The organism is Noviherbaspirillum malthae (assembly GCF_015352985.1).
In the GTDB taxonomy this organism is placed as follows: domain Bacteria; phylum Pseudomonadota; class Gammaproteobacteria; order Burkholderiales; family Burkholderiaceae_D; genus Noviherbaspirillum; species Noviherbaspirillum malthae.
Window position 1 is genome coordinate 1 of record NZ_JACYXF010000036.1, and the last position, 55,233, is coordinate 55,233.

A 55,233-nucleotide genomic window follows, 5' to 3' on the forward strand; every position below is an offset into this window, starting at 1 on the left:
CGGCCTACTACTGCGAGATCATGCGCGCCGGCATCCAGTCGATTCCGCGCGGCCAGGTCTGGGCCGGCCAGGCGCTGGGCATGAACTACTGGCAGACCATGGGCAACATCGTGCTGCCGCAGGCGTTTCGCAACATGATCCCGGTCTTGCTCACGCAGACCATCGTGCTGTTCCAGGACGTGTCGCTGGTGTACGTGCTGTCGATCACCGACTTCGTGGGCGCTGCCTCGAAGGTGGCGCAGCGCGACGGCCGCCTGGTGGAGATGTACCTGTTCGTGGCGGTGGTGTACTTCATCATCTGCTTCGGCCTGTCGCTGCTGGTCAAGCAGCTGCAGAAGAAGGTGGCGATCATTCGCTGAGGACGCTGAGCGTGCCCGGGCATGGCCGAACATACGCAGTTTGAATACCGGATTGAGGAGAGAACATGATTGAAATGAAAGACGTCAGCAAGTGGTACGGCAGCTTCCAGGTGCTGACCGACTGCACGACGCAGGTGGCCAAGGGCGAGGTGGTGGTGGTGTGCGGGCCGTCGGGCTCGGGCAAGTCGACGCTGATCAAGACGGTCAACGGGCTGGAGCCGTTCCAGAAAGGGCAGATCCTGGTGGACGGCGTGTCGGTGGGCGATGCCAAGACCAACCTGTCGAAGCTGCGGGCCAGGATCGGCATGGTGTTCCAGAACTTCGAGCTGTTTCCGCATCTGTCGATCCGGCAGAACCTGACGATCGGCCAGGTCAAGGTGCTGGGCAGGAGCGAGGACGAGGCGACCGAGAAGGGCCTGAAGTACCTGGACCGGGTGGGGCTGATTGCACAGAAGGACAAGTTTCCGGGTCAGCTGTCGGGCGGCCAGCAGCAGCGGGTGGCGATCGCGCGGGCGCTGTCGATGGACCCGATCGCGATGCTGTTCGACGAGCCGACGTCGGCGCTGGACCCGGAGATGATCAACGAGGTGCTGGACGTGATGGTGGGGCTGGCGCAGGAAGGCATGACGATGATGGTGGTCACGCACGAGATGGGGTTTGCGCGCAAGGTGGCCAACCGGGTGGTGTTCATGGACCGCGGGCATATCGTTGAAGACTGCACCAAGGACGAGTTCTTCGGCGCGCCTCGCTCGGAGCGGGCGCGCGACTTCCTGGCCAAGATCATTACGCACTGAACGTTCAAGCAGGCCGCACAAGCCGTTCCGAAGTATCCGGGACGGCTTTTTTATTGGGCATTGCAGTCGGGAATGAAAAAGCGTCTGCCTCTATCGCGCACTGTGAAAGGTAAAATAGCGGCTCTTTCGAGAAAGCCACACCATGTCCAGTCCAGCTACTACCTCCCAGCCCTCCAGCATTACCCTCACTCGTCCGGATGATTGGCACCTTCACCTGCGCGACGGCGCCACGCTTGCCAGCGTTCTTCCGCATACCGCGCGCCAGTTCGCTCGCGCGATCGTCATGCCGAATCTCAAGCCGCCGGTCACGACCACCGCGCAGGCGGCGGCCTACCGAGAGCGCATCCTGGCAGTCTTGCCGGCAGACATGCAGTTCGAACCGCTGATGACCCTGTACCTGACCGACAACACGCCGCCGGATGAAATACGCCGTGCCAAGGACAGCGGCTTCATCCACGCCGTCAAGCTCTACCCGGCCGGCGCGACCACCAATTCCGATGCCGGCGTGACGGCATTGACAAAGTGCTACAAGACGCTGGAAGTTATGCAGGAAGTCGGCATGCCTTTCCTGGTGCATGGCGAAGTGACGGATTCCGACATCGATATCTTCGATCGCGAGGCGGCATTCATCGACCGCGTGCTGCAGCCGCTGCGCCGCGACATGCCGGAATTGAAAGTCGTCTTCGAACACATTACGACCAAGGATGCGGCGCAGTACGTAACCGAGGCGGCAGGCCCGATCGGTGCCACCATCACCGCCCATCACCTGCTGTACAACCGCAACGAGATATTCAAGGGCGGTATTCGCCCTCACTACTATTGCCTTCCGGTGCTGAAGAGGGAAGAGCACCGCAAGGAACTGGTCAAGGCGGCCGTCTCGGGAAATCCGAAATTTTTCCTGGGCACCGATTCCGCACCGCATCCCAAGGGCTTGAAGGAGCATGCCTGCGGCTGCGCCGGCTGCTATACGGCACTGCATGCAATGGAGCTGTACACCCAGGCATTCGACCAGGCAGGTGCGCTGGACAAGCTGGAGGCGTTCGCAAGCTTCAACGGACCGGCATTCTATGGCCTGCCGCGCAATACCGGCACGGTAACGCTGCAGCGCGAGCAATGGACACTACCCGCTGAATTGCCGATGGGCGATACCACGGTCGTGCCCTTGAATGGCGGCGAGCCGATCGGGTGGAAGCTGGTTTGATTCACGCAACGGGTGCCGCGGGTAGAAATTAGATCGTTCGAATGAACCCCGCTGTCTTCGCCGAAATCGATTGGGACCGGCCCTGGCTGGTCCCTGTGCGTGATCTCGGCCTGGCCATGCTTCGGCCCGGCGCATACTGGCGTGACATCGCCAACGAGATCGCAGCGAAGCAGGGACTATGCAATCACCGCGGCTTGCCCATCCGTTTTGTGCCGCAAGCCGATCTGCCTGCCGGGATGCCTTATGAAGGCTTCATCAGTGAAACCGGCGGGGTGCCTACGCGCGAAAACCTGCACGACTTCTTCAATGCGCTGATGTGGCTCGGTTTTCCATCCATCAAGCGCCAGCTCAACAGCTTGCAGGCAAGCGAGCTTGCCAAGAATCAGGGTGTGCCGCCGCAGCGCGGCATGGCACGTGACGTCGCGACGATTTTCGACGAAAACGCAGCCATCTTCGTCACCTCCGAGCCAGCCCTGATAGACGCCTTGCGGGAACATCGATGGAGAGAGCTTTTCATCGAGCGGCGCCAGCAATTCATCCATGCCTGCGAGGTGCGGCTGTTCGGCCATGCGCTCATCGAGAAGCTGGTCACGCCGTTCAAGGCGATTACGGCCCATGCCTGGCCGCTCTTGGTTGATAACGAATACTTTTCGTGGACCGAAGACAGGCGGCGGCAATGGCTCGATCAAACCATCGCGCCTTCACTGCAAAGCGGGATCTCGATGCGCGTCTACAATCCGCTGCCGGTTCTGGGCGTACCGGGGTGGCATGCGCGGCAGGATGAGGAATTCTATGCCGACGTTAAGGTATTTCGCCCCAAACGTCGGCAGGATCCGCCGAGCGGCTCGCAAGCTGCAGAGGAAGAAAAATAGAAATGGCAGCCTGCAAATTTATCTGCTTCTGAGTTGTACGGGACGACTGGATCGGTCATCGTAAACGCTACAGGCTGATACTGATTTCGTTGCAAGCGGATTAAGGAAAACAGTGCATTAAGCAAAGACTTCGACATTCAAGATCGATACTCGCACCCAGCTCTAATAATTAACGCTAACAATCGCAGACTAAAAACAAAAAAGCACCCGAAGGTGCTTTTTTGTTGTCCAATCAAAGCAGACTTACGTCCGCAATGGATTAGAAGCGGTGACGGATACCAACGTTCAGCCAGCTTGCGTCGCCGCCTGCTGCTGCACCACCGAATGTCGCTGCGCCATCATTCTTGATGATGGAGTAGGAGGTGTACAGGTTAGTACGCTTGGACAGGCTGTGGCTGTAGCCGACCTGCCAGTAGTCAGCGTCAGCTGCACCAGCGCCGAAGCGGTCGTCATGACGAACGTATGCTGCCATGATGCTGCCTGCGCCGATCGGTGCGCTTGCGCCGAGCATGTAGTCGCGGCTGCGGCCGGTACGGATGCCAGTTGCGCCTTCGTCACGGTTGTCTGCGTATGCTGCGTGAACAGCTGCAACGCCGAAGTTGAACGCGCCGCCCAGCAGGAAGGTGCGAGCATTGCCAGTGTCTACGCCAGCAGCAGTTGCTGTGTTCTGGTCATGATAAGCAAACACGCCAGTGATCGGGCCGTTGTTGTAGCCGAGCGATGCACCGAGTTGACGGCCGATGGAGCTGCTGCCTGCCACTTCACCCAGACCGTATGCCAGTTGGCCGTTGATGCCAGCAAAGCTTGCGGAATAGTTGATGGTGTTGTTCATGCGAACGCCGTACGGACGGAACACGGCGATGATGCCCGAGCCGTCACCAGTGATGCCTGTGCCGAACGGATCGATGGAATCCAGCGCGCCGAAGATCGGAGTGTACTGACGGCCGAGCTTGACGGAACCGAAGCCGCCATTCAGGCCAACCCAAGCCTGACGACCGAAGAGGAGACCGCCCTGTGCTGCTGCGCCAGTGCTGATGTCGTAACCGTTTTCCAGAGTGAAGGAAGCGGAGAGACCGCCGCCCAGGTCTTCTGTGCCCTTGAAGCCGATACGGCTGCCGGACTGAACGCCGCTGGACAGGCGAGTTGCCGATGCACCCGGATCAGTCTTGAAACGCTCGATTGCGACGTCTGCCACGCCGTAGATGGTGATGTTGGACTGTGCGGAAGCTACGCCCGCAAAAGCACCCAGAACTGCAAGCGCGAGAAGCGATTTTTTCATTGAATAATCCCCAAAGGTTTATCGAGCTAAATTTTTAGTAGTGCGTTCGGCGGACTGCCAAGGTAAAGGCGTCTGCCTGAAGGCGATGCTTCTTTAGAATTTAACTAAGAAGCCGATGCTTATTTCATCAAATATCGGCCGGAAGGACAAAGGGAATTTCGATTTTTACATCACTCGAAGCGGTTTTTGTGGTGGCTTTGCAACGTTATTGTCCAATTGGGTGGCTAACCGACTTTTGGTAATTGTCCGACTTTCACTCTTTGTGAGCCGGGAGAGGCGCACTTCGATTTCGGCAGGGCAGGCTGTGGCCAAATAAAAAAGCCGACCACCCGAAGGAGGCCGGCTTTAAATCAGGTTAAACAACTTGGCCCGGGTACTTGGCACCGAGCCGAAGTTTTCGCCTGCCTTATTAGAACAGGTGGTTCACGCCGATCGAAACGCCGGTGACGTTGGAGAAGGTAGCGCCAGCAGCACGCTGGATACCCCAAGTTGCAGGATTGCCTGCACCGGTGTAGGAGCTGCGATCGATGTCAGCGTACAGGTTGGTACGCTTGGACAATGCGTAAGTCGCGCCGACGATCCAGGTGTTGCGGCGGACGTCTGCACCTGCAGCCACGGCATCCAGCTTGGTACGGTAGTAGCCGGCTGTCAGCTGAGTGGCCGGTGTGATGGTCCAGCTGCCGCCAACCCATGCGTCATTGACGTCGTTGGTGCCGCCGGCAACGTCGGTTTCCTGCTTGGCGTAACCAGCCGCAACACGGAACGGGCCGGTTGTGAATGCGCCGCCGACTGTCCAGTTAGTCACGTCGACGAACGGAGCGCCTGCCGGAGTGGTTGCAGCGTCACGACGTGTGTACGAAGCGCCAGCAGCGAAAGGACCGCCGCTGTAGCCGACGCCGACTGCGCGTGTGGCGCCGTTGCGGGTGCTGCCTGCAACTTCGCCCAGCGCCCATTCTGCACGTGCAGTGATCGGACCGAATGTGCCGGTGTACTGGATGTCGTTATCCAGCCAGGTCAGGCCGCCGTTGCCGGCCAGCGGAACGATGCTGGTGAACTTGTAGGAGAACGGATCGTACAGAGCGATCGTCTTGAAGTTGACCGAGTACTGACGGCCGAGGTCCAGAGAGCCCCATGCGCCGCCCAGACCGACGAATGCGGAACGGTTGAAGAGCTTGTTAGCAGCGTTGTCGAGGGAGCCTGTGCCGGAGTTGAAGCCTGTTTCCAATGTGAAGTGAGCGTTCATGCCGCCGCCCAGATCTTCAACGCCCTTAAAGCCGATACGGTTACGGTTGAAGTTACCGTTGCTGAATCCGCCCATTTGAATGCGGCTGTTACCCGCAGCATCAGCATTGTTTGTATAACGCAGGCCAGCGTCGATGGAACCGTAGATGGTTACGCTGGTTTGTGCTTGAGCAGCACCTGCAAATGCACCAATGACTGCCAGTGCGAGAAGCGACTTTTTCATTAAATTATCTCCAAGGGTTGGCATGCTAAAATTTTTTTGTTGCCTTTTTTCTCAGTCGCCATGCTTGCAAAAGTCAGCGCGGCGCCTGGAACTTCTGACCTTCTGGTAAAGAAGTTATGGTGATTTCATCAAATGTGGGCGCTTTGGGCAAAGGGAATTTGGCGCATAAGACGATTTGCCGCGGAATATGTGGTTGAGTAACAACAAATTTTTCGCTTTTCGTGACTTGTTGGCAACAAAAAAGCCGCCTGATCGTTTTATTTTGGTACGGGCGTACTAAATCTGCCTGCCGACCCCAACCTTGATTCGCAGGATGTGACGAATCGATAGGCAGGACATGGCGACAGGAGCCCCATGCCTGCTGTCACTCACTTAATCAGTCAAAGGAGAATTTTTGATGCCGCATCTCGATGAGGTCCTGATTGGCTTTGACAAAATGCTGCGTGTCGTCGCCGGCGTGGCGCATGCGTCGCGTCAAAATCCCGCAGCGAAGGTGGCGGATGCGCAACTGGAGGAATCCGAACGTCGCCACAGTGCGGGCTTGATGCGGGTGAACCATGTCGGAGAGGTTTGTGCGCAGGCTCTCTACGACTCGCAGGCGCAGTTCGCCAGAAGCGAGCATCTGAAGGAGCAGTTCAAGCAGGCAGGACGGGAAGAGGAAGACCATCTCGCATGGACCTCGGAGCGGCTGCGCGAACTCGGCTCCCGCACCAGCCTGCTCAATCCCTTGTGGTATGCAGGGTCCTATGCAATCGGCGCAATTGCCGCCCGCATGGGTGATGCGCATAGTCTGGGATTCGTCGTGGAAACCGAGCGCCAGGTGGAAGCGCACCTGATCGATCACCTGGAAACGCTGCCGGCCAATGACAGCAAGTCGCGCATCATTGTCGACCAGATGAGGGAAGACGAGGCGGCGCATGGCGCGCATGCAAAAGAACTGGGCGCAGCCGACATGCCGGCCCCTGTGCGGCTGGTCATGAAGGCGATGTCAAAAGTCATGACGGGAACCGCTTACTACATCTGAACTTTGATTCAAGGAGGCCAGCCGTTCGTCGGCATTTTCCGGAAGGCGGCGCCTCTTCCGGAAAATGCCGGGTTGGCCGAAGCGCACGCGTCATTCCTGCGGTGCGCTTTCCTCCAGGTCTTCGACGATTTCAAATGAATGCGTCATCTCGGCCGTCTTTTCCAGCATGATGGAGGCCGAGCAGTACTTTTCGTGGGAGAGCTTGATCGCTCTTTCGACGACGTTCGGCTTGAGATTGCGGCCGCGTACGGTGAAGTGGAAATGGATCTTGGTGAAGACTTTCGGATCCTTTTCGGCGCGCTCGGACTTGAGCGTGACATCGCAGCCGCGCACATCCTGCTGACTTTTCTTCAGGATCAGGACCACGTCATAGGCGGTGCATCCACCGGTACCCGCCAGCACGACTTCCATCGGGCGAGGCGCAAGATTGCGTCCTCCGCCTTCAGGAGCGCCGTCCATGGCGACCACATGGCCGGAACCCGTTTCCGCCAAAAAAGTCATTCCGGAAAGTCCGGTCCAGCGTACTGTGCATTCCATTTTCTAATCTCGCTCAAGTCGGAAGGCGGTATTGTAACTATTTTCAGAATGGTTCTATCGGCAGGTGCGCCGCCAGCGACGATGCCGGCGGCACCTTCCGCGAAGCACGGAAGAGAGTGGGTTCGGGCTGTCGGTTACGTGCCTGCGCAAGGCAGATTGGCTTCGGAAGCCGGAGCGTCAGCGGCTGCATCGATAATCATTTGACGGCAAGTCTTTGAAAAGGCTATACTTTCAGGCTTTCCGTTCGCTCAGGAAAAGACAACAAGGAAGAGTCCGGCATGCAGTATCGAACCGGAACCGCCAATTTGAGCGTTTTTATCTTTTTAGGAAATCATCATGAAAACCTTTTCCGCTAAAGCCCATGAGGTGCAGCGCGAGTGGTTCGTGATTGACGCAACGGACAAAGTCCTCGGACGTGTTGCCAGCGAAGTGGCACTCCGACTGCGCGGCAAGCACAAACCCGAGTTCACTCCCCACGTCGACACGGGCGACTTCATCGTCGTCATCAATGCAGGCAAACTGCGCGTGACCGGCAACAAGGCTCTGGACAAGATGTACTACCGTCACTCGACCTATCCGGGCGGTATCTACGAAACCAATTTCCTGAAAATGCAACAGCGTTTTCCGGGCCGTGCGCTGGAAAAAGCGGTCAAGGGCATGCTGCCCAAGGGCCCGCTTGGCTACGCCATGATCAAGAAGCTGAAGGTCTATGCCGATGGCACCCATCCGCACGCGGCTCAGCAACCCAAGCCACTCGAAATCTAAGGAACGGACATGATCGGTAACTACAACTACGGAACCGGCCGTCGCAAGAGTGCAGTGGCTCGTGTTTTCATCAAATCGGGCAGCGGCAACATCGTTGTCAACGGCAAGCCGGCCGCGGAATACTTTTCCCGTGAAACCGGTCTGATGGTGATTCGTCAGCCCCTCGAACTGACCGGCAATGTCGAGCGTTTCGACATCCTGGTCAACGTGCACGGCGGCGGCGAGTCCGGCCAGGCAGGTGCTGTTCGCCACGGCATCACCCGCGCACTCATCGACTATGATGCAGGTTTGAAGCCGGAACTGGCCAAAGCCGGTTTCGTCACACGTGATGCACGTGAAGTCGAGCGTAAGAAAGTCGGTCTGCGTAAAGCACGCCGCGCAAAACAGTTCTCCAAGCGCTAATCTGCGTTTTCAGAGCATCGAAAAGCCGTCAGGTTCGCGCCTGGCGGCTTTTTGTTTTTTGCTTTTCGGCTTGCGGCGAGCATGCGGATGTGATGCCGGCACCAAGCCGTCACTTCATTATTGTGTCGACTTCGCGACGGAAATGCAGCCGGAACCAAATCGTCCGCACTGTTAGAATTTCGAAGTTGAAATCATTTTTTGGCAAGGAAATACCATGATCAAGGTCGGTATCGTCGGCGGTACAGGATATACGGGCGTCGAGCTGCTGCGTCTTCTCGCAGCGCATCCGCAGGTGCAACTTACTGCCATCACGTCGCGCAAGGAAGACGGCATGCCGGTCGCCGACATGTTTCCGTCGCTGCGCGGCCATGTGTCGCTGGCGTTCTCCTCGCCCGATAAAGCCAAACTGAACGAATGCGACGTCGTGTTCTTTGCCACGCCGCACGGCGTGGCGATGGCGCAGGCGCCGGAGCTGCTGGCAGCAGGAGTCAAGGTGATCGACCTTGCTGCGGATTTCCGCATCAAGGACACGGCGACGTTCGAGAAGTGGTACGGCATGCCGCATTCCTGCCCCGATCTGCTGGAGGAAGCCGTCTATGGCCTGCCGGAAGTCAACCGTGAAGCCATCGGCAAGGCGCGTCTCATCGGTCTGCCCGGCTGCTATCCGACCTCGATGCAGCTCGGCTATGCGCCGCTGCTCGCCCAAGGCAAGCCGCTGGTCAATGAATCCATGCTGATCGCGGACTGCAAGTCGGGAGTTTCCGGCGCAGGCCGCAAGGCGGAAGTGCATACGCTGCTGGCCGAAGCGTCGGACAACTTCAAGGCGTACGGCGTCAAGGGACATCGGCATCTGCCGGAAACCACGCAGGGCCTGCAGGCGATCGCCGGCCGCAAGATCGGGCTGACCTTCGTGCCCCATCTGGTTCCGATGATCCGCGGCATTCATTCCACGCTGTATGCGAATATCCTGCCCGAAGCGCGCGACGTGGATTTCCAGGCCTTGTACGAACGCCACTTCGAAGGCGAAAAGTTCGTGGACGTCATGCCGCCCGGCAGCCATCCGGAAACCCGCTCGGTGCGCGCATCCAACAAGCTGAGAATCGCGGTGCACCGCCCGGATGGCGGCGACCTGCTCGTTATCCTGGTGGTGGAAGACAACCTGGTGAAGGGCGCGGCCGGCCAGGGGGTGCAGTGCATGAACATCATGTTCGGCATTGATGAGACTACCGGCCTGACGCAGGTTCCGGTACTGCCGTAAACGGTATGTGTTGATCAACCTTACGTTGCATTGATATTGATGAAGTATCGGCTGTCGCGCCGCCGCGTTCCGGTGGCGCTGCCCAAACTCACCGTGCAGCGCGCATTGCCCTGGCCGGTTCGCGCACTTTTGATCGTTGCGATCGGCCTGGCAGGTGCTGCGGCAATGTGGGCATTCGACAACGGGCAGGTGCTGCCCGGCGCCGACCCCCATACCTTCCGGGCCCAGTTGTCCCGCTACAAGAGCCAGATCGAGACCTTGAGCGCCGAGCGGGATGCCTACTCGGCCACAGCCAATGCCGCGGAAAGCCAGCTCAACATCGAGCGCTCTGCCCAGAAGCAGCTGGCCGCCCAGGTCAAGACGCTGGAATCGGAGAACATGCGGCTCAAGGAAGATCTTGCTTTCTTTGAAAGTCTGCTGCCGAACGCAACAGGGCCGCAGGGCATTACGATTCGCCGATTGAAGATTGATCAAATTGCGCCCAACCAGGTAAGGTATCGTTTGCTGATCATGCAGGGAGGAAAGGGTGACCAGTTGTTCACTGGGAACCTGCAACTAAGCGTCAATACGTTGCAGACAGGCAAGAGTGCTATGATAGTTTTCCCCGAAGCCGCCTCGGCCGAGCAGGACAAGTTCAAGCTCAGCTTCCGGCATTACCAGCGCGTTGAAGGAATTCTCACCCTGCCGGAAGGAAGCGTAGCAAAACTGGTACAGGCGCGCGTTCTCGACAAGGGACAAGTTCGGGCGCAACTGTCTGCGAATTTTTAAAGGAGAGCCCCATGTTAGGCCGCAAAACAAAAGGCACGATTGACAGTCTGATTGGCATATCGACAAAGATCGAAGGCAATGTGCACTTCCAGGGCGGTTTGCGCATCGATGGCCAAGTCATCGGCAATGTAATTGCAAGCGGCGACGAGCCCAGCATGCTGGTGATCTCCGAACATGCAAAGGTCGAAGGCGAAGTCCGGGTGGCGCATCTGGTCGTGAACGGCGAAATCATCGGTCCGGTGCATTCGTCGGAACTGCTTGAATTGCAGCCGCGCGCCCGCATAACTGGAGATGTGCATTACAAGGCGCTGGAAATGCACGGCGGTGCCATCGTTTCCGGAAAACTGACGCATGAGCAGGTTGGCGAGCCGGTGCTCAAGCTGGCGATGTCGAATACGTGAAATGCGCCAAGCGTCTATAATCAAGCATTGACCTTTGCTTTTGCAGGAGCTCCCACATGAATGCAGTTACCGAAATGCCCGCACCGATTGTCTTCACTGATAGTGCCGCGGCGAAAGTTGCGCAATTGATCGAAGAAGAAGGCAACCCCGACCTGAAACTCCGCGTGTTCGTACAGGGCGGAGGCTGCTCCGGTTTCCAGTACGGCTTCACATTCGATGAAATCGTGAATGAAGACGACACCACCATGGTGAAGAACGGCGTCCAGCTGTTGATCGATTCGATGAGCTATCAATATCTGGTCGGCGCGGAAATCGATTACAAGGATGACCTGGAAGGTGCGCAGTTCGTCATCAAGAACCCGAACGCAACCACCACCTGCGGCTGCGGCTCCTCCTTCTCCGCATAAGTTTGTCCCGCTGGTGCTTGTCTCTGCATCAGCCTGCCAGATCCAATAAAAAACGCAGGCCGGACCTGCGTTTTTTATTTTTCCCTCGTTGTTTCTCCGTCGTCGCCTTCCGGGTCTGTCATCCGCCGGCGGGATAGCACGCGCCAAGTATCCGCGGCCCCGCCGCGCCAGTGACGGTGGCGAGATTGCCCGCCTTGCGCTGTACATGCCGGCAGGCCAGCCAGGCAAACGCCAGCGCTTCCACATGATTCGGCGAGATGCCGAGCACATCGGTCGAATGCACAAAAACGGATTGGCCGCGCTCGCCGAGCGCCTGCTGCAATAGCTGCATCAGGTGGGCGTTGTATGCGCCGCCGCCGCAGACATAGACATTGCGGGCATCGGCTGCATGCACGGCGATCGCATCGGCGAGTGTATGGGCGGTGAATGCCGTCAATGTCGCCTGTACATCCTGCGCAGGAATTCCGGGGCAGGCCTGCAGTCGCGCTTCGAGCCAGGCGCGGTCGAAGAGGTCGCGGCCGGTGCTCTTCGGCGGCGGCAGCGAGAGGAAGGGCTCCGCCATCAGTTCACGCAGCAGGGCCGGCACTATTGCACCACCCGATGCCCATGTACCGTTGGCGTCATAGGCCTTTCCCAGGTGTTCGGCAATCCAGGCATCCATCAGCACGTTGCCCGGTCCGGTATCGAAACCGAGAATCCCGCCGCCTTCTCTCAACACGCTGATATTGCTCATGCCGCCGATATTGACCACGGTCCTGACTTCGCCCGGTTCGCCGAAGACAGCCTGGTGAAAGGCGGGAACCAGCGGCGCGCCTTGTCCGCCGGCGGCAATGTCGCGGCTGCGGAAATCAGCGATCACGTCGATGCCGGCAAGTTCGGCCAGCAGGGCGGGGTTGTTCGTCTGGCGCGTATAGCCGAGCTCGGGGCGATGGCGGATGGTCTGTCCGTGAACGCCGATGGCATTGATCCGTGACGCATCGATGGCCGCCTCGGCAAGCAGTTTGCGCACGCACTCGGCATACTGCTGCGCGAGAAGGTTCGCGGCCAGCGCCTCGCGGTGGATCTCGTTGTCACCGGGCGCCTGCAGTGCCATCAAGTCTGCGCGCAAGGCCTCGGGGAAGGGGAGGTAGGCGGTGGAAAGCGTCGAAATCCGTTCGCCTTCGGCGCCGGAGAATTCGGCCAGCACGCCGTCGATGCCGTCCATGCTGGTGCCGGACATGAGGCCGATGAAGTATTGTGTAGAAGAATCAGGCATAAAAAAACCGTTGAGAAGCCTGCTGATTCTACAGGCTCGTCAACGGTTCGCTGTCCACCGGCGGGCGCCGGCATACAAATTATTTCGATGCCAGTTTGGTACCGACGTCCTTGCCGTCTTTGACCGGCTTTTCCGCCGGGTTGAGCAGTGCAAAGCGGTGGGTCATTTCGCCAGCCACTTCACGGAATCGCTGCAGATCGGCGCCGGCCAGCGGCTGCGCGTTGGGGATGTCGATCGACATCGGATCGCGCGGCTGATTGTTGACCCGGAACTCGTAATGCAGATGCGGGCCGGTGGACCAGCCGGTGCTGCCGACATAGCCGATCACCTCGCCCTGGTTGACCTTCGCTCCCTTCTGCAAGCCGGAGGCGAAGCGGCTCATGTGAGCATAGGCGGTCGAATAATTGTTCCAGTGCTTGAGCACGATCACGTTGCCATAGCCGGTCTGGACGCCGACGAATTCGACCACGCCATCGCCGGACGCGCGGATCGGCGTGCCGGTGGGGGCGGCGAAATCCACACCCTCATGGCGGCGCCACTGTCCCGAGATCGGATGCTGGCGCATGGAGAACCCGGAAGAGACGCGGGAAAACTCCAGCGGCGATTTGAGGAAGGCCTTCTTCAGGGATTTGCCGTCGAACGAGTAGTAGGCGCCACCCTGCTTGCTGCCGGGTTCGTCGAACCATACCGATTGGTAGCGGTTGCTGCCATTGCGGAATTCGCCGGCGAGAACGCGGCCGGCACGAACGAATTCGCCGTTCTGCCAGAAGGTTTCATAAACGACATTGAAACGGTCGCCCTTGCGCAAGTCCGAGGCGAAGTCGATGTTCGTGGAGAACATGTCGACGATCTGGCTTGCCACGCTGTCCGGAATCTGTGCAGCATCGGTAGCGGCGAACAGCGAGGAGCGGATTTCACCGGAATGCATCTCGACGCGGCGTTCCAGCGCGGTGGGAGCCTCGCTGGCGGTGAAGCCGTTGCCGTTGCGGGCGATGACGAGGTTTTTCACCGTTTGTCCGGTATTGTCCGTCAGCGTCGTCATCAGGCGGTGCAGCTGGCCATCCTTGTCGGTCTCCGCCTGGATGCGGCGTCCTGCCTTGAGCTGAAGTACGTTGTACGCAAGCTTGTCCGACTTGATGAAGTTCGCGGCGGCGTCGTCATTGACGCCGAGGCGCGACAGCAGCGTGGCAAGCGTATCGCCCGGCCGCACCCTTTCCTCGCGAAGATAGCTCTGGCTATCGGCCTGCAGCTGCGCGATCTGTTCGGAGAGGCTGGGAACGTTCAGTTCTTCGGTAATGGAGGTGACCGGAAGGTCGGAGGCGTCGGGAGCCATCGGTGCCACGCCGGCCGCGCCGAAGGCGCATACCGCGAGGAAGATGGCTGTGGCCGAAATGATGCGCGTCTTGCGCGCTGCACCGGGGGATGACTTGCTGCTCGAGTCCAGGCTCATGAATTTGTCTGTAGGGAGCATGCAATAAGTTAGAATTTGCGGTTTAGCCAAGAAGCCTGTGACCCTGTGTTGCGATCATGCGGGCTGGTGCCAGCGAGGGAATGCCGGCGGCACTTCCTGGAGCAGCCCGAAGCGTTGATGATCCGTCACATGCTTCGCTAGTTCTGTCATGCAACAACGACAACAGGTTGCACGGCTGAAAAGTAGCAGAGATTATATCAAAGCGATCGTATTGATTTTTCACAGTTAAATATTAATTTTGGTCAGCCCATGGACACCTCCAAGACATTGCAGAACAACAATACCCCGCAGCAGTCATTGCCCTTGTCGGACTCCGTCATGGAAACGCTTGCCATTGCCAAACGCGGTGTCGACGAACTGCTGATCGAATCCGAATTCGCGCAGAAGCTGGCGCGCTCGGAGCAAACGGGAAAACCTCTGCGGATCAAGCTGGGACTCGATCCGACTGCGCCCGACCTGCATCTCGGTCACACCGTGGTGCTGAACAAGATGCGCCAGCTGCAGGACCTGGGGCACACGGTCATCTTTCTGATCGGCGACTTCACGTCCATGATCGGCGATCCGTCCGGCCGGAATGTCACGCGTCCGCCTCTCACGCGGGAGCAGATCGAGGAAAACGCGAAGACCTATTTTGCGCAGGCCAGCCTGGTGCTTGACCCGGCCCGCACCGAGATTCGTTACAACTCGGAATGGTGCGATCCGCTGGGTGCGCGCGGAATGATCCAGCTATCCGCAAAATATACGGTCGCGCGCATCCTGGAACGTGAGGATTTTACAAAACGTTTCAAAGCTGGCACGCCTATTTCCGTGCATGAACTTCTCTATCCGTTGATGCAGGGATACGATTCCGTGGCGCTGCAGTCCGATCTCGAACTCGGCGGCACCGACCAGAAGTTCAACCTGCTGGTCGGCCGCGAACTGCAGAAGGATTACGGACAGGAGCCGCAGTGCATCCTGACCATGCCCCTGCTCGAAGGCCTGGACGGCGTCGAGAAGATGTCGAAGTCCAAGGGCAACTACGTCGGCATCACCGAACCCGGCAACACCATGTTCGCCAAGCTGATGAGCATCTCCGACACCATGATGTGGCGCTACTACGAACTGCTGTCCTTCCGTTCGCTGGACGAGATCGCCGCCTTCCGCAAGGAAGTCGAAGGCGGCCGCAATCCGCGCGACGTCAAGGTGCTGCTGGCGCAGGAAATCGTCACCCGCTTCCATTCGAAGCAGGCCGCCGAGGATGCGCTGGCCGACTTCAACAACCGCGCCAAGGGCGGCATTCCCGACGATATTCCCGAGGTCAGCCTGTCGGGCGCGCCGCTCGGCATCGGTCAGCTGCTCAAGCAGGCCAATCTGTGCGCGTCGACTTCCGAAGCGCTGCGCATGGTGGAGCAGGGCGGCGTGCGCATCGACGGCGATACCGTCAGCGACAAGGGTTTGAAGGTCGAGGCCGGCACTTTCGTGCTGCAGGTCGGCAAGCGCAAGTTCGCGCGCGTCACATTGGCCTGAGCGCATGATCGCGCTGCTGCAGCGCGTGCTTGAAGCGCGCGTGACGGTTGAAGGCGAAGTGACGGGCGCCATCGACGCCGGTCTCATGGTGCTGGTCTGCGCGGAACGCAACGACACGGCGAAAGAGGCCGAGGCGCTGCTGGCCAAGCTGCTGTCTTACCGGGTGTTCGCCGATGACGCCGGCAAGATGAACCGCAGCGTCGCCGACACCGGCGGCGGCCTGCTGCTGGTGCCGCAATTCACGCTGGCCGCCGATACCCGCTCGGGTACCCGGCCATCGTTTACACGCGCCGCCACGCCGGAAGAGGGAAAGCGCCTGTTCGATCATTTCGTGGAAGCGGCGCGTGTACGACACGGCAAGGTGGAGACCGGCCGCTTCGGCGCGCACATGCAGGTCTCGCTGACCAACGACGGTCCGGTGACGTTCTGGCTGCAGGTCAAGCCGCAAATCCCGGCTTGAGGGACAATAGGCGTTTTCATGTTTGCAACTCGTCAACCAATCAACCAGCGATGAAGAGGAGGCTACGATGAAGCTTTGGAGTGAGTCATTCAAGGACGGCGAACCGATTCCGGGGGAATTTGCATTCTGCGTGATCGACCCCGCAGCGCATGTCGCAATGTCTTCCAACCGCAATCCGCATTTCGCCTGGAGCGACGCGCCGGCCGGTACCAAGTCCTTCGCACTGATCTGCCATGATATCGACGTACCGTCGCGCGGCGACGATGTGAACCAGGAAGGCAAGACCGTGCCGGCCGATCTTCCGCGCGTGGATTTCTTCCACTGGACGCTGGTCGACCTGCCCGCAGGCATGCAGGCCATCGCGGCCGGACAGTACAGCAGCGAAGTGACCGCACGCGGCAAGCCGGGCCCGGACATCGGCGGCGGCCGCGCCGGGCGCCATGGCATCAATGACTACACCGGCTGGTTCGCCGGCGACGCCGACATGTCGGGCGATTACCATGGCTACGACGGCCCCTGTCCGCCATGGAACGACTCCATCCTTCATCATTATGTCTTCACGCTGTATGCGCTCGACGTCGAACGCCTGCCTGTCGACGGCAAGTTCACCGGCGCGCAGGTACGCGAGGCGATGCAGGGCCACATCCTGGCCGAAGCGAAAATCACCGGCATCTACACCCTCAATCCGCAGGTCGCGGTGAAATAAGCGAACCGCAAACAGTTCATAAACGAAGCAAAAACGGAGTCCCCGTGACAGAAATACTTTTGATCCGCCACGGGGAAACCGCGTGGAATGCCATCAGGCGCCTGCAGGGGCATCTCGACATTCCCCTGAACCCGGAAGGAGAAAGGCAGGCGGCGGCATTGGGCCGCAGCCTGGTGGGCACGAAGATCGATGCCGTCTTCTCCAGCGATCTGCAGCGCGCCCGCCAGACCGCGTCGGCCATCGCCGCCCATCACGGCTTGCCGGTGCAGACCGATGCCGGCCTGCGCGAGCGCTGCTACGGTGCTTTCGAAGGCATGCTGTATGCGGAGATCAGCGAGCGCTACCCGCAGGATTTCGCCGCATGGAAGGCGCGCGATATCGATGCCCGCTTTCCGCCGGGCGTGCATGTGGCGGAAACCATGCGCGAATTCGCCACCCGCACCATCGATGCGATCAAGCGTATTGCAATCGAGGCAAGGAAAAACGATTGCCGGCGCATTGCCATGGTGGCGCACGGCGGCGTGCTGGAATGCGCGTACCGCGCCGCGCTGCAAATGGATTTTGCGCAGGAGCGCACCTTCGACATCTTCAACGCCAGCGTCAATCGCTTCGCATGGGACGGCGCAGCGTTGAAGCTTTTGCAATGGGGCGATGTTTCGCATCTTGCGAAACTCGATGCCGACGCGCTCGACGAAGTCGCGCGCTGACGCTGACATCAACGGCGACATCGCTTCTTCGCTGCGCTGCAGCGGCAAATTCCCGGATCTGCTTATTTGATGGGCAGGCCGAACCGGCTAAAATACCGGTTTGCCCGAAACCTGCCTCTCCGTGAATATCGGCCCTCATTTACTCCGCAACAACGTTTTTGTCGCTCCCATGGCCGGAGTGACGGACAGGCCTTTCCGCCAGCTCTGCAAGCAGCTCGGCGCCGGCTATGCGGTATCCGAAATGGCCGCTTCCGATCCGCGCCTGTGGGCGAGCGAAAAGACGTCCCGCCGCATCAACCACGAAGGCGAGATGGAGCCCAAGGCGGTGCAGATCGCGGGCGCCGACCCGGCGATGCTCGCCGCGAGCGCGAAGTTCAATGTCGAGCGCGGCGCGCAGATCATCGACATCAACATGGGCTGCCCGGTCAAGAAGGTGTGCAACAGCTGGTGCGGCTCGGCGCTGCTGCAGAACGAAAAGCTGGTGGGGCAGATCCTCGACGCCGTCGTCGGCGCGGTCGACGTGCCGGTGACGCTGAAGTTCCGCACCGGCTGGGACCGCCAGAACAAGAATGCATTGACCATCGCCGCCATGGCCGAAGCGGCCGGCATCGCCATGCTGACCCTGCATGGACGCACCCGCGCCGACGGCTACAGCGGCGAAGCGGAATACGACACCATCGCCGCGGTCAAGGCTGCGGTATCGATTCCCGTGGTCGCCAACGGCGATATCACCTCGCCGGAAAAAGCCAGGCAGGTGCTGGCATTCACCGGCGCCGATGCGGTCATGGTGGGCCGCGCCGCGCAGGGAAGGCCGTGGATCTTCCGCGAGATCGATCATTACCTGCGCACCGGCGAACATCTGCCGCCGCCGCTGGTGAGCGAGGTGCGCGCACTGATGCAGGAACATCTGCCTGCGCATTACGCGTTCTACGGCGACTTCATGGGTTTGCGCACCGCGCGCAAGCATATCGGCTGGTATGTGCGCGACCTGCCGGGAGGCGAAGAATTCCGGCAGCGCATGAACCGGCTGGAAAGCTGCGAAGAGCAGCTGGCGGCCGTCGATGCGTTTTTCGAATCGCAGGCAGCCTGCGGCGAGCGGTTACAATACGGCCTCGCCGCGCAGAAGCTGGCAGCCTGACCCCAAAAAATACCAAACAGATTCTCATGAGCAAAGACAATATCCAGGACGTCGTCAAGAAGAGCCTTGAAAAGTATTTCAAGGACCTCGGCGAGCAGCAGCCGTCGAACGTCTATGAAATGGTGGTCTTTACCGTGGAAAAACCGATACTTGAAGCGGTGATGGAGCGTGCGGACGGCAACCAGTCCTTGGCCGCCGAGATGCTTGGCATCAACCGCAATACCCTGCGCAAGAAGCTGCAGCAGCACGGCCTGCTGTAGCGCGGCGCTGCAGGCCGCACTTGCGGCCTGGCCGGTGCCTGCTTGCCCGTTCCATCCATTGATGCAGGGCCGGCATTGGCCATGCGACCACTGTTTTCCTGATTCATCTCCTTCCTATCTCCTTCACCTTCTACAGCCAGTCCATCATGATCAAACAAGCCCTCATTTCCGTGTCCGACAAGACCGGCGTGCTCGAGTTTGCCAAGGCGCTCGCCGCCCAAGGCGTCAACATCCTCTCCACCGGCGGCACGGCCAAGCTGCTCGCCGACAACGGCGTGAAGGTTACCGAAGTCGCCGATTACACCGGCTTCCCGGAAATGCTGGACGGCCGCGTGAAGACCCTGCATCCGAAAGTTCACGGCGGCATCCTGGCCCGCCGCGATTTCCCCGAGCACGTAGCCGCGCTGGAAAAGCACGGCATCCCGACCATCGACATGGTGGTAGTCAATCTCTACCCCTTCCAGCAGACCGTGGCCAAGGACCAGTGCACGCTGGAAGACGCCATCGAGAACATCGACATCGGCGGCCCGACCATGCTGCGTTCCTCGGCGAAGAATCACAAGGATGTGGTCGTGGTCTGCGATCCGGCCGACTATGGCCGCGTGCTCGACGAAATGAAGGCCAACAACGGCGAAGTCGGCTATGACACCAAATTTGCGCTCGCCAAGAAAGTGTTCGCGCATACCGCGCAGTACGATGGCGCCATCACCAACTACCTGACCGCGCTCGGCGAAGACAAGCAGCATGCAACGCGCAGCGCCTATCCGCAGACGCTGAACCTGCATTTCGAGAAAGTGCAGGAAATGCGCTACGGCGAAAACCCGCACCAGTCCGCCGCCTTCTACCGCGACCTCGCGCCGGTGGCCGGCTCGCTCGCCAACTACAAGCAATTGCAGGGCAAGGAACTCTCCTACAACAACATCGCCGATGCCGATGCAGCCTGGGAGTGCGTGAAGACCTTCGAGGAAACCGCCTGCGTGATCATCAAGCATGCGAATCCCTGCGGCGTAGCGGTCGGCGCATCGCCGCTGGAGGCCTACAGCAAGGCATTGCAGACCGATCCGACCTCGGCCTTCGGCGGCATCATCGCCTTCAACCGCGAACTCGACGGCAAGGCGGCCGAAGCGGTCGCCAAGCAGTTCGTCGAAGTGCTGATCGCGCCGTCGTTCACCGCCGAAGCCAAACAGGTCTTCGCCGCCAAGCAGAACGTGCGCCTGCTGGAAATCCCGCTCGACAACGCGGTTAATGCCTACGACTTCAAGCGCGTCGGTGGCGGCCTGCTGCTGCAGTCGCCTGACGCAAAGAATGTCGCAGTTGCCGAACTCAAGGTCGTGACCAAGAAGCAGCCGACGCCGCAGCAGATGCAGGACCTGATGTTCGCATGGCGCGTGGCCAAGTTCGTGAAGTCGAATGCCATCGTGTTCTGCGCCAACGGCATGACCATGGGCGTGGGCGCCGGTCAGATGAGCCGCATCGATTCCGCGCGCATCGCCTCCATCAAGGCGCAGAATGCCGGCCTGTCGCTCGCCAACACCGCAGTCGCCTCCGATGCATTCTTCCCGTTCCGCGACGGCCTCGATGTAGTCGTCGATGCCGGCGCCACCTGCGTGATCCATCCGGGCGGCTCGATGCGCGACCAGGAAGTCATCGATGCGGCCGACGAGCGCGGCGTTGTCATGCTGTTCACCGGCACGCGCCATTTCCGTCACTGATCCGTTTGCAATCGGGATCGCTGCTGTGACTGCTGCTGCCGATGCGATGACAAAGCATTAACTTTGTCAGCGTATCGCAGCGGCGGCAGCAAATAAGTTTGGTGCAGGCAAGCCGATTCGATAGAATCGGCACACAAGCGTGCAGGTCGTCAGTCTGGAGAGGCAGCATCTTTCCGGTGGTGACGGCACTTTGCTCATATTGCCTAACCCCATCGCGCCGACTTCGCCGGCGCGTCAATCAATGAAGATCCTCGGTATCGACCCGGGCCTGCGCACCACCGGCTTCGGCGTCATTCACAAACAGGGCCACAAGCTCAGCTATATCGCATCCGGCACCATCAAGACGCCCGATGCGGATCTGCCGCAGCGCCTCAAGGTCATCCTTGCGGGCGTCTCGGAAATCGTCGCTACCTATCGCCCCGACTGCGCTGCCATCGAGAAGGTGTTCGTCAACGTCAATCCGCAATCGACGCTGCTGCTTGGGCAGGCCCGCGGCGCGGCGATCTGCGCGCTGGTCCATGCCGATCTTGCGGTCGCGGAATACACTGCATTGCAGATCAAGCAAGCCGTCGTCGGACACGGCAGGGCGCAGAAGCACCAGATGCAGGACATGGTGCAAAGGCTGCTGCTGCTTTCAGGCATGCCCGGCACCGATGCCGCCGATGCGCTGGGCGTGGCGATCTGCCATGCCCACAGCGGCGATACGCTGTCCACTCTCGGGGAAATCGCTCCCGCGCTGGCAAAGAAGGGATTGCGCGTGCGACGGGGCAGGCTGGTCGGCTGACCCGGCCTACCGCTCTGTCTAGAAATGCTTTTCCGCCTTGCGGGCGGCCACCTCGAAGCGGTTGTGCCAGTAGGCATTCTTTCCGCGCAGCGCCGCCCACGCGCTCGAGGCCAGATAGGCGAAGGGAAAGAAGGGTCCCCAGCACGCTGCCTGGCGCACATGCGCCAGCTCATGGATCAGCACCCGCGACGACAGCCCCGATTTTTCCGCAATCACCACGTGGCCGATGGCCATGGCATTCATCGCGCCGAAGGGATGGCGCTGCAGCATGAAGTCCGCCACCTTGCCGCGCACCAGCAGCGCGAGCGTGTGTCCGCGTATCAATTGGGCATGGCCGCTGAAGACGACGATCGGTAGCGCCAGCGCAAGGCCGACCGCCGTCAGCGGCGAGGCCCAGACGATGCCGAACAGGGTGCCTGTCCAGGAGACCGGGAGACGGATCAGGGGGCTTTGAAACAGCCTTTGCAAGGTTTGCAGCATGCGGTGCTTGATCAGATGCCGAAGGCTGACCTGTGCGGCAGCGCGTCTCGGCGTGAACTTGAACGTGTCCAGGTCGGAATCCAGATCTTGTATTGGAGCTTCATGCATAGGAAAAAATCCTTGACCGGAAAGCATCGAAAAGGCTGCAGCGGCCAAGCTTTGCATGCCGCTTTATATACCGTTTTTGCCGGGCGGAGCGGTAAAACTACTGTATGATTAAACAGTTTTTATCCCCATATACAGACCATGATAGGACGCCTTTCCGGTACGCTGCTTGAGAAAAATCCGCCCCAGTTGCTGATCGATTGCAATGGTGTCGGCTATGAGGTGGATGTGCCCATGAGCACCTTCTACAACCTGCCGGCCATGGGCGAAAAGGTGGTCCTTCTGACTCACATGGCAGTGCGTGAGGATGCGCACCTGCTGTACGGATTCGGCACGGTCGAAGAGCGCAATGTGTTCAAGCAGCTGATCCGGATCTCGGGCGTCGGCGCCCGCACGGCACTGTCCATCCTGTCGGGCATGTCGGTCGCCGACCTGTCGCAGGCGATCACGCTGCAGGAAGCCGGGCGGCTGACGCGCGTTCCCGGCATCGGCAAGAAAACCGCAGAGCGCCTGCTGCTGGAATTGAAGGGCAAGCTTGGCGCCGATCTTGGATCCGTCGGCGGCATCGTGCACAGCGATGCGACTTCCGACATTTCCAATGCGCTGCTGGCGCTGGGCTATTCCGAGAAGGAAGCGGCGCTTGCCCTGAAGCAGGTACCGGCCGGCACCGGCGTCTCCGAGGGCATCAAGCTGGCCCTCAAGGCGCTCTCGAAAGCATAGTGGCAGTAACGCGGTAACAAGCAGGAAGGCAGTGACACCATGAGCATACAAACCGACGACTTCAGCGAGCAGAGAATCATTGCGGCGACGCCGGCTTCCCCCAACGAGGAAGCCATCGAGCGCGCCCTCCGCCCCAAGCAGCTCGACGAATATGTCGGGCAGGAAAAGATCCACAGCCAGCTGGAAATCTTCATCACCGCCGCCCGGCAGCGCCGCGAGGCACTGGACCATACGCTGCTGTTCGGGCCGCCGGGCTTGGGCAAGACCACGCTGGCGCATATCATCGCGCGCGAAATGGGCGTCAATCTGAGGCAGACTTCCGGGCCGGTGCTGGAGCGGGCCGGTGACCTGGCTGCACTGCTGACCAATCTCGAACCGAACGACGTGCTGTTCATCGACGAGATCCACCGCCTGTCGCCGGTGGTCGAGGAGATCCTGTATCCGGCGCTGGAAGATTACCAGATCGACATCATGATCGGCGAAGGCCCGGCCGCCCGCTCGGTGCGCCTTGACCTGCAGCCTTTCACCTTGGTCGGCGCCACCACCCGCGCCGGCATGCTGACCAATCCGCTACGCGACCGCTTCGGCATCGTCGCTCGCCTGGAGTTCTACACGCCGCAGGAACTGGCGCGCATCGTCACCCGCAGCGCCTCGCTGCTCAATGCGGCCATCGTGCCGGACGGCGCGCTCGAAATCGCCAAGCGCAGCCGCGGCACGCCGCGTATCGCCAACCGCCTGCTGCGGCGGGTGCGCGACTATGCGGAAGTCAAGGGCAACGGCGAAATCACCAAGGCCATGGCCGATGCGGCGCTGAAGATGCTCGACGTCGATCCGGTCGGTTTCGACTTGATGGACCGCAAGCTGCTGGAAGCCGTGCTGTTCAAGTTCAACGGCGGCCCGGTCGGCCTGGACAACCTTGCCGCCGCCATCGGCGAGGAGCGCGACACCATCGAAGACGTGCTGGAACCCTACCTGATCCAGCAGGGCTACCTGCAGCGCACGCCCCGCGGGCGCATCGCCACCCCTACCGCCTATACGCATTTTGGCATCGCCGCGCCGAGGGGACCAAGCGGCGACCTCTGGGATCAGCCTCCCGCCTGAATCTTGCATCGGGGAAAGCCGGCTGTGCATGCGCCGGCGTCCGCTGCCGGCAAGGCGGGCATCGCACGGTGGTGCGCCGCCCGGCCTGCAACCTTCCAGCCACTGGATAGTCAGATCAAATCGTTCGATCGTGCGCCCGCGGCAATGCCGCGGAATTGATCTTTTGTCATGCGTAGAACTACGATGCCTGCTGCGGCAATTGTTAACTATGCTAACAATCGGACCAAGACAATTTATAATTGGCAGCTAAAGCACGATCGCACTTTTTTATTTGAGAAAGCGCAAGCCTGCAAGCCTTACGGACGGTAGAGTTCAGGGTTTGTTCAGGTTGCGGTGTTCAACCCGTTCCCAGCTCCCGATCGAGTTCCACCATGCTCATGTCCACGCAAGCCAACCGTTATGCGTATCAATTGCTTGATGCGCGAGCGCAGGCGCAATTGATGCCCCCTCTGTCCGCCCAGTCTCCGCTTTCCATTGCCGACAGCTACGACATCATCCGCTGCATCATGGATGTGCGCATCGCCCAGGGCGAGACGCTGACCGGCCGGAAGATCGGTTTTACCAACCGCAAGATCTGGTCGAAGTACGGGCACCAGGAACCGATCAGCATGCCGATCTGGACGCCCGTCTTCAACGAAACGGTACGCTTCGCCGAAGACAACCGCGGCATCCAGAGCCTCTCGGGCGCGCAGCAGCCGCGCATCGGGCCGGAACTGGTATTCAAGCTGGGATCAACGCCGGCGCCGGATGCCACGATGGAAGAACTGGCCCAGTGCATCGAATGGATGGCGCATGCGTTCGAAATCGTCACCTGTCCCTTCCCGGACTGGAAGTTCGAGATGGCCGATTCGATCGCCGCTTTCGGCCTGCATGGCGCCCTGATCGTCGGCGAACCGAAGATGCTGTCCGAGGCAAGCCGGCGCAGCCTAGGCGAGGTGCTGGCCAATGCCAGCCTGTCGCTGTCCTGCGGCGATGAACTGCGTTCGGCCGGCTTCGGCAGCGACGTGCTGGGCAGCCCGCTGCACGCCATGTGGCATTTGCATCAATTGCTGAACCAGCAGCCGCAGTTTGCCGGGCTGGCGGCCGGCGAGATCATCACCACCGGCACCTGGACCGATGTCTGCCCGATCGCGCCGGGAGAAACCTGGACGTCGGCGTTTTCCGGCTTGAGCCTGCCGGGGCTGACGATTTCTTTCGTGTAGTGCCGGCCAGGCTGACTTTCCCGCTGATCCAAACAGGAAGGGCGCCGTTCGGCGCCCTTTTTTCTTATTGGCAATCAACCAGCTTGGCTGGCCTGCAGCGCTACTCCGCGCGCACCCAGGTCTGCGTGCGGCCGAGCATCGGCACACCGATATAGCCGCGCACATCGAGCTTCCTGCCGCCGTCGCCGAGCGTCATCTTGCTCTTGTAGATCTTGCCGCTGGCCGGGTCGAGAATCTGGCCGCCGCCGTAGTTGGAGGCGTCGCCATCCTTCTTCATGCCGGTGATGATGGTCATGCCGATGATGGGCTGGTCCTTGCGGACATCCTCGCATTTATCGCATTTCGGATTCTGGTCTTCGCCGGCTTCGCGGAACAGCTTCTCCACCTTGCCGCGCAGTTCGCCGTTGCTTTCGCTGATGCGCACCAGCGACTTCGGCTTGCCGGTCTCGTCGTCGATGGTCTTCCACAGGCCCACCGGCGAGGCATCCTGTGCCCATGCGAAGGATGCGGTCAATGCCAGCGCGGCGAAGGCACCCAGGGCGGACGGAATCGTTGTTCTCATGTCGGGCTTGTCTCCTTGTATCTTGTCATTGGACGGGAGCTGCCGCCGATGCCCGGCAGCGGCTCCCGATGTTACGCGATGGCTGTTCAGCTCTTTTGCAGCTTGCCGAACTGTTCGCGCAGCTTGTCGAGCGTGGCGCCGAAGGAAGCGAGGCGCTCCTTCTCCTGCGCCACCACCTGCGCGGGCGCGCGGGCGACGAAGCTCTCATTGCCGAGCTTGGCATTGGCCTTGGCGATCTCGCCTTCAAGGCGGGTGATTTCCTTGGATAGGCGCTCGCGTTCGGCGGCCACGTCGATCTCGACCTTGAGCATCAGCTTGACGGTGCCGACCACCGACACCGGCGCCGGCGATTCCGGCAGCGCATCGACCACCTGCACCTCGGACAGCTTGGCCAGCGCCTGCAGGTAAGGCGCGAACGACTGCGCTTCGGCCTTGGCATCGGCCGCCGCTTCGATGATCAGCGGCACGCGCTGCGCCGGCGACAGCTGCATTTCGCCGCGCAGGTTGCGGCAGGCATCGGTCATGGATTTGAGCTGCGCCATCCAGGCCTCGGCCTGCTCGTCGAGCTTCTCGGGGTTCGGACGCGGATACGCCTGCAGCATGATCGATTCGCCGTTCGGATCGAGCTGGCGGTCGGTCATCGGCGCGATCTTCTGCCACAGCTGTTCGGTGATGAACGGGATGATCGGATGCGCCAGGCGCAGCACGGTTTCCAGCACGCGCAGCAGGGTGCGGCGGGTGGCGCGCTGCTGGGCTTCGTTGCCGTTCTGGATCTGCACTTTTGCAACTTCCAGGTACCAGTCGCAGTACTCGTCCCAGATGAACTTGTAGATGGCCGAGGCGATGTTGTCGAAGCGATAGTCGGCGAAGCCCTTTTCCACTTCGGCTTCGGTACGCTGCAGGAGCGACACGATCCAGCGGTCGGCCTGCGAGAAGTCGCGGCCGCCTTCGCCGCAGGACGCGCCGTCGAAGCCGCAGTCCTTGCCTTCGGTGTTCATCAGCACGAAGCGGGTCGCGTTCCACAGCTTGTTGCAGAAGTTGCGGTAGCCTTCGCAGCGGTTCAGGTCGAAGTTGATGTTGCGGCCCAGCGAGGCATAGCTCGCCATCGTGAAGCGCAGCGCATCGGTGCCGAAGGCGGGAATGCCGTTCGGGAATTCCTTGCGCGTCGCCTTGGCGATGCTTTCCGCCTGCTTCGGATTCATCAGGCCGGTGGTGCGCTTGGCCACCAGCGACTCGACGTCGATGCCGTCGATCAGGTCGATCGGGTCCAGCGTGTTGCCCTTGGACTTGGACATCTTCTGGCCGCTGGCGTCGCGCACCAGGCCGTGCACGTACACGGTCTCGAAGGGCACCTTGCCGGTGAAGTGCGTGGTCATCATGACCATGCGCGCCACCCAGAAGAAAATGATGTCGAAGCCGGTGACCAGCACCGACGACGGCAGGAAGGTCTTGTAGTCGGGCGTTTCTTCCGGCCAGCCGAGCGAGGAGAAAGGGACCAGCGCCGACGAGAACCAGGTGTCGAGCACGTCGGATTCGCGCTTGATGGCCTTGCCGCCGGCCTGCGCCTTGGCATCTTCCTCGCTGCGGGCGACGTAGATGTTGCCTTCGTCGTCATACCAGGCCGGGATCTGGTGGCCCCACCACAGCTGGCGGGAGATGCACCAGTCCTGGATGTTGTTGAGCCACTGGTTGTAGGTGGTGGTCCAGTTCTCGGGCACGAACTTGATCTCGCCGCCGGAGACTTTCTCCAGCGCGACTTCGGCGATCGACTTGCCGGGGAAGTGCGTGCCTTCCGGTGCCGGCTTGCTCATCGCCACGAACCACTGGTCGGTCAGCATCGGCTCGATGACCACATTGGTGCGGTCGCCGCGCGGCACCATCAGCTTGTGCGGCTTGACCGATTCCAGCAGGCCTTCGGCTTCGAGGTCGGCGACGATCTGCTTGCGCGCCTCGTAGCGGTCCATGCCCTGGTACTTGGCCGGGCCGTTCTCGTTGATCTTCGCGTCCAGCGTGAAGATGTTGATCTTGTCCAGGTTGTGGCGCTGGCCGACCGCATAGTCGTTGAAGTCGTGCGCCGGCGTGATCTTCACGCAGCCGGTGCCGAATTCCTTGTCCACGTACTCGTCGGCGATGATCGGAATCTGGCGGCCGGTCAGGGGCAGCGTCAGCAGCTTGCCGAGCAGCGGGGTGTAGCGCTCGTCGGTCGGATCGACCGCGACCGCGACGTCGCCCAGCATGGTTTCAGGACGCGTGGTCGCCACGGTGATGCGGCCGTTGCCGTCGGCGAGCGGATACTGGATGTGCCACATGTGGCCGTCTTCCTCTTCCGACACCACTTCCAGGTCGGACACTGCGGTCAGCAGTTTCGGGTCCCAGTTGACGAGACGCTTGCCGCGATAGATCAGCCCCTGCTCGTACAGGCGCACGAAGACTTCGGTGACCGCCTTGGACATCTTCTCGTCCATCGTGAAGTATTCGCGGCTCCAGTCGGTGGAGGCGCCCATGCGGCGCATCTGGCCGGTGATGGTGGAGCCGGAATGCTCCTTCCATTCCCAGACCTTTTCCAGGAATTTCTCGCGGCCGAGATCGTGGCGGGAAATCTTCTGCGCATCGAGCTGGCGCTCGACCACGATCTGGGTGGCGATGCCGGCGTGGTCGGTGCCGGGAATCCAGGCGGTGTTGTAGCCGCGCATGCGGTAGTAGCGCGTCAGGCCATCCATCACGGTCTGGTTGAACGCATGGCCCATGTGCAGCGTGCCGGTGACGTTGGGCGGCGGCAACTGGATGGAGAAGGCAGGCTTGCCGGGATCGACGGTGGCGGTGTAGTAACCGCGCTGTTCCCAGAGGGTGCGCCAGTGTTTCTCAATCTCGGCGGGCTCGAAAGACTTGGCTAATTCCATGATTTAACTTATGTTTCTGCGAAACTAGGCATTATAAATGAGGCGCATGCCGACATCGGTGCGGATGCGCGTATAATTCGCCGAAGTCGTTACGGAGCCCGCTCCCTGACGACTACATGAATACCTGCTAGGGGTCCTGGCCAGCGTTGCAATCGTTTTGCAATGCATGACCGGGTGAGAAATACCCTTGAACCTGATCTGGATAATGCCAGCGAAGGGAAGCACCCGGAACGCAAGCGCCATCATTCCGCCGCTCCTTCGCTTTTTCGTTTTAGCAAAGGAGCAACATGAGCGCCAATCCGCAATTCCTCGCCGCGACCGCCAAGGTCGACGAAGCCGCAATCCAGCCGCTGCCGAATTCCCGCAAGATCTACGTCGAAGGTTCCCGTCCCGACATCCGCGTGCCGATGCGCGAGATCAGCCAGTCCGATACGCCGGCTTCCTTCGGCGCCGAAAAGAACCCGCCGATCTACGTCTACGATACTTCCGGCCTCTACACCGACCCGCAGGCGCAGATCGACATCCGCTCCGGCCTGCCGGCGCTGCGCGCGAGATGGATCGCCGAGCGCGGCGACACCGAGGAACTGCCCGGCCCGACATCAAAATATGGCATCGAGCGCCTGAACGATCCCAAGCTGGCCGAACTGCGCTTCAACCTGCACCGCAAGCCGCGCCGCGCGCTGCCGGGCAAGAACGTGTCGCAGATGCACTATGCGCGCCAGGGCATCATCACGCCTGAGATGGAATACATTGCCATCCGCGAAAACCTGCGCCGCAAGGAATACCTCGAAGGCCTGAAGGCCTCCGGTCCGATGGGGCAAAAGCTGGCCGACCTGATGGGCCGACAGCATCCGGGCCAGAGCTTCGGCGCGGCGATTCCGGCCGAGATCACGCCGGAATTCGTGCGCTCCGAAATCGCCTGCGGCCGCGCCATCATTCCCGCCAACATCAACCATCCGGAAATCGAGCCGATGATCATCGGCCGCAACTTTTTGGTGAAGATCAATGCCAACATCGGCAACTCGGCCGTCACGTCCTCGATCGGCGAGGAAGTCGAGAAGATGACCTGGGCGATCCGCTGGGGCGGCGACACGGTGATGGATCTCTCCACCGGCAAGCACATCCATGAAACCCGCGAATGGATCATCCGCAATTCGCCGGTGCCGATCGGCACGGTGCCGATCTACCAGGCGCTGGAAAAGGTCAACGGCAAGGCCGAGGAACTGACCTGGGAAATCTTCCGCGACACGCTGATTGAGCAGGCCGAGCAGGGCGTCGACTACTTCACCATCCACGCCGGCGTGCGCCTGCAGTACGTGCCGCTGACCGCCAAGCGCATGACGGGCATCGTCTCGCGCGGCGGCTCCATCATGGCCAAGTGGTGCCTCGCGCATCACAAGGAATCCTTCCTGTACGAGCACTTCGAAGAGATCTGCGAAATCATGAAGGCCTATGACGTGTCGTTCTCGCTCGGCGACGGCCTGCGCCCCGGTTCGATCTACGACGCCAACGATGAAGCGCAGCTGGGTGAACTCAAGACCCTCGGCGAGCTGACCCAGATCGCCTGGAAGCATGACGTGCAGGTGATGATCGAAGGTCCCGGCCATGTGCCGATGCACCTGATCAAGGAAAACATGGAGCTGCAGCTGAAGGACTGCCATGAAGCGCCGTTCTACACGCTGGGGCCCCTGACCACTGACATCGCTCCCGGCTACGACCACATCACTTCAGGCATCGGCGCCGCGATGATCGGCTGGTACGGCACCGCGATGCTGTGCTACGTGACGCCGAAGGAGCATCTCGGCCTGCCGAACAAGGACGATGTGAAGGAAGGCATCATCACCTACAAGCTGGCCGCGCATGCCGCCGATCTGGCCAAGGGCCATCCCGGCGCGCAGATCCGCGACAACGCCTTGTCGAAGGCGCGCTTCGAATTCCGCTGGGAAGACCAGTTCAATATCGGCCTCGACCCGGACAAGGCGCGGGAATTCCATGACGAGACGCTGCCGAAGGATTCGGCCAAGGTCGCGCATTTCTGCTCGATGTGCGGACCGCATTTCTGCTCGATGAAGATCACCCAGGATGTGCGCGACTATGCGGCCAGCCAGGGCATCTCGGACGAGCAGGCGCTGAAGAAGGGCATGGAAGTCAAGGCAGTGGAATTCGTGAAGTCCGGCGCCGAACTCTATCGCAAGCAGTAAGCCATGCAGATCCAGCTGAACGGAGCGCCGCATGCGGTCGCGGACAACGAGAACGTGCAGGGGCTGATTGCCTTGCTTGAACTGGAGGGCAAGTCGCTCGCGGTGGCTGTGAACCGAGAGGTGGTGCCGCGGCATCGCTGGGCGGAGCAAGTGCTGCGGCCGGATGACTGCGTGGATATTGTGAGGGCGATCGGGGGCGGGTGATGTACTGCTTCTCTGTATATGAATTCCCCTTACTGATGCGCCAGTAAAGGACGTTCCCTCCCCTTCAAGGGGAGGGCTAGGGTGGGGATGGGGTTAAACATGCGAGGACAATCAAACCATTTTTCCAAGTCCACAGCGTCAGGATTGAGAAAAAGCCTGACCGATGCGGAGCAAATGCTTTGGCAGCGTCTACGAGGCAGTCAACTTGGCGTGAAGTTTCGTCGACAGCATCCATTTGATGGATACGTTTTGGACTTTGTGTGCTTGAGTGATCGGCTGATTATTGAAGTCGATGGATCTCAGCATGCAGATGCACTCGACTATGACACCCAAAGGACCACTCATCTGGAATCCGCAGGCTTTCGCGTGCTGCGTTTCTGGAACAACGACGTGCTCAATCAGACTGATACGGTAATGGAAGTGATCTGGACCGCATTGAACCCATCCCCACCCCAACCCTCCCCTTGAAGGGGAGGGGGCGAACAGCCTGGCTTAACTTGCAACTTACGAAATCGATCAAGCAAGAGGCTTAGAACAGCATTTCATTTCTATTCCCGTTCTTCACAAAAAGAACGTCAGATGTAAAAAGGAGCGCACCATGAGCAATCCGCAGCAATCCCAATCCGAAGGCCTCACCATCGCCGGCAAGACCTACCGCTCGCGCCTTCTGGTGGGCAGCGGCAAGTACCGCGATCTCGAACAGACCCGCCTGGCCACCGAGGCCAGCGGCGCGGAAATCATCACCGTGGCGATCCGCCGCGTCAACATCGGCCAGGACCCGAATGCGCCGAGCCTGCTCGACGTCGTGCCGCCGTCGCAGTACACCATCCTGCCCAATACCGCCGGCTGCTACAACGCCAAGGACGCGGTCTACACGCTGCAGCTCGCGCGCGAACTGTTGGGCGGCCACAAGCTGGTCAAGCTGGAAGTGCTTGGCGATGAAAAGACCTTGTTTCCCAACATGCCCGAAACCTTGAAGGCGGCCGAGACGCTGGTGAAGGACGGTTTCGACGTGATGGTCTACTGCAGCGACGATCCCATCCAGGCGAAGATGCTGGAAGACATCGGCTGCGTCGCCGTCATGCCGCTGGCTTCGCTGATCGGCTCAGGCATGGGCATTCTGAATCCCTGGAACCTGTCGCTGATCATCGAGCAGTCGAAGGTGCCGGTGCTGGTCGATGCCGGCGTCGGCACCGCTTCCGACGCAGCCATCGCAATGGAGCTCGGCTGCGACGGCGTGCTGATGAATACCGCCATCGCCGGCGCGAAGGATCCGATCCGTATGGCGCGCGCGATGAAGCTAGCGGTCGAGGCAGGGCGCGAAGCCTATCTCGCCGGACGCATACCCAAGCGTTTCAGCGCATCGCCGTCGTCGCCGATGGAAGGCCGCGCAACGTGATTCGTCCCAGCGTACTGGTGTTCGCCGGCTCCGACCCGAGCGGCGGCGCCGGCATACAGGCCGACGTGCAGGCCATCGCGGCGCTGGGCGCGCATCCGCTGTCGTCCATCACTGCATTGACGGTGCAGGACAACGACCGCGTCTACAAGGTGCAGGCGGTGGCGGCAGAGCTCGTGCTGCAGCAGGCCAGGGCGCTCATCGACAAGATGGACATCGCCGCGGTAAAGATCGGTATCGCCGGCAGCAGAGCCAATGCCGAAGCCATCGCCGAAGCGATTGGCTTGCTGAGGCAGCGGCGGCCGAACCTGCATGTGGTGCTCGATCCGGTTCTCGCCAGCGGACACGGCGATACGCTGTCGGCGGACGATCCGCGCGAATCGGTCAGGCTGCTGCTGCCCCTGGCCACGCTGGTCACGCCCAACCTGCCCGAGGCTGCAGCTTTATGCGAAGGCGAGCGGCGCCTGGATGCGCAAGCCGAACTATTGCTGGCGCACTGCCCGAACGTGCTGATCAAGGGCGGGCATGGCGATGGCCGGGATGTGGTCAATCGCTGGTTTTCAAAAGGCGGTCAGCGCAACTGGACCTGGCCGCGGCTCGAAGGCGGCTTTCACGGCAGCGGCTGCACGCTGGCCTCGGCCATCGCGGCGCTGTTGGCGCGCGGCATGCCGATGGGCGATGCGCTCGAACGAGGGCAATCGTATTGCCAGCAGGCGCTGACGGCCGCCTATGCCATCGCCGACGGACAACGCATGCCCGATCGGGGCATCACCTTGGAAAATAGGGAGAGCAGGACATGAAAGGTTTATATCTCGTCACACCCGACTGGGACGATACGCAAAAGCTGCTGCAGGTTACCGAGGCTGGCCTGCGCGGCGGCGCGGCGCTGGTGCAGTACCGGCACAAGACGGCATCGGCCCAGCTGCGCAGGGAACAGGCCGCGGCGCTGCAAGCCTTGTGCAGGGAGCATGGCAAGCCCTTCATCATCAACGACCATGTCGACTTGTGCACCGAGCTCGATGCCGACGGCATCCATGTCGGCGGCACCGATGCGTCGGTTGCGCAGGTGCGGGCCGCGGTCGGCCCGGGCAAGATTGTCGGCGCCTCCTGCTACGGCACGCTGCAGCTGGCGCGCGATGCGCATGCGGCCGGGGCAAGCTATGTCGCCTTCGGCGGCTTCTATCCCTCGCGCGTCAAGAAGTACGACATGAAGACGCCGCCGGAAATCGTGTCGCAGGCCAAGGCGGAAATCCCCTTGCCCAATGTGGTGATCGGCGGCATGACCCAGGAAAACTGCACGCCCCTGGTTGCCCTCGGCGCCGACATGGTGGCCGTCATCAGCAGCGTCTACATGACCGACGATCCGGAATCGGCGGCACGCGGGTTTGCCGTCCTGTTCGGCGGATGATTTCCTGTCATCTGCCCCTGTCATCTGCCGCCAGCGCATCGATCAGCAGGCGTACCCGGGCCGGCAGCAGGCGGTTGCCCGGCCAGACGATACTGATCGGCAGCGGCGGCGGACGATAGGACTGCAGCACTTCCGTCAGCCTGCCGTGCCTGATCGCCTCGGCCGCCATGTAGTCCGGGACCTGGATCAGCCCGGTGCCGTGGCAGGCGCTCTCCACCATGCCTTCGCCGTCATCGATCAGCATCCGGTAGCGCGGATGCAGTTCCATCACCTCGCCATCGACGGCGAACTGCAGCGGACGCTCCCGCCCCGAGGTGGGATTGCGGAAGACGATGAAGGCATGTTCTTCCAGCTTCGTCGGGTGTTTCGGCTTGCCTCTTCGCGCCAGGTAATCGGGGCTCGCGCAAACGATCAGATGCTGCCAGCCGATCCGCCTGCTTGCCAGCCGCGAATCGATGAGCGGCATGATGCGCACCGCCGCATCGATGCCATCCTTGACCACATCGCACAGCTGGTCCGTCAGCCGCACATCCGCACTCAATTCAGGATGCTCCCGCAGCAAGCGTGATACCGCCGGCAGCACCACATGCTTGCCGTAGGTGATCGGTGCATTGATGCGCAGTTCGCCGCGCGGCTCGCCATGCGTGCCGGCCGCCAGCGCTTCCAGTTCATGAATGTCGGCAAGAATCTTTTCGCATCGCGCATACAAGGCTTCGCCGTCCGAGCTCAGCGTCACCTGGCGGGTCGTCCGGTGGAACAGCTTGACGCCGAGCTGTTCTTCCAGCCGCACGATGCGCTTGGCGACGGTCGATGCAGTGATGCCGAGTTCACGGCCCGCATGGGCGAAACTGCGATGCCGGGCTGCACTGGCGAAAGCGATGAATTGCGTGAATCCGCTCATGGGTGCTCCATCGATCGAAAACGGAAGGTGCTGCCGATTGAAGAATAATTTTCCTTAATGTTACGACATTCCATGTTGTTCAAGCGGCAGCACGGAATGGGCATACTGCCTGTCATGCCGTCGCCGACGGCGTCCAACATCGAGGAGAGCAGACATGACCGTGATTTCGCAGAGCAAGCCGGAAGCCACCGGATTTCCGGGTATCGAGCACGCGACGCTGGCCGGCAGCGCGGAGGGTCTGCGCGCCATGTCGATCTGGCAGCAGTCGGTAGCGCCCGGCGCCGCCACGCCGCCGCACCGCCACGACTGCGAGGAAGTCGTGATGTGCCATGCCGGCGAGGGCGAACTGCATATCGAAGGCCGCATCGAGCGTTTCGCTGCCGGTCAGATCGTTGTCATTCCGCCAGATGTCCAGCACCAGATTCTGAGCGTGGGCGAAGAGCCGCTGCGCTTCGTTGCGGTATTGAGCGCCAGCCCGGTGCAGGCCTATTTCCCGGACGGTACGCCGATTGCATTGCCATGGCGGTCATAAATGCCAAAACGGCACGTTGCATGCGAGCGCAGATGCACCGGAGGGGCGGAAATTGCCGGAAGGCGTTTCCCTCCGGGCTTATAATCTGGGGATGCAAAATCTCCTCCACAATCTCAATCCCGAGCAACTCGCCGCCGTCACGCTTCCCGCGCAATCCGCCCTGATCCTTGCAGGCGCCGGTTCCGGCAAGACCCGCGTCCTGACAACGCGCATCGCTTGGCTGATCCAGACCGGCCAGGTCTCTCCGGCCGGGGTGCTGGCCGTGACCTTCACCAACAAGGCCGCCAAGGAAATGATGTCGCGCCTGTCGGCGATGTTGCCGATCAATACACGCGGCATGTGGATCGGCACCTTCCACGGATTGTGCAACCGCCTGCTCCGCGCGCACTACCGCGACGCCGGGCTGCCGCAGACTTTCCAGATCCTCGATTCGGCCGATCAGCTCGCCGCGATCAAGCGCCTGCTGAAGGCGCTGAATGTCGATGATGAAAAATATCCTCCCCGCAACCTGATGTATTTCATCAACAATGCGAAGGAGCAGGGCTTGCGCGCGCACGAGGTGGAAGCGCACGACGACTACAACCGGCGCTTCGTGCAGCTGTACGAAGCCTATGACAGCCAGTGCCAGCGCGAAGGCGTGGTCGACTTCGCCGAACTGCTGCTGCGCACCTATGAACTGATGAGCCGCAACCAGCCGCTGCGCGAGCACTACCAGGCGCGGTTCAAGCATATTCTGGTCGACGAATTCCAGGACACCAACAACCTGCAGTACAACTGGCTCAAGCTGATGGCCGGCGAGCACAACGCGGTGTTCGCGGTGGGCGACGACGACCAAAGCATCTATGCCTTCCGCGGCGCCAACGTCGGCAACATGGTGGCCTTCGAGCGCGAGTTTCGCGTGCAGAACCTGATCAAGCTGGAGCAGAACTACCGCTCGCACGGCCACATCCTCGACACCGCCAACACGCTGATCGCCAACAACAGCAAGCGCCTGGGCAAGAACCTGCGCACCGATGCCGGCCACGGCGAACCGGTGCGCATCTACGAGGCCAGCAGCGATATCCAGGAAGCGCAGTGGATCATCGAGGAATCCAAGAGCCTGATCGGCGAAGGCGCGCTGCGCAGCGAGATCGCGATCCTCTACCGCTCCAATGCGCAGTCGCGCGTGATCGAGCATGCGCTGTTCACCGCCGGCATTCCCTACCGCGTGTACGGCGGCCAGCGCTTCTTCGAGCGCGCCGAGATCAAGCATGCGATCGCCTACCTGCAGCTGATGGACAATCCGCATAACGATTCCGCCTTCCTGCGCGTGGTGAACTTCCCCACGCGCGGCATCGGCGCGCGTTCCATCGAGCAGCTGCAGGATGCATCGCGCCAGTATGGCATTTCGCTCTACGCGGCGGTGCCGTATGTGGCGGGCAAGGCCGGCAGCTCGCTCGGCTCCTTCGTCAAGCTGGTCGAAGCCATGCGCTTCGAAACCCAGAACCTGCCGCTGCAGGAAATGGTGAAGGTGATGCTCGAGATGAGCGGCCTGATTCCGCATTACCAGACCGAGAAGGAAGGCGCCGACCGCATCGAGAACCTGGAGCAGCTGGTCAGCGCGGCCATGTTGTTCGTGACGGAGGAGGGCTTCGGCATCGATACGCCGGCCTTCCTCGGCCCGAAGGCGCAGGAAGTGGCCGGCACGCCGCTGCCCAACGGCGACGAGCTGATCGATGCCGATGCGCCGCTGGCCACCGTGATGTCGCCGCTGTCAGCTTTCCTGTCGCATGCCTCGCTCGAAGCCGGCGACAACCAGGCGCAGGCCGGCCAGGATGCGCTGCAGCTGATGACGGTGCATTCGGCCAAGGGCCTGGAGTTCGATGCAGTATTCATCACCGGTCTTGAAGAAGGACTCTTCCCGCACGAAAACAGCGCGCAGGAGCAGGGTGGCTTGGAAGAAGAGCGGCGCCTGATGTATGTCGCGATCACGCGCGCGAAGAAGCGGCTGTACATGAGCTTCTCCCAGACCCGCATGCTGCACGGCCAGACCCGCTACAACATGAAGTCGCGCTTCTTTGACGAATTGCCGGAGGCGGCGCTCAAGTGGCTGTCGCCCAAGGTGCAGCACCAGTGGTTCGCCAACCGGAAGACCGCCTGGGACGATGCGCCGGAAGTCGGCGCCAACAACATCGCGCAAAGCTTCGCGCGCAAGGATGTCGGCTGGCGCATCGGCGAAACCGTCTCGCACCAGAAGTTCGGCGAGGGCGTGATCGTCAACATCGAAGGCGGCGGCACCAACTCGCGTGCGCACATCAATTTCGGCAAGCACGGCATGAAGCTGCTGGATTTGAATATTGCCAAGCTGGAACGAGTGAGCTGAGGAAAAGCCGCAACGGAGATGCGCCGATTAGGCGTATTGGTGTCCAAACAAAAGAGCCGCATTGCATGCGGCTCTTTTTTTGCCTGCTCGACCTTGACTTGACATTCCGCCTGAGGAGAGTATGCTGGAAAACATCCAAGCACCATCCATATGGATGGTTTTTTCAAGTAGCCCTGGTTTTCCTTTTAATTTTCCTTTGCAAACATGAAAGAAATCGAGCTGCGAACCAAAGTTGCAGACAGCGAAAAGATCACGATCAATCTTGGTCCCATCGACCTTGGGCAGATCGATCTGCTGGTGCAGGAAGGTTTCTACGCCAACCGCACCGACCTGATCCGCACCGCGATACGCAACCAGATTGCTTCCCATGCCGAGGCCGTTCGCCAGACGGTCCTGCGCAAGAGCCTGGTGCTCGGCTTGCAGCATTTTTCACGTTCCGATCTGGAAGCCGTCCGGCAGGCCGGACAGGTGCTGCAGATCAGGGTGCTGGGCATGGCCAGCATCGACAGCGATGTCAGCGCCGAACTGGCGCTGGAAACCATCGAATCCATCACCGTGCTGGGCGCGTTTCATGCGAGCCCGGCAGTCAAGGCCGCTCTGGCGGGCCGAATACGGTAACGAATCCCTGAAAGCTTTTTATGAAACTCAATGAACACTTTCTCGCGCAGCTGCGCGAAGCCACTGCATTGCTGCAGACTTCCGGTCCTGCAGCCGCGACCGAAGCCATACAGCGTGCGCTTGGCGCCGCCGGCCTGACAGACGCCGGGCACACCGACCGCAAAGAGGCGGCCAACACTCCGGACGGCTTCATCGACATCAATCAAGTCTCGAAAGAGGCCATGCCTCCGAAAGCGGACCTGCACGGCATGCTGGAACGCCTCCGCAGCCGCGCCGGCAAGCAAAGGCAGGCCCCGTTCCCGACCGCCGACGTCGAGGATGTGGAAGTGCATATCGCTGAGGATGCACCAGCAAGCAATCGCAAGGAAGGCGGCCGATTTCTCTCCGGCGCCTGCACCAATCGTGCAGGCACGCGCAGCTACCGGCTCTATGTGCCGAGCACGTATCGCGGCGAAGCGCTTCCCCTCGTAGTGATGCTGCACGGCTGCAAGCAGAATCCCGACGACTTTGCCGCCGGCACGGGCATGAACCGGCTCGCGGAACAGCACAACTGCCTGGTGCTCTATCCGGGCCAGGCTGTAAAAGCCAATGGCTCCAACTGCTGGAACTGGTTCAGTCCGGCGGACCAGCGCCGCGACCAGGGCGAACCTTCCATCATCGCCGACATGACGCGGCAGATCATGAAGGAATACAGCATCGATCCGGAACGGGTCTATGTAGCAGGCCTTTCGGCAGGCGGCGCGATGGCGGCCATCATGGCTGCGAGCTATCCGGACATGTATGCGGCGGTTGCCATTCACTCCGGCCTTCCGGTCGGTTCGGCCCATGATGTCGCCTCGGCTTTCAGTACAATGAAGGGAGGAATGCCGGGCGGGCATGGACCTGCGCTCTCGCCTTCCCGCCAGCCGGTTCCGGTGATCGTCTTCCATGGCGACCGTGACCATACCGTCCATCCCGACAATGGCCGCAAGGCGCTTGCCCAATGCATGGGAATGGCGGCGGACAACGGCTTTGCCGAACGCATGTCGCGCAACAGCAAGACTGCAAAAGGCAAGACCGCGCAAGGGCGGGCCTATACGCAAACTATTTTTCTGAACGAAATTGAACAGGCGGTCGCGGAGCAGTGGATCATTCACGGCGCAGGCCATGCATGGTCGGGCGGCAGCAAGGCCGGCTCCTATACCGACCCGAAAGGACCCGACGCCTCGGCGGAAATGATGCGCTTCTTCCTGGCGCATCCGAAGAAACATTCACGGCAGTAAGTTGCTGCACCCGGCCGGCGCCATGTCGCCGGCCAAGCGCCAAGGCAATGGTTCAATCGAGGCAAGGCGAGAGAATTATCAATATTGGCTGCGGCAATGGCCCGCATCATGATTCTGCGCAGATCGCTAATATCCCGCTGACGCCGATCTTTCGATCTTTCCCGTTCCACCTTTCATTCCGCCCGGCCATCGAGGTCCCAAGGCGGACTTTCCGCAAGACTCCGCACGATACCAACGTCGACAAACTTTTATCGACGCGTGCCGAATGTCTACTGTTCAATTGACGTCTTCACAAGGAACAATGCCATGACCCAATCCACCAAGGAGCCCTATCTCACCAGCGAAGGCGTGGTCTTTACCGTCGTCGTCGACTCTCTCAAGCGCGAATGCCTGATCAGGGAAGACGCCTTGCAGCAGCTGTCGTCGAAGAATGCCGACGCCGCCACGCCCGGCATGATGGATGTATTCCATGCGTTCGAAGGCAAGATCAACGGCGTTGCAAGGCGCCTCGTTGCTGCAGGCGTGCAGGGTACGCCGCTTGTGCTGAGCCGCAATACCTTCGCAGGTCCTCCGCGCCAGGCATGACGTGTTCCGGGGCCGGTCCTGATCCGGTATCGGTTGCGCGAAAGGTGCGCCGGCCCCGACGCCAGCAAGAAAGAAGAGGGGAAGCCTTTCGGGCAGTTTTCCCGGCGTGTGATATAGTCCGCCTGTCCGATGGCAGTTTGCCCGTTTGGTCAGAGTCAGGTCTTCGTATCTTGTATCCTGCCTCTTCCCGTCCTCGGTCATGCGGGAATCTCTGATGATTCATGCATGTTCCGCCACCTTCATCGTTCGTTACTGCATCACATCACTGTCTTGCCGGCAGTCGATTTGCTCCAGCACAGCCTGTTGTCGTCATGACGACGCTGATAGATCTGCTGGCCATCCACCTTTTTGCTTGCATGTGCGCCGGATGCGCCAATCCGCGATCCTCGTCCGGATTCGGCCTCGTTATTTGCCAGCTGCAGGCGGAAAACAATACTGGAGTGTTTTATGTCTAAGGAAGATCTGCTGGAAATGATGGGCCAAGTCACCGAAGTGCTGCCGGATTCGCGTTTTCGCGTGGACCTGGAAAACGGCCACAAGCTGATTGCCTATACCTCGGGAAAAATGCGTCAGCATCACATACGCATCCTGGCGGGTGACAAGGTGTCGATTGAAATGTCGCCCTATGATTTGAGCAAGGGACGCATCACTTTCCGCCATCTTGAAAAGCGCGGTCCCGCACCTTCCGGTTACCAGCGCCGCCGCTGATCACGATCACCCGTTCAAGGCAGCACCTCTGTCGCCACCTGAATATTCCCTGGTTGCAAGCGGTACGAAATTAAGCAAAGTATCGTTAGGACTTTTCAGGTTTGGTCTGTATAGTGGGTCGCGTGCTTGTATCAAGTCGTTGTTGTCGGTCTCTTTCCCGTCTTGCTCGTTGCCGAGCCATTCCTGTTTGATTTCCTTCGGTAGTCTTTCTTGATGTCAGGTGCATCCCCTGGGTGATCGCCCTTGTTTTTCAAATTTTCAGAAGGAAGCAAACAAATGAGTACTCAATCCGGTACAGTCAAATGGTTCAACGACGCCAAGGGCTTCGGCTTCATCACGCCGGACAACGGCGGCGGCGATCTGTTCGCCCACTTCCAGGATATCCAGTCGAACGGCTTCAAGAGCCTGAGCGAAAACCAGCGCGTTTCATTTGAACGCAGCACGGGTCCGAAGGGTGAAAAAGCGAGCAACATCCGCGTTATCTAAACCTTTTCCTCTGCGGATGCGAAAAGCAGAGGCAGAAGCAGCACTGAAGTGCTGAATGCATTGGTCGCCGGTCTGCATGACCGCCGTTCAGTCGAAACCAATCCGGCATTAAATCAACGACGAAGGGCACCATGCAGATAGCATGGGTTCCGATTCAAGTCAGGTACACCATGCAGATAGCGTGGGTGGCAGGCTGAAACGTTTCAATGCCGGTAGTAGTTCAAAGCTCGCTTCGGCGGGCTTTTTTATTTTGGCAGGAGACCCTGCGGAAGTACTTCGGCCCCGCTCAGGCCGGCAGCAGAAAAAACTTCATCGGATCGACCCGCCACTTCTCCGCCGACTGGTAGCTCTGGATCTTGTCGCCGCCGCCCATGCCCAGCGGCTTCGACAGGTCGACCTGCGCCGGCTTGATGTAGGTGTTGGACTTGGTGCTGAAGAAGACATTGACCTTGGGCGACAGCAGGTTGGTCTCGTGCGGTTCGACCACCACGCCGAGCCGGCCCGACTCCAGCAGCACCAGCGTGCCGACGGGATAGATGCCGACGCAGCGCATGAAACTCTGCACCTGCTGCGGGTTGAAATGGAATTTGCTCCATTCGAAGATCTTGCGCAGCGCTTCGGCCGCCGGCAGGCCCTTGTGATAGCAGCGGTCGGCGGTGATCGCGTCATACACGTCGACGATGGCCGCCATCTGCGCCATGGTGCTGATGCGGTCCCCGGGCAGCTTGTCGGGATAGCCGCTGCCGTCCATGCGCTCGTGATGGTGCAGGGTGATGTCGAGCGGGATGTCGCCGACGCCCGGTGTCTTCAGCAGGATGTCATGGCCGTCCTTCGGATGGCGGCGGATGATGTCGAATTCCGCATCGGTCAGGCGGCCCGGCTTGTTGAGCACCTCGTCGGGCACCAGCGCCTTGCCGGTATCGTGCAGCAGGCCGCCGAGGCCGGCCTGGCGCGTTGATTCCGCATCCATGCCGGCGGAGCGGCAGAAGGCCACCAGCAGGGTGCAGACGCTGACCGAATGCAGGAAGGTGTAGTCGTCCTTGTTCTTGATGCGCAGGAGGCCGGTCAGCGCGCCGGGATTGCGCAGGATGGATTCGGTGATGTTCTGCACTACCGGTTCGACCTGGTCGAGTTCGATCGCCTTGCCGAGGCGGGCATCGTGCATGACGGTGCGCACTAGCTGGTGCGCCTGGTTCTTGACCTGCGCGGCACGGGCCAGCTCGTCGGCGACCGACACGCGGATCACCGGCGCCGGTTCGCGCCTGGCGATCTCGACCATTTCCTTTTCCAGCACATGGCGGACTTCTTCCGCCGTCGGCGCATGCGTGGCGTCCAGGCCCTTGCTGGTGTCGATGTATACCTCGTGGATGCCGGCATCGATGATCTTGCGGATCTCGTCCTCTGTCGTGAGCAGCAGCCGGCTGCGCACGAAAGGATGGTCCATCCAGTTGCAGCTGAGGTCATGGATGAACATGCCCACACGCAGTTCGCGTACGCCGATTTTCTTGATCACCGGATTCTCCCCAATCTGGACGCTATGATGGCCGCTTTAGTCTTTGGTTATTGCGGCTTGGCAGCATGCAGCAAGTATAAAGAGAATTATTCGGCGCGCAATGCCGGAATTGACTCGGGCCGACCGAAGACCGTCGTGTAGGTCGGGTAGAACGAGCAGTACATCACCACCGTCAGCACCAGCGACAGCGGCAGCAGCACCAGCATCATGACGAAAGCCTTGGAAATGAGGATCGACATGATGCTGCTCACGATCACCGGCAGCAGCACGCCGATCAGCAGCCAGGCCAGGCCGTACACCACGAAGGCCTTGCCGGCCCGCTTGACGGCGAAGAAGCTGTAGAAGATCGCCTTGCCGATGCCCATTTTCTGCCAGGCGATCAGCGGCGCCGCATACCAGAAGGCCATCGCCGCGGGGGTGTATACCAGCGCCGAGAACATCATGCCGAGCGACATGTTGGAATTGCGGATGGTTTCGGTATCCATCGCCTTGCTGCTGCTCATGACCTGCCAGAATACGCCGCCGTCGATCAGGGCCGACGCCGCGATGGCCGCCACCGCGGCGAGCAGATACAGGAAACCGAGCTTGACCAGCGACAGGAAGGCCGGCGAACGGAAGCCGGTCAGCAGCAGGCTGGGATAGACCTTCTTGCCTTCCTCGATCTGCGCGCAAGCCTGCATGAAGGCCATGGAAAACACCGGAATCAGCACCATCGGCAGGATCTGGCCGAGGAGGGGCAGGATGCCGACCACCAGCATCAGGAACATGTAGGCGATAAACAGGGTCGACATTTCCGCCGGCTGCTTGCGGAACAGGGCAAAGCCTTGCTTGACCCAGAGCCAGCCGGCGTTTGCGGGAAGTTTTTCCATGTTCAGAACAGTTCCGGAACCGGGTTGTCGATGCGCTGGCGCAGGATCCGCTCGAAGTGGGTCGGATCGTGCGGCGTCAGCATTTCCGCTTCGCGCGGCAGGTAAAAGTCATAGAGGCGCGATAGCCAGAAACGCAGCGCGCCGGCCTGCAGCATGGGGCGCCATGCCTCCTGCTCTGCGGCGGTGAACGGCCGCACCGCATGATAGGCGTCCAGCAGGGCGCGCGCGCGCGCGTTGTCGAGCGCTCCGCTGTCGAGGTCGATGCACCAGTCGTTGACCGTGACCGCGACATCGAAGATCCAGGTGTCGCAGCCGGCGAAATAGAAATCGAAGAAACCGGTGAGGCGCTCGCCGTCGAACATCACGTTGTTGCGGAACAGGTCGGCATGCACCGGTCCGTGCGGCAGTTCGCGGTAGGTGGTCGAAGCGGCGAAGGCTTCCTGCGCGTGCACTTCGCTGCGCAGCAGATGCTGGTTGGATTCCGACAGATAGGGCAGCACCGTCGGCGTGGTCATGCGCCACCAGTCCAGGCCGCGCAGGTTCGGCTGGCGGATGCCGAAATCCTGGCCTGCGAGATGCATCTTCGCCAGCATTGCGCCCACCGCCGCGCAGTGCACCGGCCGCGGAGCGAGCTGGGAGCTGCCTTCCAGCTTGGTGACGATGGACGCCGGCTTGCCATGCAGGGAGTGAAGGATTTCGCCTGCATGGTTGGCCACCGGCGCCGGCACCAGCACGCCGCGCTCGGCGAGATGGCGCATCAGGTGCAGGTAGAAAGGCAGCTGCGCAAATGTCAGCTTTTCGAAAATGGTCAGTACGTATTCACCCGCCTCGGTGGTCAGGAAGAAATTGGTGTTCTCGATGCCGGAGGAAATGCCTTTGATAGCGAGGGGTTTGCCAAGATTGAACTGGGGCATCCAGTCGGTAAGGTCATCAAGGCTGACCGGGGTGAATACTGCCATGAGCGAAATGTAAGTGGGTTCTGAAGATCGGTGCTTACTTGGCGGCCGGGGCCGGTGCGGGAGGCGCGGGGACCGGCGCGGCCTCGGCCGCTTCAGCCTCCTTGGCATCTTTCGGGCGGCCCAGGTCGAATTCCAGCACTTCCCATTGCGGCGCGCGCATGAAGCTGCCCTGAGTGTCACCGGGCAGGGCGCTGCCGGAAGAGTCGTTCGCCTTGAGCACGTAGGTGCTCTTGCCGCTGGTGACTTGCACTTCCGTCACCTTGCCGCCGGGAGCGCGCTTTTCCACGGTCCGGGCACGCTGCGAGTCGGGCTGGCGGATCGTGACGGCGGGGTCTTCGCCTTCTTCCAGCTTTTCGAGTTGCGGCGGCGGCGGGGCGGTGTTGCCGGATTGCTGCTGAGCCGATGATGCCAGCGGTAGTGCGGCCGCGATGCAGGCCGCGAACATCGGCCAGGCCTTGAGTGTGCGCATAATGTGTTGTCGATAGATGAAGATGCCGGCAGGCGCATCGGAGATCGGAAACTGCTTGGTTTGCGGCCTCGACTCGCCTGACTGCAACATTTTAACAAAGCCCACTCCAGGGTTTGCACCTGAAGTTACAAATAGGCACCCGGTTCCTTGCTTTGCGTCGACAGCAGGTCTTCCCTGGCTTCATAAAATGCAAAAATGGCATCGACGATGTTGGCCGGTTCGTCGATCACCTGCAGCAGGTCCAGGTCCTTGGCCTCGATCATGCCGTTGGCAAGCAGGGCGCTGCGGAACCAGTCCAGCAAGCCTTTCCAGAACGCTGTCCCAACCAGTATTACAGGAATGCGGCGCGAGGTTCCGGTCTGGATCAAGGTTAGTACTTCGCTCAGTTCATCCAGCGTGCCGAAGCCGCCCGGCAGCACCACGTAGGCATCCGCGTATTTGACGAAGGCAACCTTGCGCGCGAAGAAATGCCGGAAGCTGATCGAGATGTCCTGCCAGGGATTGCTCTTCTGCTCGCGCGGCAGCTGGATGTTCAGACCCACCGATGACGATGCGCCTTCGAACGCGCCCTTGTTGGCGGCTTCCATGATGCCCGGCCCGCCGCCGGAAATCACGGCCAGCCCCGCATCCGACAGGCGGCGCGCGATGTCGATGGCCTTCTGGTAGTCCGGATGGTCGGCGGGAGTGCGCGCCGAGCCGAAAAGAGAGACCGCCGGACGCAGCTCGGCCAGCCTTTCGGTCGACTCGATAAACTCTGCCATAATCGTGAGCATATGCCACGACTCGCGCGCCTTTTTCTCGGTGGCGCGTGAAATGTCAGCCACCTGCCGCAGGCGCGGCACGTTTTTTCCCTTTGACACCATATGAATAAAACCCTGTTGTTAGTGGATGGATCAAGCTATCTGTACCGCGCATTCCACGCAATGCCCGATTTGCGCAATCCGGAAGGCGCGCCCACCGGCGCCATCTACGGCATGATCAACATGCTGCGCCGGCTGCGCAACGATTACGCCGCAGGATACATGGCCTGTGTTTTCGACGCAAAAGGCAAGACTTTCCGAGATGAACTCTATTCCGACTACAAGGCCCACCGGCCGTCGATGCCGGAAGACCTTGCGCGCCAGGTCGAACCGATCTACGAAGCGGTGCGCGCGCTCGGCTGGCCCATCCTCTCCGTCGAAGGCGTGGAAGCCGACGACGTGATCGGCACGCTCGCCGCGCAGGCGGTCGAGCACGGCATGGAAGCGGTGATCTCCACCGGCGACAAGGACATGGCGCAGCTGGTCAACGATCACGTCACGCTGATCAATACGATGAGCAACGAGAAGTTCGACCGCGAAGGCGTGATCGCCAAATTCGGCGTGCCGCCGGAACGCATCATCGATTACCTGACGCTGGTCGGCGACACCGTCGACAACGTGCCGGGCGTGGCCAAGGTCGGCCCCAAGACCGCGGTCAAGTGGCTGACCCAGTACGGCTCGCTCGACAACATCATCGCCCAGGCGAACGACATCGGGGGCGCCGTCGGCGAAAACCTGCGCAAGGCGCTCGACTGGCTGCCGACCGGGCGCAAGCTCATCACCATCCGCACCGACTGCGACCTCGCCAAGCACATGGTGTCGATCCCTGAATCGCTGGTGGCCAGGCCGGTCGACAATGACGCGATGATCGAATTCTTCAAGCGCTATGGTTTCAAGACCTGGCTGCGCGAGCTCACCGGCGATCCTACCGCCGGCGGCCGTCCGACCGCACCGCCGGATCAGGGCGATGCAAAGGGCAGCCTGTTCGCCGCATCTGCCGCAGCCGCGGCGCCGGCCGTGAAAGACTACCAGACGGTGCTGACCGAAGCCCAGCTCGACCAGTGGCTCGCTACCATCGATGCCGCCGAGCTGACATCGGTCGACACCGAAACCACGTCGCTCAATGCGATGCAGGCGCAGCTGGTCGGCATCTCGCTGTGCTGCACGCCGGGCATTGCCGCCTATATTCCGGTGGCGCACAACTACCAGGATGCGCCGCAGCAGCTGGCGCGCGATGCGGTGCTGGCCAAGCTCAAGCCGTGGCTGGAAGACGCGTCCAAGCCCAAGGTCGGCCAGCATCTGAAGTACGACAGCCACATCTTTGCCAACTACGGCATCACTGTGCGCGGCATCGTCCATGACACCCTGCTCGAATCCTATGTCTTCGAGTCGCACAAGAGCCACGACATGGACAGCCTCGCGCTGCGCCACCTGAACCGCAAGACCATCAGCTACGAGGAAGTGTGCGGCAAGGGCGCATCGCAGATCGGCTTCGACCAGGTGAGCATCGACCGCGCCACCGAGTATGCGGCCGAGGATGCCGACATCACGCTGCAGCTGCACCAGGTCATGTGGCCGCATGTGGCGCAGAACGAAGGCCTGAAATTCATCTATGAAAAGATCGAGGTGCCGACCTCGGTGGTGCTGCAGAAGATCGAGCGCAACGGCGTGCTGATCGATACCGACCGGCTTGCGAAGCAGTCGCATGACCTCGGCCTGCGCATGCTCGAGATGGAGAAGCAGGCCTACGAACTGGCGGGCCAGCCGTTTAACCTGAATTCCCCGAAGCAGATCGGCGAAATCTTCTTCGAGCGCCTGCAGCTGCCGGTGGTGAAAAAGACGCCGTCGGGCACGCCGTCGACCGACGAGGAAGTGCTGCAGAAGCTGGCGGAGAATTATCCGCTGCCGAAGATACTGCTCGACTATCGCGGCCTGTCCAAGCTCAAGTCGACCTATGCCGACAAGCTGCCCAAGATGGTCGATCCGAACACCGGCCGCGTGCATACCAATTATGCGCAGGCGGTCGCGGTGACCGGACGCCTCGCTTCCAACGAGCCCAATCTTCAGAATATCCCGGTCCGCAACGCGGAAGGCCGACGCATCCGCGAAGCCTTCGTCGCGCCGGAAGGCAGCGTGATCGTGTCGGCCGACTATTCGCAGATCGAGCTGCGCATCATGGCCCATATCTCGGGTGACGCCAGCCTGCTGCGCTCCTTCTCCGAAGGCGAGGACGTGCACCGCGCGACCGCCTCCGAAATCTTCGGCGTGGCGCCGGCCGAGGTGACGAGCGAGCAGCGGCGCTATGCGAAGGTGATCAACTTCGGCCTGATCTACGGCATGAGCGCATTCGGGCTTGCCAGCAATCTCGGCATCGAGCGTTCCGCCGCGCAGATGTACATCGACAAGTATTTCCAGCGCTACCCCGGCGTTGCGCAGTACATGGCCGAAACGCGCACCCAGGCCAAGGCCCACGGCTTCGTCGAGACGGTGTTCGGCCGCCGCCTGTGGCTGGCCGAGATCAATTCACCCAACGGCCCGCGCCGCCAGGCCGCCGAGCGCGCGGCGATCAACGCGCCGATGCAGGGCACCGCGGCCGACCTGATCAAGCTGTCGATGATCGCGGTGCAGCAATGGCTGGAGGATGAGCGGCTGCAGTCGAAGATGATCATGCAGGTGCATGACGAACTGGTGCTGGAGGTTCCTGAGGGTGAATTGGCGACCATTCAGCAGAAGGTGCCGGAACTGATGCGCGGCGTGGCCGAACTCAAAGTGCCGCTGATCGCCGAAGTCGGCATCGGCAAGAACTGGGACGAGGCGCATTGATGTAATGCCGGTGCGCCCGGTGTTATGCTCGGCGCGGGGAATTGCAGTAAAAAGCAGTGCAGGGAACGGGGCGGCATCCGCCGTCATGACAACAATGAATAATCGGAGAATACGCAATGCAGAATTTCAAAGAGGATTTCGATAGTCTGGTCGCAAAAACTTCCTTGTCCGACGGCGTCGACCGCCGCGGCTTCCTGAAAACTGCCCTCGGTACCGGCTTTGCCGCCGCCGTGCTGCCGGTCTCGGCGCAGAACGTGGTCAAGACCGATACCGACGGCCTGACCGCGGGCGAGGTCAGCATCACCGTCAAGGGTCAGAAAGTGCCGGTCTATCGCGCGCAGCCGGAAGGCAAGACCAACCTGCCGGTGGTGCTGGTGATTTCCGAAATCTTCGGCGTGCATGAGCATATCGCCGACGTCGCGCGGCGCTTTGCCAAACTCGGCTACCTGGCGCTGGCGCCCGACCTGTTCATCCGCCAGGGCAATCCCCTCAAGTACACCTCCATTCCCGAACTGCAGAAGGACATCATTTCCAAGGTGCCCGATGGGCAGGTGATGGGCGACCTCGACGCAGTGGTGGCCTATGCAAAGGACAACGGCGGCAATACCGACAAGCTTGGCATCACCGGCTTCTGCTGGGGCGGCCGCATCACCTGGCTGTATGCCGCGCACAATCCCAAGGTCAAGGCCGGCGTTGCCTGGTACGGCCGCCTGGTGGGGGAGAAGAGCGAACTGGCGCCCGAACACCCGGTCGATATCGGCGCCACGCTGAAGACGCCTGTACTCGGACTCTACGGCGGCAAGGACGGCGGCATTCCGCTCGACACCGTGGAAAAGATGAAGGCCGAACTGGCCAAGGGCAGCAGCAAGTCGGAATTCGTGGTGTTCCCGAATTCTGGCCATGCATTCCATGCCGATTATCGTCCGAGCTTCGTCGAGGCGGATGCGAAGGAAGGGTGGAAGCGCTGCACCGAGTGGTTCAAGACGCATGGGGTGGCTTGAACGGCGCATCTTTTGCGGATCATCGTCGGTAGATTCCGAGTAAATGGACAAAGCGATTTCGATGCGGTGATAAGTGCGTTCCCTCCCCTTCAAGGGGAGGGGCAGGGTGGGGATGGGTTAATCCGGCGCACCTGAACCCCATCCCCACCCCAGCCCTCCCCTTGTCGGGGAGGGAGTCGAGGGTTTCACTAGGCTGTTGCTGGGCTTGTGAACCCTCTCCGCCGCTTACAAGCGACGAGGTGGAGGGAGTTCAAAGTCTCCAAGTCAAATCACTTTTACACAGTGACTTCGCTCCTAGAGTGCTTTCCGCCTGACTGTACTGTCGATCTCGGGTGATTTGCCAGCGGCACTGCGTTGTGTGGGGACGCCGAGTCCTCCTTGCCATGGCTCGCCATGCCGCGTCACCACGCCTTGTTCCACAGGCAAATCACCTCGGCCTCGCCTAGTTCAGTCAACCCGAAAACGCTCTGATCAAAAATCCTGGTAATCCGCCGGGATTTTTTCAGCATCGGCAAGGTTTTTAACATGCCCGTTTGCTGAAATTCTCTGTCTGTGCTTTAATTTGCAACTTTGTTGCACATACGACGGGGCATAAAATCGATTCCGCGCTTCTTTCCATCCTGCTGGCCACCACGATCGCCGGCGTCATCAGCATTTCCGCTGCGGCGATTTTTTCCTTTTCACTGCTTTCCAAGGTGGTGGAGCGCATGGTCAGCCTGTCGGTCGGCATCCTGCTGTCGACCTCGCTGCTGCATGCGCTGCCCGAAGCCTTCGAGTCCGATGCCGATACCCATGCCCTGTTCGCCACGCTGCTGGGCGGGTTGCTGGGCTTCTTCCTGCTGGAAAAATTTGCGATCCTGCGCCATTCGCATCATTACGAGGGCGACGGCCACGGTCACGAGCACGGCCATGATGCGCATGAGGCCGGCAAGGCGGGCTGGATGATCCTGGTAGGCGACGGTCTGCACAATTTCACCGACGGCATCCTGATCGCCGCCGCCTTTCTGGCCGATCCCAGCCTGGGCGTGATCACCGGCGTGGCCATCATCGCGCACGAAATTCCCCAGGAAATCGGCGACTTCATCGTGCTGCTCAATGCCGGCTTCACACGCACCCGCGCCTATGTGTACAACCTGCTGTGCAGTCTGATGGCGGTGGTCGGCGGGGTTTTCGGCTATGTGATGCTGGAGCGTGCGACCGGCTGGATTCCCTATGTGCTGGTGTTCGCGTCGTCGGGCTTCATCTACATCGCGGTGAGCGACCTGATGCCGCAGATGCAGCGCCGTGCGACCCTCAGGGAAACCATTCCGCAGATCGTGCTGATCGCCGTGGGCGTGAGCATCGTTCTGTTCCTGACCGGCCAGAGCCACGGGCACTGACCGAACTGCCGCGGCACCCGGCGGCAGCGGGCATCAAGGCCTATTCCCCGCGCGCCACCGGCCGGGCCGGGTCGGCGCACCATTCGCTCCAGGAGCCCGGGTACAGCGCAGCCCCCGGCATGCCTGCGATTTCCAGCGCCAGCAGGTTATGGCAGGCGGTCGCGCCCGAACCGCACTGCATGATGGCGTTCTGCGGCGAATCGAAGAGTCCCGCGAAATCCGCGCGCAGCTGCTCGGCCGGCTTGAAACGGCCATCGGCATTCAGGTTGTCCTTGAAGAAACGGTTCTTCGCTCCGGGAATGTGGCCGCCGACCGGGTCGATGGTTTCATTTTCGCCGCGGAAGCGGTCCGGCGCGCGGGCATCGACGACCGTGCGCGACGGATCCTGCAGGTTAGCCAGCACATCCTTCACATCAACCGTACGCACCAGCGAAGCATGCGGCTCGGCATTGCCGCGCGGACGCGTTTCGGCGGCGGTCGAAAGCGGCATCCCGAGCGCCTGCCAGGCCTGCAGGCCGCCGTCGAGCACCGCCGCCGCTTCATGGCCGACCCAGCGCAGCATCCACCATAAACGGGCGGCGAACATCGCGCCCTGAGCGTCGTACACCACCACCTGCGAACCGTGATTGACGCCCCAGCGGCGCAGGGTTTCGACGAAGGCAGTAGGCTGCGGCAAGGGATGCCGGCCGCGGAATTCTCCGTTTGGTCCAAGGCTCTTGTCGGACAGGTCGGTATCCAGGTTGGCATGCTGCGCCAGCGGAATATGGCCGCCGTCATAGGCTTGCCGGCCGGCCGCCGGATTCATCAGGTCATGGCGGCAGTCGATGACGACCCAGTTCGGGTCCTGGTAATGCCTGGCCAGGGCTTCCGCGTCAATCAGGGTGGTATAGGGCATGGCAGGGTCTCCTCTACACGGTTCTACACTTCGGTGGCGATGGGATCGTTGGCTTCGGTCACCTTGGCCTTGGCGGCCGGTACGGAAGCGACGCGCGTATTGTAATAGGTTGCCGCCAGGCCGCTGCCGAGAATGACGGCGATGCCGCACCAGGCGAACAGGCTCAATGCATCGCCCCACAGCACGATGCCCCAGGCGCTGGAGAAGACGATGCCGGTATACTGCAGGTTGGCGGTGACCAGGGTCTTGCCGAGATGGTAGGCGCGCGTCATGGCCATCTGCGCCACCATGGCGCTGATGCCGATGGCCAGCAGGAGCAGCGGTCCTTTCACGCCGTGGGCGCTCACGGAGAGCGCCTGCAATCCTTCGCCGTCGAGAAAGGTGCCGGCCAGCCCGGCGAGCGTTCCGGTAACGGAGAAATAAAAGACCACGCGGTATTCCGGCTCGCCGAGCTGTCCGAGCTTGCGCACCTGCAGATAGGCGATGGCGGAAATCAGTCCGGACGCCAGTCCGGCCAGCGCAGCCTGCCACTGGTCGGCGTGGAAGGCGGGCTGCAGCAGCATGGTCACGCCGGCGAAGCTGCAGAGGATGGCGATGGAGAGCCCGAGCTCGAAGCGGGATTGCCCGCGCCACCAGCCGCCTGCGAACAGGATGGCTGCAATCCAGATCGGCGACATGTAGTTGAGGGTCATGCCGGTGGCCAGCGGCAGCTTGCCGATCGACCAGAACCATAGCCACAGCGAGATCACGCCGATCGCGCCGCGCCATGCATGATGCCAGCCCAGTCTGGTCTTGAAGCTGCCGCCGCGCATCACGATCAGGGCGGCAAGGACAACCGCGCCGACGAGGCCGCGGTACATGACGATTTCGGAAACGGAATACATGTCCGATGCGATCTTCACGCAGACCCCCATGATGGAAAACATGAAGGTGGCGACCAGCATCCAGAGTGATTGCATAGAACGGCGGGAGAGACAGGTGAGCCCGAAGGGTGAACCGGGACGTTGGAAAAGCCCTTGATGATACGCTGATTTGCGAAGGCGGGCAGGGAGCAAGCAAGGCAGGAAAGGCACGGGCTTGCAAGGCCGATGCCGGTTCAATGCAAAACGGGCGGCGCCTTGCGGTGCCGCCCGTTCCCTGCTGCGGGTATGTAGGTGTCGAGTGCCCTAGACCGCGATGCGGCCGCGGTACCACTCGTGGAAATGCTGCATGCCGTCTTCCATCGGCGACTGGTAGGGGCCGACTTCATTGACGCCGCGCTCCAGCAGGATGCGGCGGCCGGCATCCATGCGCATGCCGATCTCGTCGTCCTCGACGCAGGTCTCCATGTAGGCGTCGCGCTCGGCCGCAATGAAGTCGCGCTCGAACAGCACGATCTCTTCCGGATAGTAGAACTCGACGACATTGCGCGTCTTCTGCGGTCCGTTCGGCCAGACGGTGGACACCACCAGCACATGCGGATACCACTCGACCATGATGTTCGGATACAGCGTCAGCCAGATCGCGCCGTAGGGCGGCGCCTCGCCGTTGCGGAACTTGAGCACCTGTTCCTGCCACTTCTTGTACTTCGGCGTGCCGAACTTCGACAGCGCATGATTGACGCCCACGGTCTGCACGCTGTAATGCTCGCCGAATTCCCAGCGCAAATCGTCGCAGGTGACGAAGCTGCCCAGGCCCGGATGGAAGGGCTCGACATGATAGTCCTCCAGATAGACCTCGATGAAGGTCTTCCAGTTGTAATCGCAGTCGTGCACTTCCACATGGTCGAGCATGTAATCGGTGAAATCGAGGTCTTTCGTCACGCCGAGCTTCGACATGATCTGCGCGACGTTGACGCCGTTCTGCTCGAACAGCAGTCCGTTCCAGTTCTGCAGCGGCGTGCGCGACAGGTTCAGGCACGGCGTTTCGCCGAAATGCGGCGCGCCGATCAGTTCGCCCTTGAGATCATAGGTCCAGCGATGCAGCGGGCAGACGATGTTGTTCGCATTGCCCCGGCCATCGAACATCTTGGCCTGGCGATGGCGGCAGACATTGGAAAGCAGTTCGATGCCCTGCGCATTGCGCACCAGCATGCGGCCTTCGTTTTCCCAGGGCAGCGTCGCATAGTCGCCGACGTTGGGCACCTGGAGTTCATGGCCGGCATAGCGCGGGCCCTTGACAAAAAGTTGTTGTATTTCCTGCTGTAAAAGCGCGTCGTCGAAATAGACGTTCACGGGAAGTTGCGCGTTGGATCGCGCGAGCTTGGCGACAGTAGCCAGATCGGACATCCCCACCCCCAAATTAATTTGCACCAACCTAAGAGAGAAAGAATCCGCAAAAACCAGTATCAAATAAGATGAAACGGAAATTTTGGACAGAACCGGGGATTATACCCCAGACAATTGCTCAAGAGACTGTCTTGGGTCCGTCGCGTGGAAGGGGGATAAAAAGCCGCAGCGCCATGTCGGATAGGGTGTGAGATGTCCGGTAGGGGATTCCGGTCGCACAAGCGGCGGAGCACCATGAAATGAGGCACCCATCTTACTTCTTTCCGGAAGCAGTATTGCAAGTTCTTCAATCAGGCTTGACGCTGCGCATAAGAATGCCGGATTCCGGCCGGATTTCACCAATTTTGCGGTTGCTGCTTCTCAACTGCATCAGGTCGTTTGTTCTAAAATAACGGGCTACTTATCAAGATTGTCCACTATGTCAAAGAAAACAGTGCCTGCCGGGGAACCGGCGTCGTTCGAAGCGGCCATGGCGGAGCTGGAAAAGCTCGTTGCCCAGATGGAAGCCGGCGAGCTGCCGCTGGAAGCTTCGGTCGCGGCATACAGGCGCGGTTCGGAACTGGTCAAGTTCTGTTCCGGGCAGCTGGACAAAGTCGATCATCAGGTCAAGGTTCTGGAAGGCGAGATGCTCAAGCCCTTCGCGGTCGATGGCGAGGACAGCGAAGACGACGAGGCCGACGAATGAATGTCGCTGGTCTTGCATTCGGCGACTGGATGAAACACGTCCAGTCGACCATGGAAGATGCGCTCTCGGCCTTCCTTCCCGCAGCCTCTGACGTGCCCGAGCGCCTGCACGAAGCGATGCGCTACGCGGTGCTCGACGGCGGCAAGCGGGTGCGCCCGCTGCTGGTATTTGCCGCCGGCGACTTGTTCGACGCCGATGCGGATTTGCTGGCGCGGGCGGCGGCGGCGGTGGAAATGGTCCATGCCTACTCGCTGGTCCATGACGACATGCCGTGCATGGACGACGACGCCTTGCGCCGAGGAAAGCCGA

At 60.9% G+C, this 55,233-nt stretch carries 58 protein-coding genes and 1 riboswitch (1 of these 59 only partly in view); of the genes, 40 read left to right on the top strand and 18 right to left on the bottom strand.

Features of this window, described 5'->3' with window-relative positions; all coding sequences use genetic code 11:
- The 4 genes from IGW03_RS25415 to IGW03_RS25430 all read left to right on the top strand — a co-directional run.
- Nucleotides 1-359, top strand: a 359-nt coding sequence (locus IGW03_RS25415) for an amino acid ABC transporter permease (protein ID WP_194725337.1), incomplete at its 5' end; no start/stop codon positions are given.
- 65 nt (nt 360-424) lie between these two features.
- A complete protein-coding gene (locus IGW03_RS25420) occupies nt 425-1,153 on the top strand; it encodes an amino acid ABC transporter ATP-binding protein (protein ID WP_194725338.1) in 729 nt (242 codons plus the stop codon).
- A gap of 142 nt (nt 1,154-1,295) precedes the next feature.
- A complete protein-coding gene (gene pyrC / locus IGW03_RS25425; protein ID WP_194725339.1) occupies nt 1,296-2,354 on the top strand; it encodes a dihydroorotase in 1,059 nt (352 codons plus the stop codon).
- Between the two features lie 41 nt (nt 2,355-2,395).
- A complete protein-coding gene (locus tag IGW03_RS25430; RefSeq protein WP_194725340.1) occupies nt 2,396-3,226 on the top strand; it encodes a DUF3025 domain-containing protein in 831 nt (276 codons plus the stop codon).
- Nucleotides 3,227-3,485: 259 nt separating this feature from the next.
- Here IGW03_RS25430 and IGW03_RS25435 read toward each other — a convergent pair whose 3' ends face one another.
- Together IGW03_RS25435 and IGW03_RS25440 are read right to left on the bottom strand one after the other, a co-directional pair.
- Nucleotides 3,486-4,505, bottom strand: a complete 1,020-nt coding sequence (locus tag IGW03_RS25435) for a porin (protein WP_194725341.1) — start codon at nt 4,503-4,505, stop codon at nt 3,486-3,488.
- Nucleotides 4,506-4,914: 409 nt separating this feature from the next.
- A complete protein-coding gene (locus IGW03_RS25440) occupies nt 4,915-5,970 on the bottom strand; it encodes a porin (protein WP_194725342.1) in 1,056 nt (351 codons plus the stop codon).
- A gap of 397 nt (nt 5,971-6,367) precedes the next feature.
- Between IGW03_RS25440 and coq7 the strand changes: the two genes are divergently transcribed.
- Nucleotides 6,368-6,994, top strand: a complete 627-nt coding sequence (gene coq7 / locus IGW03_RS25445; RefSeq protein ID WP_194725343.1) for a 2-polyprenyl-3-methyl-6-methoxy-1,4-benzoquinone monooxygenase — start codon at nt 6,368-6,370, stop codon at nt 6,992-6,994.
- Between the two features lie 90 nt (nt 6,995-7,084).
- Here the strand turns inward: coq7 and IGW03_RS25450 are convergent, their stop codons facing one another.
- Nucleotides 7,085-7,531 (bottom strand): OsmC family protein, encoded by a 447-nt coding sequence (locus tag IGW03_RS25450; protein WP_194725344.1) that lies wholly within the window; start codon nt 7,529-7,531, stop codon nt 7,085-7,087.
- A 336-nt stretch (nt 7,532-7,867) separates the two neighbouring features.
- On the opposite strand from IGW03_RS25450, the gene rplM reads away from it, so the two are divergent.
- The 6 genes from rplM to erpA all read left to right on the top strand — a co-directional run bounded on the left by rplM (nt 7,868) and on the right by erpA (nt 11,532).
- The gene (gene rplM / locus IGW03_RS25455; protein ID WP_194725345.1) at nt 7,868-8,296 is read left to right on the top strand and encodes a 50S ribosomal protein L13; all 429 of its coding nucleotides are present in this window, start codon (nt 7,868-7,870) and stop codon (nt 8,294-8,296) included.
- Nucleotides 8,297-8,305: 9 nt separating this feature from the next.
- Complete coding sequence (gene rpsI, locus IGW03_RS25460) at nt 8,306-8,698, top strand: 30S ribosomal protein S9 (protein WP_194725346.1); 393 nt, start codon at nt 8,306-8,308, stop codon at nt 8,696-8,698.
- Between the two features lie 214 nt (nt 8,699-8,912).
- Nucleotides 8,913-9,956 carry an N-acetyl-gamma-glutamyl-phosphate reductase gene (argC, locus tag IGW03_RS25465; RefSeq protein ID WP_194725347.1) on the top strand — a complete coding sequence of 348 codons (1,044 nt, stop codon included), beginning with the start codon at nt 8,913-8,915 and terminating at the stop codon, nt 9,954-9,956.
- Nucleotides 9,957-9,995: 39 nt separating this feature from the next.
- A complete protein-coding gene (locus IGW03_RS25470; RefSeq protein ID WP_194725348.1) occupies nt 9,996-10,724 on the top strand; it encodes a DUF6776 family protein in 729 nt (242 codons plus the stop codon).
- Between the two features lie 11 nt (nt 10,725-10,735).
- Nucleotides 10,736-11,125, top strand: a complete 390-nt coding sequence (locus IGW03_RS25475) for a bactofilin family protein (protein ID WP_194725349.1) — start codon at nt 10,736-10,738, stop codon at nt 11,123-11,125.
- Between the two features lie 56 nt (nt 11,126-11,181).
- Nucleotides 11,182-11,532: an iron-sulfur cluster insertion protein ErpA gene (gene erpA, locus IGW03_RS25480; protein WP_151638851.1), complete on the top strand. Its 351-nt coding sequence runs from the start codon at nt 11,182-11,184 to the stop codon at nt 11,530-11,532.
- Nucleotides 11,533-11,650: 118 nt separating this feature from the next.
- Here the strand turns inward: erpA and IGW03_RS25485 are convergent, their stop codons facing one another.
- Nucleotides 11,651-12,787 carry an anhydro-N-acetylmuramic acid kinase gene (locus IGW03_RS25485; RefSeq protein ID WP_194725350.1) on the bottom strand — a complete coding sequence of 379 codons (1,137 nt, stop codon included), beginning with the start codon at nt 12,785-12,787 and terminating at the stop codon, nt 11,651-11,653.
- Nucleotides 12,788-12,866: 79 nt separating this feature from the next.
- Nucleotides 12,867-14,258, bottom strand: coding sequence for a M23 family metallopeptidase (locus IGW03_RS25490; protein ID WP_194725351.1), 1,392 nt, complete (start codon nt 14,256-14,258; stop codon nt 12,867-12,869).
- 249 nt (nt 14,259-14,507) lie between these two features.
- On the opposite strand from IGW03_RS25490, the gene tyrS reads away from it, so the two are divergent.
- The 8 genes from tyrS (at nt 14,508) to ruvC (ending at nt 21,531) form a co-directional block, all read left to right on the top strand.
- The gene (gene tyrS / locus IGW03_RS25495) at nt 14,508-15,764 is read left to right on the top strand and encodes a tyrosine--tRNA ligase (RefSeq protein ID WP_194725352.1); all 1,257 of its coding nucleotides are present in this window, start codon (nt 14,508-14,510) and stop codon (nt 15,762-15,764) included.
- 4 nt (nt 15,765-15,768) lie between these two features.
- Nucleotides 15,769-16,224: a D-aminoacyl-tRNA deacylase gene (dtd, locus tag IGW03_RS25500; RefSeq protein ID WP_194725353.1), complete on the top strand. Its 456-nt coding sequence runs from the start codon at nt 15,769-15,771 to the stop codon at nt 16,222-16,224.
- A 67-nt stretch (nt 16,225-16,291) separates the two neighbouring features.
- Complete coding sequence (locus IGW03_RS25505) at nt 16,292-16,930, top strand: YbhB/YbcL family Raf kinase inhibitor-like protein (protein WP_194725354.1); 639 nt, start codon at nt 16,292-16,294, stop codon at nt 16,928-16,930.
- A gap of 44 nt (nt 16,931-16,974) precedes the next feature.
- Nucleotides 16,975-17,637 (top strand): histidine phosphatase family protein, encoded by a 663-nt coding sequence (locus tag IGW03_RS25510; protein ID WP_194725355.1) that lies wholly within the window; start codon nt 16,975-16,977, stop codon nt 17,635-17,637.
- Nucleotides 17,638-17,758: 121 nt separating this feature from the next.
- Nucleotides 17,759-18,775, top strand: coding sequence for a tRNA dihydrouridine synthase DusB (gene dusB / locus IGW03_RS25515; RefSeq protein WP_194725356.1), 1,017 nt, complete (start codon nt 17,759-17,761; stop codon nt 18,773-18,775).
- 26 nt (nt 18,776-18,801) lie between these two features.
- Nucleotides 18,802-19,035 carry a Fis family transcriptional regulator gene (locus IGW03_RS25520; protein ID WP_119740369.1) on the top strand — a complete coding sequence of 78 codons (234 nt, stop codon included), beginning with the start codon at nt 18,802-18,804 and terminating at the stop codon, nt 19,033-19,035.
- 146 nt (nt 19,036-19,181) lie between these two features.
- Complete coding sequence (gene purH, locus IGW03_RS25525) at nt 19,182-20,747, top strand: bifunctional phosphoribosylaminoimidazolecarboxamide formyltransferase/IMP cyclohydrolase (RefSeq protein WP_194725357.1); 1,566 nt, start codon at nt 19,182-19,184, stop codon at nt 20,745-20,747.
- A gap of 241 nt (nt 20,748-20,988) precedes the next feature.
- Nucleotides 20,989-21,531 carry a crossover junction endodeoxyribonuclease RuvC gene (ruvC, locus tag IGW03_RS25530; protein WP_194725358.1) on the top strand — a complete coding sequence of 181 codons (543 nt, stop codon included), beginning with the start codon at nt 20,989-20,991 and terminating at the stop codon, nt 21,529-21,531.
- A gap of 18 nt (nt 21,532-21,549) precedes the next feature.
- Here ruvC and IGW03_RS25535 read toward each other — a convergent pair whose 3' ends face one another.
- The gene (locus IGW03_RS25535) at nt 21,550-22,119 is read right to left on the bottom strand and encodes a hypothetical protein (RefSeq protein ID WP_194725359.1); all 570 of its coding nucleotides are present in this window, start codon (nt 22,117-22,119) and stop codon (nt 21,550-21,552) included.
- Between the two features lie 138 nt (nt 22,120-22,257).
- Between IGW03_RS25535 and ruvA the strand changes: the two genes are divergently transcribed.
- The 3 genes from ruvA (at nt 22,258) to IGW03_RS25550 (ending at nt 25,139) form a co-directional block, all read left to right on the top strand.
- On the top strand, nt 22,258-22,836 hold the full coding sequence (gene ruvA / locus IGW03_RS25540) for a Holliday junction branch migration protein RuvA (RefSeq protein WP_194725360.1): 579 nt from the start codon (nt 22,258-22,260) through the stop codon (nt 22,834-22,836).
- A gap of 39 nt (nt 22,837-22,875) precedes the next feature.
- Entirely contained in the window at nt 22,876-23,937 is a 1,062-nt protein-coding gene (gene ruvB, locus IGW03_RS25545) for a Holliday junction branch migration DNA helicase RuvB (RefSeq protein ID WP_194725361.1), read from the top strand.
- A gap of 371 nt (nt 23,938-24,308) precedes the next feature.
- A complete protein-coding gene (locus IGW03_RS25550; RefSeq protein WP_194725362.1) occupies nt 24,309-25,139 on the top strand; it encodes a 2-keto-4-pentenoate hydratase in 831 nt (276 codons plus the stop codon).
- 100 nt (nt 25,140-25,239) lie between these two features.
- Here the strand turns inward: IGW03_RS25550 and IGW03_RS25555 are convergent, their stop codons facing one another.
- Together IGW03_RS25555 and IGW03_RS25560 are read right to left on the bottom strand one after the other, a co-directional pair.
- Nucleotides 25,240-25,701, bottom strand: coding sequence for a DUF2147 domain-containing protein (locus tag IGW03_RS25555; RefSeq protein ID WP_194725363.1), 462 nt, complete (start codon nt 25,699-25,701; stop codon nt 25,240-25,242).
- Nucleotides 25,702-25,787: 86 nt separating this feature from the next.
- Entirely contained in the window at nt 25,788-28,601 is a 2,814-nt protein-coding gene (locus IGW03_RS25560; protein WP_194725364.1) for a valine--tRNA ligase, read from the bottom strand.
- A 119-nt stretch (nt 28,602-28,720) separates the two neighbouring features.
- Nucleotides 28,721-28,838, top strand: a riboswitch (TPP riboswitch).
- Between the two features lie 50 nt (nt 28,839-28,888).
- Between IGW03_RS25560 and thiC the strand changes: the two genes are divergently transcribed.
- From thiC to thiE, 6 genes are all read left to right on the top strand, one after another.
- Nucleotides 28,889-30,802 carry a phosphomethylpyrimidine synthase ThiC gene (gene thiC / locus IGW03_RS25565; RefSeq protein WP_194725365.1) on the top strand — a complete coding sequence of 638 codons (1,914 nt, stop codon included), beginning with the start codon at nt 28,889-28,891 and terminating at the stop codon, nt 30,800-30,802.
- Nucleotides 30,803-30,805: 3 nt separating this feature from the next.
- Nucleotides 30,806-31,006 (top strand): sulfur carrier protein ThiS, encoded by a 201-nt coding sequence (thiS, locus tag IGW03_RS25570; protein WP_194725366.1) that lies wholly within the window; start codon nt 30,806-30,808, stop codon nt 31,004-31,006.
- Between the two features lie 99 nt (nt 31,007-31,105).
- On the top strand, nt 31,106-31,474 hold the full coding sequence (locus tag IGW03_RS25575; protein WP_194725367.1) for an endonuclease domain-containing protein: 369 nt from the start codon (nt 31,106-31,108) through the stop codon (nt 31,472-31,474).
- A gap of 130 nt (nt 31,475-31,604) precedes the next feature.
- Entirely contained in the window at nt 31,605-32,405 is an 801-nt protein-coding gene (locus tag IGW03_RS25580) for a thiazole synthase (RefSeq protein ID WP_194725368.1), read from the top strand.
- Nucleotides 32,402-33,202, top strand: coding sequence for a bifunctional hydroxymethylpyrimidine kinase/phosphomethylpyrimidine kinase (gene thiD / locus IGW03_RS25585; RefSeq protein WP_194725369.1), 801 nt, complete (start codon nt 32,402-32,404; stop codon nt 33,200-33,202). The genes IGW03_RS25580 and thiD overlap by 4 nt, the downstream gene beginning before the upstream one ends.
- Nucleotides 33,199-33,810 carry a thiamine phosphate synthase gene (gene thiE, locus IGW03_RS25590; protein ID WP_194725370.1) on the top strand — a complete coding sequence of 204 codons (612 nt, stop codon included), beginning with the start codon at nt 33,199-33,201 and terminating at the stop codon, nt 33,808-33,810. Before thiD ends, thiE begins: the two co-directional genes overlap by 4 nt.
- A gap of 7 nt (nt 33,811-33,817) precedes the next feature.
- Here the strand turns inward: thiE and IGW03_RS25595 are convergent, their stop codons facing one another.
- Nucleotides 33,818-34,711 (bottom strand): LysR family transcriptional regulator, encoded by an 894-nt coding sequence (locus tag IGW03_RS25595; protein ID WP_194725371.1) that lies wholly within the window; start codon nt 34,709-34,711, stop codon nt 33,818-33,820.
- Nucleotides 34,712-34,865: 154 nt separating this feature from the next.
- On the opposite strand from IGW03_RS25595, the gene IGW03_RS25600 reads away from it, so the two are divergent.
- The 7 genes from IGW03_RS25600 (at nt 34,866) to IGW03_RS25630 (ending at nt 41,264) form a co-directional block, all read left to right on the top strand.
- Complete coding sequence (locus IGW03_RS25600; RefSeq protein ID WP_194725372.1) at nt 34,866-35,243, top strand: cupin domain-containing protein; 378 nt, start codon at nt 34,866-34,868, stop codon at nt 35,241-35,243.
- A 91-nt stretch (nt 35,244-35,334) separates the two neighbouring features.
- On the top strand, nt 35,335-37,605 hold the full coding sequence (locus tag IGW03_RS25605; protein ID WP_194725373.1) for a UvrD-helicase domain-containing protein: 2,271 nt from the start codon (nt 35,335-35,337) through the stop codon (nt 37,603-37,605).
- Nucleotides 37,606-37,809: 204 nt separating this feature from the next.
- The gene (locus tag IGW03_RS25610) at nt 37,810-38,223 is read left to right on the top strand and encodes a ribbon-helix-helix domain-containing protein (RefSeq protein WP_194725374.1); all 414 of its coding nucleotides are present in this window, start codon (nt 37,810-37,812) and stop codon (nt 38,221-38,223) included.
- Nucleotides 38,224-38,243: 20 nt separating this feature from the next.
- Nucleotides 38,244-39,485, top strand: coding sequence for an extracellular catalytic domain type 1 short-chain-length polyhydroxyalkanoate depolymerase (locus tag IGW03_RS25615; protein ID WP_194725375.1), 1,242 nt, complete (start codon nt 38,244-38,246; stop codon nt 39,483-39,485).
- A gap of 306 nt (nt 39,486-39,791) precedes the next feature.
- Nucleotides 39,792-40,070, top strand: coding sequence for a DUF1488 family protein (locus IGW03_RS25620; RefSeq protein ID WP_194725376.1), 279 nt, complete (start codon nt 39,792-39,794; stop codon nt 40,068-40,070).
- Between the two features lie 447 nt (nt 40,071-40,517).
- The gene (gene infA / locus IGW03_RS25625) at nt 40,518-40,778 is read left to right on the top strand and encodes a translation initiation factor IF-1 (RefSeq protein WP_151638881.1); all 261 of its coding nucleotides are present in this window, start codon (nt 40,518-40,520) and stop codon (nt 40,776-40,778) included.
- A 276-nt stretch (nt 40,779-41,054) separates the two neighbouring features.
- Nucleotides 41,055-41,264, top strand: a complete 210-nt coding sequence (locus tag IGW03_RS25630) for a cold-shock protein (protein WP_151638882.1) — start codon at nt 41,055-41,057, stop codon at nt 41,262-41,264.
- 286 nt (nt 41,265-41,550) lie between these two features.
- On the opposite strand, the gene IGW03_RS25635 is transcribed toward IGW03_RS25630, so the two are convergent.
- The 5 genes from IGW03_RS25635 to IGW03_RS25655 form a co-directional block, all read right to left on the bottom strand.
- Nucleotides 41,551-42,777 carry an HD-GYP domain-containing protein gene (locus IGW03_RS25635; RefSeq protein WP_194725377.1) on the bottom strand — a complete coding sequence of 409 codons (1,227 nt, stop codon included), beginning with the start codon at nt 42,775-42,777 and terminating at the stop codon, nt 41,551-41,553.
- An 86-nt stretch (nt 42,778-42,863) separates the two neighbouring features.
- Nucleotides 42,864-43,646 (bottom strand): BPSS1780 family membrane protein, encoded by a 783-nt coding sequence (locus IGW03_RS25640; RefSeq protein WP_194725378.1) that lies wholly within the window; start codon nt 43,644-43,646, stop codon nt 42,864-42,866.
- Between the two features lie 2 nt (nt 43,647-43,648).
- Complete coding sequence (locus IGW03_RS25645; RefSeq protein ID WP_194725379.1) at nt 43,649-44,605, bottom strand: homoserine kinase; 957 nt, start codon at nt 44,603-44,605, stop codon at nt 43,649-43,651.
- 34 nt (nt 44,606-44,639) lie between these two features.
- Complete coding sequence (locus IGW03_RS25650) at nt 44,640-45,074, bottom strand: DUF2782 domain-containing protein (protein ID WP_194725380.1); 435 nt, start codon at nt 45,072-45,074, stop codon at nt 44,640-44,642.
- 125 nt (nt 45,075-45,199) lie between these two features.
- Entirely contained in the window at nt 45,200-45,937 is a 738-nt protein-coding gene (locus tag IGW03_RS25655) for an LOG family protein (protein ID WP_194725381.1), read from the bottom strand.
- Between IGW03_RS25655 and polA the strand changes: the two genes are divergently transcribed.
- Together polA and IGW03_RS25665 are read left to right on the top strand one after the other, a co-directional pair.
- Nucleotides 45,938-48,697 carry a DNA polymerase I gene (polA, locus tag IGW03_RS25660; RefSeq protein ID WP_194725382.1) on the top strand — a complete coding sequence of 920 codons (2,760 nt, stop codon included), beginning with the start codon at nt 45,938-45,940 and terminating at the stop codon, nt 48,695-48,697.
- Between the two features lie 116 nt (nt 48,698-48,813).
- A complete protein-coding gene (locus tag IGW03_RS25665; protein WP_194725383.1) occupies nt 48,814-49,698 on the top strand; it encodes a dienelactone hydrolase family protein in 885 nt (294 codons plus the stop codon).
- A gap of 401 nt (nt 49,699-50,099) precedes the next feature.
- Here IGW03_RS25665 and IGW03_RS38715 read toward each other — a convergent pair whose 3' ends face one another.
- Nucleotides 50,100-50,225 carry a hypothetical protein gene (locus tag IGW03_RS38715; RefSeq protein WP_267253616.1) on the bottom strand — a complete coding sequence of 42 codons (126 nt, stop codon included), beginning with the start codon at nt 50,223-50,225 and terminating at the stop codon, nt 50,100-50,102.
- A gap of 69 nt (nt 50,226-50,294) precedes the next feature.
- Here IGW03_RS38715 and IGW03_RS25670 point away from each other — a divergent pair, with 69 nt between their 5' ends.
- On the top strand, nt 50,295-51,077 hold the full coding sequence (locus IGW03_RS25670; RefSeq protein WP_323745029.1) for a ZIP family metal transporter: 783 nt from the start codon (nt 50,295-50,297) through the stop codon (nt 51,075-51,077).
- Nucleotides 51,078-51,117: 40 nt separating this feature from the next.
- On the opposite strand, the gene IGW03_RS25675 is transcribed toward IGW03_RS25670, so the two are convergent.
- The 3 genes from IGW03_RS25675 to IGW03_RS25685 all read right to left on the bottom strand — a co-directional run bounded on the left by IGW03_RS25675 (nt 51,118) and on the right by IGW03_RS25685 (nt 54,239).
- Entirely contained in the window at nt 51,118-51,972 is an 855-nt protein-coding gene (locus tag IGW03_RS25675) for a sulfurtransferase (protein ID WP_194725384.1), read from the bottom strand.
- Between the two features lie 23 nt (nt 51,973-51,995).
- Nucleotides 51,996-52,931 (bottom strand): DMT family transporter, encoded by a 936-nt coding sequence (locus IGW03_RS25680; protein ID WP_194725385.1) that lies wholly within the window; start codon nt 52,929-52,931, stop codon nt 51,996-51,998.
- 207 nt (nt 52,932-53,138) lie between these two features.
- Nucleotides 53,139-54,239: an aromatic ring-hydroxylating oxygenase subunit alpha gene (locus IGW03_RS25685; RefSeq protein ID WP_194725386.1), complete on the bottom strand. Its 1,101-nt coding sequence runs from the start codon at nt 54,237-54,239 to the stop codon at nt 53,139-53,141.
- 418 nt (nt 54,240-54,657) lie between these two features.
- Here IGW03_RS25685 and IGW03_RS25690 point away from each other — a divergent pair, with 418 nt between their 5' ends.
- A complete protein-coding gene (locus IGW03_RS25690) occupies nt 54,658-54,924 on the top strand; it encodes an exodeoxyribonuclease VII small subunit (RefSeq protein ID WP_194725387.1) in 267 nt (88 codons plus the stop codon).
- Nucleotides 54,921-55,233, top strand: partial view of a polyprenyl synthetase family protein gene (locus IGW03_RS25695; RefSeq protein ID WP_194725388.1) — the 5' end (the start) only. It continues 590 nt past the right edge of the window; 313 of the gene's 903 nt are visible here — the first part of the coding sequence; it begins with the start codon at nt 54,921-54,923; the stop codon falls past the right edge of the window. Before IGW03_RS25690 ends, IGW03_RS25695 begins: the two co-directional genes overlap by 4 nt.

Bases quoted from the DNA above. Each gene is read 5' to 3' on its own strand.
- IGW03_RS25420 (WP_194725338.1), top strand. From the start codon at position 425: ATGATTGAAATGAAAGACGTCAGCAAGTGGTACGGCAGCTTCCAGGTG.
- pyrC (WP_194725339.1), top strand. From the start codon at position 1,296: ATGTCCAGTCCAGCTACTACCTCCCAGCCCTCCAGCATTACCCTCACT.
- IGW03_RS25430 (WP_194725340.1), top strand. From the start codon at position 2,396: ATGAACCCCGCTGTCTTCGCCGAAATCGATTGGGACCGGCCCTGGCTG.
- IGW03_RS25435 (WP_194725341.1), bottom strand. From the start codon at position 4,505: ATGAAAAAATCGCTTCTCGCGCTTGCAGTTCTGGGTGCTTTTGCGGGC.
- IGW03_RS25440 (WP_194725342.1), bottom strand. From the start codon at position 5,970: ATGAAAAAGTCGCTTCTCGCACTGGCAGTCATTGGTGCATTTGCAGGT.
- coq7 (WP_194725343.1), top strand. From the start codon at position 6,368: ATGCCGCATCTCGATGAGGTCCTGATTGGCTTTGACAAAATGCTGCGT.
- IGW03_RS25450 (WP_194725344.1), bottom strand. From the start codon at position 7,531: ATGGAATGCACAGTACGCTGGACCGGACTTTCCGGAATGACTTTTTTG.
- rplM (WP_194725345.1), top strand. From the start codon at position 7,868: ATGAAAACCTTTTCCGCTAAAGCCCATGAGGTGCAGCGCGAGTGGTTC.
- rpsI (WP_194725346.1), top strand. From the start codon at position 8,306: ATGATCGGTAACTACAACTACGGAACCGGCCGTCGCAAGAGTGCAGTG.
- argC (WP_194725347.1), top strand. From the start codon at position 8,913: ATGATCAAGGTCGGTATCGTCGGCGGTACAGGATATACGGGCGTCGAG.
- IGW03_RS25470 (WP_194725348.1), top strand. From the start codon at position 9,996: ATGAAGTATCGGCTGTCGCGCCGCCGCGTTCCGGTGGCGCTGCCCAAA.
- IGW03_RS25475 (WP_194725349.1), top strand. From the start codon at position 10,736: ATGTTAGGCCGCAAAACAAAAGGCACGATTGACAGTCTGATTGGCATA.
- erpA (WP_151638851.1), top strand. From the start codon at position 11,182: ATGAATGCAGTTACCGAAATGCCCGCACCGATTGTCTTCACTGATAGT.
- IGW03_RS25485 (WP_194725350.1), bottom strand. From the start codon at position 12,787: ATGCCTGATTCTTCTACACAATACTTCATCGGCCTCATGTCCGGCACC.
- IGW03_RS25490 (WP_194725351.1), bottom strand. From the start codon at position 14,258: ATGCTCCCTACAGACAAATTCATGAGCCTGGACTCGAGCAGCAAGTCA.
- tyrS (WP_194725352.1), top strand. From the start codon at position 14,508: ATGGACACCTCCAAGACATTGCAGAACAACAATACCCCGCAGCAGTCA.
- dtd (WP_194725353.1), top strand. From the start codon at position 15,769: ATGATCGCGCTGCTGCAGCGCGTGCTTGAAGCGCGCGTGACGGTTGAA.
- IGW03_RS25505 (WP_194725354.1), top strand. From the start codon at position 16,292: ATGAAGCTTTGGAGTGAGTCATTCAAGGACGGCGAACCGATTCCGGGG.
- IGW03_RS25520 (WP_119740369.1), top strand. From the start codon at position 18,802: ATGAGCAAAGACAATATCCAGGACGTCGTCAAGAAGAGCCTTGAAAAG.
- purH (WP_194725357.1), top strand. From the start codon at position 19,182: ATGATCAAACAAGCCCTCATTTCCGTGTCCGACAAGACCGGCGTGCTC.
- ruvC (WP_194725358.1), top strand. From the start codon at position 20,989: ATGAAGATCCTCGGTATCGACCCGGGCCTGCGCACCACCGGCTTCGGC.
- IGW03_RS25535 (WP_194725359.1), bottom strand. From the start codon at position 22,119: ATGCATGAAGCTCCAATACAAGATCTGGATTCCGACCTGGACACGTTC.
- ruvA (WP_194725360.1), top strand. From the start codon at position 22,258: ATGATAGGACGCCTTTCCGGTACGCTGCTTGAGAAAAATCCGCCCCAG.
- ruvB (WP_194725361.1), top strand. From the start codon at position 22,876: ATGAGCATACAAACCGACGACTTCAGCGAGCAGAGAATCATTGCGGCG.
- IGW03_RS25550 (WP_194725362.1), top strand. From the start codon at position 24,309: ATGCTCATGTCCACGCAAGCCAACCGTTATGCGTATCAATTGCTTGAT.
- IGW03_RS25555 (WP_194725363.1), bottom strand. From the start codon at position 25,701: ATGAGAACAACGATTCCGTCCGCCCTGGGTGCCTTCGCCGCGCTGGCA.
- IGW03_RS25560 (WP_194725364.1), bottom strand. From the start codon at position 28,601: ATGGAATTAGCCAAGTCTTTCGAGCCCGCCGAGATTGAGAAACACTGG.
- thiC (WP_194725365.1), top strand. From the start codon at position 28,889: ATGAGCGCCAATCCGCAATTCCTCGCCGCGACCGCCAAGGTCGACGAA.
- thiS (WP_194725366.1), top strand. From the start codon at position 30,806: ATGCAGATCCAGCTGAACGGAGCGCCGCATGCGGTCGCGGACAACGAG.
- IGW03_RS25575 (WP_194725367.1), top strand. From the start codon at position 31,106: ATGCGAGGACAATCAAACCATTTTTCCAAGTCCACAGCGTCAGGATTG.
- IGW03_RS25580 (WP_194725368.1), top strand. From the start codon at position 31,605: ATGAGCAATCCGCAGCAATCCCAATCCGAAGGCCTCACCATCGCCGGC.
- thiE (WP_194725370.1), top strand. From the start codon at position 33,199: ATGAAAGGTTTATATCTCGTCACACCCGACTGGGACGATACGCAAAAG.
- IGW03_RS25595 (WP_194725371.1), bottom strand. From the start codon at position 34,711: ATGAGCGGATTCACGCAATTCATCGCTTTCGCCAGTGCAGCCCGGCAT.
- IGW03_RS25600 (WP_194725372.1), top strand. From the start codon at position 34,866: ATGACCGTGATTTCGCAGAGCAAGCCGGAAGCCACCGGATTTCCGGGT.
- IGW03_RS25605 (WP_194725373.1), top strand. From the start codon at position 35,335: ATGCAAAATCTCCTCCACAATCTCAATCCCGAGCAACTCGCCGCCGTC.
- IGW03_RS25610 (WP_194725374.1), top strand. From the start codon at position 37,810: ATGAAAGAAATCGAGCTGCGAACCAAAGTTGCAGACAGCGAAAAGATC.
- IGW03_RS25615 (WP_194725375.1), top strand. From the start codon at position 38,244: ATGAAACTCAATGAACACTTTCTCGCGCAGCTGCGCGAAGCCACTGCA.
- IGW03_RS25620 (WP_194725376.1), top strand. From the start codon at position 39,792: ATGACCCAATCCACCAAGGAGCCCTATCTCACCAGCGAAGGCGTGGTC.
- infA (WP_151638881.1), top strand. From the start codon at position 40,518: ATGTCTAAGGAAGATCTGCTGGAAATGATGGGCCAAGTCACCGAAGTG.
- IGW03_RS25630 (WP_151638882.1), top strand. From the start codon at position 41,055: ATGAGTACTCAATCCGGTACAGTCAAATGGTTCAACGACGCCAAGGGC.
- IGW03_RS25640 (WP_194725378.1), bottom strand. From the start codon at position 43,646: ATGGAAAAACTTCCCGCAAACGCCGGCTGGCTCTGGGTCAAGCAAGGC.
- IGW03_RS25645 (WP_194725379.1), bottom strand. From the start codon at position 44,605: ATGGCAGTATTCACCCCGGTCAGCCTTGATGACCTTACCGACTGGATG.
- IGW03_RS25650 (WP_194725380.1), bottom strand. From the start codon at position 45,074: ATGCGCACACTCAAGGCCTGGCCGATGTTCGCGGCCTGCATCGCGGCC.
- IGW03_RS25655 (WP_194725381.1), bottom strand. From the start codon at position 45,937: ATGGTGTCAAAGGGAAAAAACGTGCCGCGCCTGCGGCAGGTGGCTGAC.
- polA (WP_194725382.1), top strand. From the start codon at position 45,938: ATGAATAAAACCCTGTTGTTAGTGGATGGATCAAGCTATCTGTACCGC.
- IGW03_RS25665 (WP_194725383.1), top strand. From the start codon at position 48,814: ATGCAGAATTTCAAAGAGGATTTCGATAGTCTGGTCGCAAAAACTTCC.
- IGW03_RS38715 (WP_267253616.1), bottom strand. From the start codon at position 50,225: ATGTTAAAAACCTTGCCGATGCTGAAAAAATCCCGGCGGATTACCAGG.
- IGW03_RS25675 (WP_194725384.1), bottom strand. From the start codon at position 51,972: ATGCCCTATACCACCCTGATTGACGCGGAAGCCCTGGCCAGGCATTAC.
- IGW03_RS25680 (WP_194725385.1), bottom strand. From the start codon at position 52,931: ATGCAATCACTCTGGATGCTGGTCGCCACCTTCATGTTTTCCATCATG.
- IGW03_RS25685 (WP_194725386.1), bottom strand. From the start codon at position 54,239: ATGTCCGATCTGGCTACTGTCGCCAAGCTCGCGCGATCCAACGCGCAA.
- IGW03_RS25690 (WP_194725387.1), top strand. From the start codon at position 54,658: ATGTCAAAGAAAACAGTGCCTGCCGGGGAACCGGCGTCGTTCGAAGCG.